We start from the raw sequence: 55,593 nt of genomic DNA, 5'->3' as shown, positions 1-55,593 counted from the left end.
GCTTGCGCCCGCCGCCCTCGACGCTCTCCGTGCAGGAACTCGCCGACGCTAGTCTTGATTCGGATAACGAAAAAGATGTCGTGTTCTTCGACCCGTTCTCGGCCGCGCAAATGCAGGCGGCAAGCGGCGAGCCGGGGCTCTCGTCACTGCGCCTGGTCGGCTTGCTGCACGATCGCGCGCGCGGTCTCGCGTTGTTCGACACGCCGGACGGCGCGACCATTGTCGAGTCCGGGCAGCAGATCGGCGACGAGCGCGTCACGCAGTTCGACACGTTCGGCATCACGCTTGCCAATGGCGATGCAACGCGCTCGCTCGCGCTTCCGGAGGCTTCCTGATGATCGTTGCGAAGCTGTTGCGCATGGACGCACGAACCTCTACCGGCGATGCCGCGTTGTCGAACATGCGCGCGTGTGCAGGTGTCTGCCTGTCGATCAGTCTGAGCGTGGGCGCGGCGCTTCACGCAGGCGTCGCGCATGCCGCGCTTCCGGCGCTGCCGCCGTTGCCTGCCTACATGTCGCCCGACGAAACGGCTGCGGCATCCGAAGCGCCGTACAACACACCGCCTTTACCGAGTGGCGTCGGTGCGCAAACGCCCAATCCATTCCGCAACGATTCCGCGGACGACGCCACCGGCTCGCGCATTGCCACGCCGGCCGCCGAAAGCCGCGCTGACGACGCGCCAGACGACGCGGACGGCTCCGTGCCTCTGGGCAAACCGTCGGCGGCGGCCGCAGCGCACGAGACCGCCGCGACGACCTCGGCGCTCGAAGGTCCGCCCGTGCCGTTGCCGCCGCTCGCGCGCCTGAGCGCAGCGCCCAGGACCGCTGCCGACGCCTCGCTCGCCGCAGACGACAAACCGATCTCGCTGAACTTCCAGCGCGCCGAACTTGGCGTCGTGCTGAATGCGTTTGCGCAGTTCACCGGGCTGAACATCGTCGCCAGCGAGAAAGTGCGAGGCGCCGTGTCGCTGCGGCTCGACAAGGTGCCGTGGCGCGTCGCGTTCGACACCTTGCTCGAGGTCAACGGTCTCGTGATGGAGCGCCACGGCAACGTCGTGTGGGTCGCGCCGATCGCGGATCTGGCGGCGCGCGAGCGGCAGCGCTTCGAGGCTCACGCGCGGGCCGCCGATCTGGAGCCGCTCGCGAGCCGCACGTTCGAGCTGCACTACGCGCGCGCCGAGGACGTGCGGCGCGTGCTGACCGGTTCGGGCAACCAGCGCGTGCTGTCCAAACGCGGCGCCGTGACCGCCGATCCGCGCACCAATCTGCTGTTCGTCACCGACCTCGAAGGCCGCCTCGCGCAGATCGCCGCGCTGCTCGCTTCCGTCGACCGGCCGACGCGGCAGGTGCTGATCGAGGCGCGCATCGTCGAGGGCGAGCATGGTTTTTCGCGCAACCTCGGCGTGCGGCTTTCGATGGCAGGCACGAGCGCCGACGGCACGACGAGAGGCGTGAGCGGCGGCAAGGACGGACTCGTCTACGATCTGTCGGCGCGGCCGATTGCAGGCTTCGACGCCGCGACGGCAGGCCTCACGCTTTTCGCGGCGGGCGCCACGCGGCTTCTGAACGTCGAATTGAGCGCGTTGGAGGCCGAGGGGCGCGGCGAAATCGTCTCCAGCCCGCGTGTCGTCACGGCAGACCGGATGAAGGCCGTGGTCGAACAGGGCACCGAGCTGCCGTATCAGGCGAAAGTCGGGCAGGGCGTGTCGGGCGTGCAATTCCGCCGGGCCACGCTGAAGCTCGAAGTCGAGCCGCAAATCATGCCCGACGGCCGCGTCGTGCTGGATCTGGACGTCGCCAAGGACAGCGTCGGAGAACAGACCGACGCCGGCCCCGCGATCAACACCAAACACGTGCAAACGCGGGTCGAGGTCGAGGATGGTGGTACGGTGTCGATCGGCGGAATTTACGCGACCGACGGCCGGGACGATGTGACTCGCGTGCCGGTCTTGGGCAAAATACCGCTTTTAGGCGCTCTTTTTCGTCATCGGGCTCATCGCGACCAGCGCAGCGAACTGGCTGTTTTCATCACGCCGCGCGTCGTTCAGACGAATTAGGGGCATGCTGCCGCCGCCGGACCCCGGCGGCGCGCAGGCTCGACAAGGCAGCCGCTTTGCCAGTAAGCTGCGGCACGAACCATACCGGATTAGCCAGAGGACACCGTTGCAAGCGCGGGACGCACACGCCAATGTATTTTTTGTAGGGCTCATGGGGGCAGGCAAGACCACCGTGGGCCGGGCCATTGCGCGCCGTCTCGATCGTCCGTTCTTCGATTCCGATCACGAAATCGAAGCGCGCACGGGCGCGCGCATTCCTGTGATCTTCGAGCTGGAGGGCGAAGCGGGCTTCCGCGAGCGCGAGGCGCAAGTCATTGCCGAACTCACCGAGCGCGACAATATCGTGCTCGCGACCGGCGGCGGCGCGGTGTTGCGGCCGGAAAATCGCGGGGCGCTGCAAAGCCGCGGCATCGTGATCTACCTGCGCGCCAATCCGCACGATCTCTGGCTGCGCACGCGGCGCGACAAGAATCGCCCGCTTTTGCAGACCGAAGACCCCAAGGCGCGCCTCGAAGCGCTCTACGAAATACGCGATCCGCTGTACCGCGAATGTGCGCATTTCGTCATCGAAACCGGCCGGCCTTCAGTCAATGGTCTCGTCAATATGGTTCTGATGCAGCTCGAGATGGCCGGCGTCGCCAAACATCCTGCGTCATAATGGACCGTATGATTACCGTCAACGTCGAACTGGGCGACCGCGCCTACCCCATTCATATCGGTGCCGATCTGATCGGCCAGACTGCGCTGTTCGCGCCGCATATCGCGGGCAACTCGGTCACCATCGTCACGAACACCACGGTCGATCCGCTCTACGGCGACGCGCTGCGCGCCGCGCTCGCGCCGCTCGGCAAGCAGGTGTCCACCGTCGTGTTGCCCGACGGCGAGGCGTACAAGAATCTCGACACCCTGAATCTGATATTCGACGCGCTGCTCGGCTCGCGCGCCGACCGCAAGACCACGCTGATCGCGTTGGGCGGCGGCGTGATCGGCGACATGACGGGTTTCGCGGCGGCCTGCTACATGCGCGGCGTGCCGTTCATTCAGGTGCCGACCACGCTGCTTTCGCAGGTGGATTCGTCGGTGGGCGGCAAGACCGGCATTAATCATCCGCTCGGCAAGAACATGATCGGCGCGTTTTATCAGCCGCAAGCCGTGATCGCCGATATTGGCGCGCTGCGCACGCTGCCCGCGCGCGAACTGGCGGCGGGCATCGCCGAAGTCATCAAGACCGGCGCGATTGCGGACGCCGGTTTTTTTCGCTGGATCGAAGCGAACGTCGAAGCGTTGAATCGCTGCGAACCCGAAGCGCTCGCCGAGGCCGTGAAGCGTTCGTGTGAGATCAAGGCGTCGGTGGTGGCGCAAGACGAGCGCGAAGGCGGGCTGCGCGCCATTCTCAACTTCGGCCACACGTTCGGCCACGCGATCGAAGCCGGGCTCGGCTACGGCGAGTGGCTGCACGGCGAGGCAGTCGGCTGCGGAATGGTCATGGCGGCGGATCTGTCCGTGCGCCTGAACTACCTCGACGAAGCGTCGCGCAAGCGGCTCGTCGACGTGATCGTGGCCGCGAAGTTGCCAACCCGCGCGCCGGCGCTCGGCGAATCGCGCTATGTCGAACTGATGCAGGTCGACAAGAAAGCGGAAGCCGGCGCGATCAAATTCATTCTGCTGAAGCGTTTCGGTGAGACGCTCATCACTCAGGCGCCCGACGCCGAGGTGCAGGCCACGCTGGCCGCCTCAGTCTGACAAGGCAAGGCGTTTTACCCAGCATCGCGCACCCGCGTCGAGCGGCGCCGCCCATGTTTCGGAGAACCCGGTGACAGACAGGCGCAGCGACGATGTAAAGCAGCAACCCGCGGCGGACACGGCGGCGCTCAGCGCGCCTACTCAGGAAGCGCTCGAAGCGCATCTCGCGCCCTACGCCGCGCATTCGGCGCAATCGCGCGGGCGCCGCTATCCCGAAGCGCCGCCGAGCGCGCGCACCGAATTCCAGCGCGACCGCGACCGCATTGTTCATTCGACGTCGTTTCGCCGGCTCGAATACAAGACGCAGGTCTTCGTGAATCACGAGGGCGACCTGTTCCGCACGCGTCTCACGCATAGCCTCGAAGTGGCGCAGATCGCGCGTTCCGTGGCGCGCAATCTGCGCGTCAACGAAGACCTCGTCGAAGCCATTTCGCTTGCGCACGATCTCGGTCATACGCCGTTCGGCCATGCCGGCCAAGATGCGTTGAACGAATGCATGCGCGAGCACGGCGGCTTCGAGCACAATCTGCAAAGTCTCGCAGTCGTGGACGATCTCGAAGAACACTACGGCGGGTTCAACGGCCTGAACCTCTGTTTCGAAACGCGCGAAGGCATTCTCAAGCATTGCTCGCGCGAGAACGCGCGGCGACTGGGCGCGCTGGGCGAGCGTTTTCTGGAGGGACGTCAGCCGTCCATCGAAGCGCAGATCGCGAACGTGGCCGACGAAATCGCCTACAACAATCACGATGTCGACGACGGCTTGCGCTCGGGCCTGCTCACCATCGGGCAACTCGCCGAAGTCGAGCTATGGCAAACGCACTACGAAGCCGCGCGGCGCGACTATCCGCACATCGAGGGCCGCAGGCTGATCCACGAGACGGTGCGGCGCATCATCAACACGTTGATCGTCGATCTGATCGACACGACCAAGCTGAATCTCGTCCGTCATGCGCCGGATTCGCTCGACGCCGTGCGCGCCTCGCCGCCGCTCGTCGCGCATAGCGAGGCGATTGCCGTGCAGGCGGCGACATTGAAGCGCTTTCTGTTCAAGAACCTGTATCGGCATTACCGCGTGATGCGCATGGCCAACAAGGCGCGGCGCGTCGTCGTCGGTTTGTTCGACGCGTTCACCGACGATCCGCGTCTCCTGCCGCCCAGCTACCATTCCACCGATGCCGCGCTGCAACCGCGCCTGATCGCGCATTACATCGCGGGGATGACGGACCGGTACGCGCTAAAGGAGTATCAGCGGCTCTTCGTGATCGACGATAACTGAGCGCGAAACGACGCGCGTCATCGCGCGTATTACTGCTCGCATAACCGGACGCGCGCCGGAACTCGCCGGTGGCTTCCGGCTACCCCGTATCACGCGAATTCAGCGCGACTCCGCGCACAGCCGGCGCGGAGTCGCGTGCGTTCTACAGCATTCCTGGCAACGCGATTTTCAGCGCAAGCGCGAGGCGAACAACGCGCCCGCAATCAGCGCCACGCCGCCGACGATCGCAAGCGTCTGCCACGGATTTTCGTGCACGTAGTCGTCGGCGCCGGCGAACGCGACGCCGGCGCGGTCGCGCATGGCGTCGCGGGTATCGTTCAAGCGGCTACGCGCGGCGTCAAGCTGCTTGCTCAGCTTGCCGCGCAGCGCTACGGCGTCGGCCTGAGTGCCGTCCGCCAGCGTCGATTCCAGTTCCGACATTAGCGTGCGCAGTTCACTTGCAATATCTTCGGCCGCATGCCGGCCGTGGCGCGCGATGCGCCGCGCACGGCGGCTCGTGCTGGTCCAGGATTCGCCGAGGGCGTCTCGCGTATTCGGAAGTGCTGTCATGGTCGCTCCGTCGATGAGGTGAAAAAATGCCCACGTTCACGGCTACGCTCAAACCACGCGCAACATGGGAAACACCAGCCGAACGCAACTTCGGTGCCAAACGGGACGACCCGGCAGAGCGGGGCGCGCGCGGGCGTTTCGTCAGCACATATTGCACAAACGCCCCCGGGCGCGGGTCAAATTTACAAACGCCCGAACCGCGCGGCGCGGCATGGGCAAGAGGCGCGCTTGTTTTCAGGGCGCGTAATGAAAAACGCCGCCATTTGACGAGATGACGGCGTTGCAAGCCACGCGAATTCGACTACCCTAGTCCAACAGCTTCGCTCGACGTACGTTAGAAACGGTAACCGATGTTGACGTAAGTGACGATCGGGTTCAGCTTGATCTTGGTCTGCGATTGCACTGTGAGCGTACCGACCGGAGTCTGGGCCTGCGTGTTCAGTTTGGCGGTCGTGCTGAGCGGCAGGTACGAGATCGAGAAGCCCGCGAACCAGTGTTGGTCGAACGCGTACGTGAAACCTGCATTAAACACCGGCTCCCACGAACTATCCGTAGTGACGCTGGTCGGACCATGCAAGACGTTCGATTCAAATGCGCCGTTGGTGATCTTCTCGTCGGTGAACCAGATGCGGCTCACGCCGACACCGAGGTACGGCCGGAAGGTCGCAGTCGGCGCATTGAAGTAGTACTTGAATAGCAGAGTTGGGCTCCACTGTTTCGCCTGGCCCAGCTTGCCGAATTGTTCGAGCTTGCCTGTGCCGTTCAGGTCGAACGTCGGCGGGTAGCCAATCACGAATTCGGTCGCAATGTGATCGGTGACGAAGTAGCCCGCGGTGAGGCCAAGGGTGTCGGCCGAACTGAGCGAGGCTCCGGTATCGGTTTCCGTGGTGTTGGTCGGGGCGCCGCCGATGCTTGTTACGCGCAAGGGTTCGCTACTCGATTGAGGCGCAAGATGCAACCAGCCTGTTGAGACAAAAAAGCTACCGGCCGATTGCGCGTGTGCTGCCGTTGTCATGCTGGCCAGCACCGCGATCCCCGTTACGGCCTGTTTTAATTTCATATGTGCTCCTCCAAAAAAGGCCCGCTCATTATGACCAGAACGTTTGAAACTCACCATACGCGGCGGTTAGAGCTTTCTCCCTAAGCCGCGCGCGCTTTCTGGCCTGGCCGCGCCGCGCCGAATCTCCGGTGCATGCGGCTTCTCGGACCTTCGGGTATGTACCAACGCGACTATCGGATATTCCAGCATGGCACGGCTTGCACGTCTTTATGTTCCTGACCAGCCGCAGCACGTCATCCTCCGCGGACTCGATCAGCAGCCCGCGTTCGTCGACGACCAGGACTATGAACTCTTCATCGACTGTTTGAAAGCGGCTTCGCGCGATCATCACTTGTCCATCCACGCCTATGCGTTGATGCCGGGCGCGGTTCAACTGCTCGTCACACCCACCGAGGAATCGAGCCTCCCCAAGGCGATGCAGGCGGTGGGGCGCCGTTACGTGGCGCACTTCAACCGCCGTTACGCGCGCCGCGGCACGCTGTGGGAAGGGCGCTACCGCGCTACGGTGATCGAGGGCGAGCGGTATTTCCTGCTGGCGAGCCGCGTCGTCGAAATGTGCCCGGTGCGCGCGCAGCTCGCGAGCGCGCCTGAAGATTACCGCTGGTCGAGCTACCGGCATCACATCGGTCTCACGCTCGACAGTCTGATCACCGACCATCCGCTCTACTGGTCGCTCGGCAATACGCCGTTCGAGCGACAGAGAGCGTACCGAGAACTGTGCGAGCAGCCGCTCGACGAACGCGAGGCAAGTCAGCTTCAGCAGGCCACGCTAAAGGGCTGGGTGTTGGGCAGCGAGACCTATCGCGAATGGGCGGCGCGCGCGGCGAACCGGCGCGTTTCGCCGCTGCCGCGCGGACGGCCGCGCAAGGTGCGCGAGACGCCGCAAACGCAATAAGCGAATCGAATCAGATATTTACACTTGAAACGGCATCCACGTATGCCGTTTTATTTTGCCCGTTAATGATATGGCACCAATTAAAATGGACCGCAATGCACCAATTTGATAATTGGGGTTCTATCATGACGTTTTATTTGCTATTCCATTGATTCGTCGCGTATATTCCGAATTCCGGCGTTTTCGATATGCACGGCAGTCCGCATCCGAAGCGCCTTCGCCGTTGCAAGTGTGCACGTGCGGCAATAGAAAAACGGTTTAACGGCCTGTCCGGCCCCTCACAGACGGTGTCCCCATGAACGACCACCAGCAACCGATTCACCCGGTTCCCGCCGCGCAAGGGTTGTACGACCCGCAAAACGAACATGACGCCTGCGGCGTCGGCTTCGTTGCCCACATCAAGGGCAAGAAAAGCCACGAGATCATTCAGCAAGGCCTGAAGATTCTCGAGAACCTCGACCACCGGGGCGCGGTCGGCGCCGATCCGCTCATGGGCGACGGCGCGGGCATCCTGATCCAGATTCCCGACGGGTTCTATCGCGAGGAAATGGCCCGGCAGGGCGTGACGTTGCCGCCGTACGGCGAATACGGCGTCGGCATGGTGTTTCTGCCGAAGGAACACGCATCGCGCCTCGCCTGCGAACAGGAACTGGAGCGTACGGTCAAGGCCGAAGGCCAGGTCGTGCTCGGCTGGCGCGATGTGCCGGTCGACCACACCATGCCGATTTCGCCCACCGTCAAGGCGAGCGAGCCGCTGATCCGCCAGATCTTTATCGGCCGCGGCAAGGACATCATGGTGACCGACGCGCTCGAACGGAAGCTGTACATCATCCGCAAGACCGCGAGCCACCGCATCCAGGCGCTCAAGCTCAAGCACGGCAAGGAATATTTCGTGCCGTCGTGCTCGGCGCGCACGGTCGTCTACAAGGGGCTGCTGCTGGCCGGCCAGGTCGGCGTGTATTACCGCGACCTGCAGGACGAGCGCACTGTGTCGGCGCTCGCGCTCGTGCACCAGCGCTTCTCGACCAACACGTTCCCGGCTTGGGAACTGGCTCACCCGTACCGCATGATCGCCCACAACGGCGAAATCAACACGGTGAAGGGCAACGTCAACTGGCTGAACGCCCGTACCGGCGCAATCGCGTCGCACGTGCTCGGCGACGACCTGCCGAAGCTGTGGCCGCTCATCTATCCGGGCCAATCCGACACGGCCTCGTTCGACAACTGTCTCGAACTGCTGGTGATGGCCGGCTACCCGCTCGTCCACGCAATGATGATGATGATCCCGGAAGCCTGGGAACAGCACACGCTGATGGACGACAACCGCCGCGCGTTCTACGAATATCACGCCGCGATGATGGAGCCGTGGGACGGCCCCGCCGCGATCGCCTTCACCGACGGCCGTCAGATCGGCGCGACGCTCGACCGTAACGGTCTGCGTCCGGCGCGCTACATCGTCACGGACGACGACCTCGTCATCATGGCGTCGGAAGCGGGCACGTTGCCGATTCCCGAGTCGAAGATCGTCAAGAAGTGGCGTCTGCAGCCGGGCAAGATGTTCCTGATCGACATGGAACACGGCCGCATCATCGACGACAAGGAACTGAAGGACAACCTCGCGAACGCCAAGCCGTACAAGAGCTGGATCGACGCCGTGCGCATCAAGCTCGACGAAATCGAGCCGAACGCCGAAGACGTCGCCACGGAACGCCGCGAAGCCGCTGCCTTGCTGGATCGTCAGCAGGCGTTCGGCTACACGCAGGAAGACCTCAAGTTCCTGATGGCGCCGATGGCGCAAGCCGGCGAGGAAGCCGTCGGCTCGATGGGCAACGACTCGCCGCTCGCGGTCATGTCCAACAAGAACAAGACGCTGTATCACTACTTCAAGCAGCTGTTCGCGCAGGTCACGAACCCGCCGATCGACCCGATCCGCGAAAACATGGTGATGTCGCTCGTGTCGTTCATCGGCCCGAAGCCGAACCTGCTCGACACGAACAACATCAACCCGCCGATGCGTCTGGAAGTGTCGCAGCCCGTGCTCGACTTCAAGGACATCGCGAAGATCCGCGCGATCGATCAGTACACGGGCGGCAAGTTCAGCTCGTACGAACTGAACATCTGCTATCCGGTCAGCTGGGGCAAGGAAGGTATCGAAGCGCGTCTCGCGTCGCTGTGCGCGGAAGCCGTCGATGCAGTCAAGTCCGGCTACAACATGCTGATCGTGTCGGACCGCAAGACCGACCGCGACAACGTCGCGATTCCGGCGCTGCTGGCCACGGCCGCGATTCACACGCACCTCGTGCAGCAAGGCCTGCGCACGAGCACGGGTCTGGTCGTCGAAACCGGCTCGGCGCGTGAAACGCACCACTTCGCGCTGCTCGCGGGCTACGGCGCGGAAGCCGTGCACCCGTACCTCGCGATGGAAACGCTCGGCCAGCTCGCAGCCGGCCTGAAGGGCGATCTGTCGGCGGACAAGGCGGTCTACAACTTCACCAAGGCAGTCGGCAAGGGCTTGCAGAAGGTCATGTCCAAGATGGGCATTTCGACCTACATGTCGTACACCGGCGCGCAGATTTTCGAAGCGGTCGGCCTTGCCGAAGAACTCGTGCAGAAGTACTTCAAGGGCACGTCGTCGAAGGTCGGCGGCATTGGTCTCTTTGACGTCGCGGAAGAAGCGATCCGCCTGCACCGCGACGCGTTCGGCGACAACCCGATCCTCGCGAACATGCTCGACGCGGGCGGCGAATACGCGTACCGCGTGCGCGGCGAAGAACACATGTGGACGCCGGATGCGATCGCCAAGCTGCAACACTCGGCGCGCAGCAACTCGTATCAGACGTATAAGGAATACGCGCATCTGATCAACGATCAGACCAGGCGTCACATGACGTTCCGCGGCCTGTTCGAATTCAAGTTCGATCCGACCAAGGCCATTCCGCTCGACGAAGTGGAATCGGCGAAGGACATCGTCAAGCGTTTCGCGACCGGCGCGATGTCGATGGGCTCGATCAGCACTGAAGCGCACGCCACGCTGGCTGTCGCGATGAACCGCATCGGCGGCAAGTCGAACACCGGCGAAGGCGGCGAGGACGCGAACCGTTACCGCAACGAACTGCGCGGCATTCCGATCAAAAACGGCGACACGATGAAGTCCGTGATCGGCGAGGAAGTGATCGTCGACATTCCGCTGAAAGACGGCGATTCGCTGCGCTCGCGCATCAAGCAGGTCGCGTCGGGCCGTTTCGGCGTGACGGCGGAGTATCTCGCGTCGGCCGATCAGATCCAGATCAAGATGGCGCAGGGCGCGAAGCCGGGCGAAGGCGGTCAATTGCCGGGCCACAAGGTGTCGGACTACATCGGCAAACTGCGTTACTCGGTGCCGGGCGTCGGCCTGATTTCGCCGCCGCCGCACCACGACATCTATTCGATCGAAGATCTGGCGCAGCTCATTCACGACCTGAAGAACGTCAATCCGGCCTCCAGCGTCTCGGTGAAGCTCGTGTCGGAGTCGGGCGTCGGCACGGTGGCCGCAGGCGTCGCGAAGGCGAAGGCCGATCACGTCGTGATCGCGGGCCATGACGGCGGCACGGGCGCGTCGCCGCTGTCGTCGGTGAAGCATGCCGGCACGCCGTGGGAACTGGGTCTCGCGGAAACGCAGCAAACGCTGGTGCTGAACCAGTTGCGCGGCCGTATCCGCGTGCAGGCCGACGGTCAGATGAAGACCGGCCGCGACGTCGTGATCGGCGCGCTGCTCGGCGCGGACGAATTCGGTTTCGCGACGGCGCCGCTCGTCGTCGAAGGCTGCATCATGATGCGCAAGTGCCATCTGAACACGTGCCCGGTCGGCGTCGCGACGCAAGATCCGGTGCTGCGCGCGAAGTTCCAGGGCCAGCCGGAACACGTCGTGAACTTCTTCTTCTTCGTTGCGGAAGAAGCGCGCGAAATCATGGCGCAACTCGGCATCCGCAAGTTCGACGATCTGATTGGCCGCGCCGAACTGCTCGACACGAAGAAGGGCATCGAGCACTGGAAGGCAAAGGGTCTCGACTTCTCGCGCGTGTTCTATCAGCCGCAAGTGCCGGCTGAAGTCGCGCGCAAGCATGTCGACGTGCAGGACCACGGTCTCGACCGCGCACTCGACCACACGCTGATCGAGAAGGCGAAGGCGGCGATCGAGAAAGGCGAGCACGTGTCGTTCATCCAGCCGGTGCGCAACGTGAACCGCACGGTCGGCGCCATGCTGTCCGGCACGATCGCGAGCAAGTACGGCCACGACGGCCTGCCCGACGACGCGATCCACATCCAGTTGAAGGGCACGGCGGGCCAGAGCTTCGGCGCGTTCCTCGCGAAAGGCATCACGCTGGATCTGGTCGGCGACGGCAACGACTACGTGGGCAAGGGCCTGTCCGGCGGCCGCATCATCATCCGGCCGACCAACGATTTCCGCGGCAAATCGGAAGAAAACATCATCTGCGGCAACACGGTGATGTACGGCGCGATCGAAGGCGAGTCGTTCTTCCGCGGCGTGGCGGGCGAGCGTTTCTGCGTGCGTAACTCGGGCGCGATGGCCGTTGTCGAAGGCACGGGCGACCACGGGTGCGAATACATGACGGGCGGCACGGTGGTCGTGCTCGGCGAAACGGGCCGTAACTTCGCGGCCGGCATGTCGGGCGGCGTCGCGTATGTGTTCGATCCGGAGAGCACGTTCGCGGGCAAGTGCAACAAGTCGATGGTCGCGCTCGATCCGGTCTTGCAACAAGCCGAACAGGAACGCACGGTCGACAAGGGCCTGTGGCACCGCGATACCACCGACGAAGCGCTGCTCAAGGGCCTCATCGAGCGTCACTTCCAGTTCACCGGTTCGCCGCGTGCGAAAGCGCTGCTCGAAAACTGGGACGCGTCGCGCCGTCAATTCGTGAAGGTGTTCCCGACCGAATACAAGCGCGCGCTGGGCGAACTCGCCGCGAAGAAGGCGAACAAGGAAGTGCTCGCCGCGTAAATCGCGCCGTTTTTCGTCAGTAGACGTCACCTTTAGCCGTACCCGCCGCCGCTCCGTGTTCCGAAGGGCGGCGGGTCCAGATTACCCCTAGATACAGATAGAGAAGAGAACCACATGGGCAAGGCAACCGGTTTTCTCGAGTTCGAGCGCCGCCACGAGGCGTACGAAGCTCCGCTCACGCGTGTGAAGCACTACAAGGAATTCGTCGCGGCACTCACCGACGACGAAGCGAAAATTCAAGGCGCGCGTTGCATGGACTGCGGCATTCCGTTCTGCAACAACGGCTGCCCGGTGAACAACATCATCCCGGACTTCAACGACCTGGTGTTCCATCAGGACTGGAAGAACGCGATCGAAGTGCTGCACTCCACGAACAACTTCCCGGAGTTCACGGGCCGCATCTGCCCGGCGCCGTGCGAAGCGGCCTGCACGCTCGGCATCAACAACGATCCGGTCGGCATCAAGTCGATCGAGCACGCGATCATCGACAAAGCCTGGGCCGAAGGCTGGGTCGCGCCGCAGCCGCCGAAGCACAAGACCGGCAAGAAGGTTGCCGTGGTCGGCTCGGGTCCGGCGGGTCTCGCCGTCGCGCAGCAACTCGCGCGCGCGGGCCATGACGTGACGGTGTTCGAAAAGAACGACCGCATCGGCGGTCTGCTGCGTTATGGCATTCCCGACTTCAAGCTGGAGAAGTGGCTGATCGACCGTCGCATGCGCCAGATGGAAGCCGAAGGCGTGACGTTCCGCGCGAATGTGTTCGTCGGCAAGGAAGGTTCGCTGCCGTCCTGGATCGGCAACACGGCGAAGGAAACCATCACGCCGGACCAGTTGAAGGAAGACTTCGACGCGGTGGTCGTCGCCGGTGGTTCGGAAACGCCGCGCGATCTGCCGGTGCCGGGCCGCGAGCTGGAGGGCATCTATTACGCGATGGAATTCCTGCCGCAGCAGAACAAGGTCAACGCCGGCGACAAGGTGCCGAACCAGTTGCTCGCGAAAGGCAAGCATGTGGTCGTGATTGGTGGCGGCGATACCGGCTCGGACTGCGTGGGCACGTCGAACCGTCATGGCGCGAAGAGCGTCACGCAATTCGAACTGCTGCCGCAACCGCCGGAAGAAGAGAACAAGCCGCTCGTGTGGCCGTACTGGCCGATCAAGCTGCGCACGTCGTCGTCGCATGACGAAGGCTGCTCGCGCGATTGGGCGGTTGCGACCAAGCGCCTCGAAGGCAAAAACGGCAAGGTCGAGAAGCTGATCGCGGCGCGCGTCGAATGGAAGGACGGCAAGATGCAGGAAGTGCCGGGCTCGGAATTCGAAATGAAGGCCGACCTCGTGCTGCTCGCCATGGGCTTCACGCAGCCGGTCTCGCCAGTGCTCGAAGCGTTCGGCGTCGACAAGGACGCGCGCGGCAACGTGCGCGCCACGACGGAAGGCGACAAGGCGTACTACACGTCGGTGGACAAGGTGTTCACGGCGGGCGACATGCGCCGTGGCCAGTCGCTGGTGGTGTGGGCGATTCGCGAAGGCCGTCAGTGCGCGCGTTCCGTCGACGCTTTCCTGATGGGGCATTCGGAACTGCCGCGTTAAGCTATTTATCTACGGCCGGTTTTCGTCTTTCAAGGCGGAAACCGGCCAATGCTTGCAGGACAAGGTGGAGACGACGCTGTGCCCGGCAAGTGATGCATCAAGCGGGCGCATCGAGCGGTATCAAAGCAGTCAGAACAAAGCCGGGCACCTGAGAAGGTGACCCGGCTTTTTAATGTCCGCCTTTTTGACGCCGCGTTTCACTTCCCGTAACGCGCCAGCGTCAGCCCGTCGAGATCGATCTCCAGTTTGCGCTGCGTGATCAGATCCGCGACCACGCGCCCCGAACCCATCGACATCGCCCAGCCGGTCGAACCGTGTCCCAGATTCAGCCACAAGTTGCCGATGCCCGACGGCCCGAGCAACGGCGCGCCGTCGGGCGTCATCGGACGGCGGCCCACCCAGAAATGCGCGGACGCCGGACTCGCGGCTTGCGGAAACCAGTCGCTCAATACCTTCATCAGCGTCTGCAAAGCCTGCTCGCGCAGGGTGGTGTGCCGGCTGCCCAACTCCGCCGTGCCGGCCACGCGCAGGTTGTTGCCGAAGCGCGTGATCGCGGTCTTCAGCGACTCGTCCATCAGCGCGGCGCGCGGCGCTTTTTCATCGTCGATGACGGGCAGCGTCGCCGAATATCCCTTGACCGGATACAGCGGCACCTTCACGCCGAGCGGCGCAAGCAGCGCCGCGCTGTCGACGCCCAGCGCCACCACCACGCAATCCGCCGGCAAGCTCTCGCGGCCGCGCTCGCTTTCGACGCGCACCGCGCGCACGGCGCCGCCTTGCACATCGAGCGAGGTCACGCGCGTGTCGAAGCGAAACTGCACGTCGTTGCGCTGGCAGATCGCGCGGAGTTCGCGAGTGAAGTGCGCGCAATCGCCGGCTTCATCGTCGGGAAGATAGAGGCCGGACACCGGCGCCGCGCGCGCCCAGCGCAAGCCGGGTTCGATTTCGGCGCACTGCGCGGCGCTTACTTCGCGGTGGACGATGCCCGCGTCGCGCAGCACGGCCAGCGCGGGCTGCGCCAGCTCGACGTCGAACTCGCTGCGAAAGAGTTGCAGATAGCCTTGGCTGCGCCCGTAATCGAACGGATGACGGTTGCGGAATTCGTGCAGGCACGCGCGGCTGTAATAGGCAATGCGCTGCATCCGCTGCTTGTTGACGCGAAATCGTTCGAGGTCGCATTCGCGCAGCCAACGCGCGATCCAGCGCCATTGAGCCGGATCGAGCGTGGGACGGAAAATCAGCGGCGACGCCGGCTTGAACAGGTATTTGAGAATCTTCGCGGGCATGCCGGGCGCGGCCCACGGCGTCACATAGCCGGGCGCGATCACGCCGGCGTTGCCGAAGCTGGTGGCGAGCGCGACGTCCGGCTCGCGCTCGACCAGCGTGACCTCGCAGCCTTGCTGGCGCAGATAGAAAGCGGTGGCGACGCCAATGACGCCACCCCCCAGAACAATCGTTTTCATGTGCTTATAGGACGGCAAAACAGCGGCAAGGTCAGGCGGTGGTGCGGGCCGTGCCGAGCACCTTGCCCTTCGTTTCGGGCAGGCACAGCGCGGCGACGATCACGAGCAGATAACCCGATCCGGCGACAATGCCCATGGCCTTCACGAGCGACATGCCCTGCGCAAGCGTGCCGACCAGAATCGGAAAGAACGAGCCGAAGCCGCGCCCGAGGTTGTAGCAGAAGCCTTGGCCCGAGCCGCGAATCGCGTTCGGATAAAGCTCCGACAGATAAGCGCCCACGCCCGCGAAAATGCCTTGCACGACGATGCCCAGTGGAAAGCCGAGCGCGAGCATCATGCCGTCGGTGATCGGCAGCATGGTGTAGACCATGCCGAGCACGAACGAGCCGATCGCGAACAGCACGAACGACGCGCGCCGGCCAATCCTGTCGCACAGAATCGCGCCGACGATATAGCCGGTGAACGAGCCGACGATCAACACGATCAGATACCCGCTCGTGTTGAATACCGACAGATGCCGCACGGTCTTCAGATACGTGGGCAGCCATGTGGTGATCGCGTAATAGCCGCCGAGCATGCCGGTGCACAGCACGCTGCCGAGCAGGGTGGTGCGCAGATGCGCTCCCGAGAAAATCTGCAGGAAGTGCGCGGTTTCGAAGCCGCGCTCGCGCGCGCGGCGCGTCTCCAGATAGATCTCCGGGTCGCTGACATTGCGGCGGATATAAATGATCCACGCCGCCGGCAGCAGGCCGATCCAGAAACACGCGCGCCACGCGTACTGCTCCGGCAGCAGCGCGAAAAACGCCCAATAGACGATGGCCGCCGCCGCCCAGCCGAACGACCAGCTACTCTGCACGGTGCCCACGGCTTTCGCGCGATGCTGCGGCGAGCGGATCGTCTCCGCCATCATGATCGTCACGACCGACCATTCGCCGCCGAAGCCAATGCCTTGCAGCGTGCGCGTGGCGAGCAGTTGCCAGAACGAATGCGTGAAGCCCGACAGGAAAGTGAACAGCGCGAAGGTGGCGATCGTCCACTGCAGCACGCGGATGCGGCCGTAGCGATCGGCCAGAATGCCGGCGAGCCAGCCGCCCAGCGCCGACGAGATCAGCGAACTGGTGGCGATCATGCCCGCTTCGCTTTTGGTCATGCCCCACGTCGCGATCAGCGTCGGAATGAGGAACGAGTAGATCATGAAGTCGAACGCGTCGACCGCGTAACCGCCGAAACCGGCGTAAAGCGTGCGGCGTTCCCGCTGCGTCAGTTCGGTGAACCATTGGAGCGAGGGCATGTTTTCTTGTGTTCTCCTGGCTTTTTTGCGTGCCGGCTGGCTTGTGCAGGGTTTTTCTATTCTACGGGGACGAGGCTTCGTGCGGCCACTCGTGGTCAAAATTGGCAGGAAACGGTAAGCAGCCGCTAGCAGAAGAAATCCCGAAGAAAGGGATTCGACTGTCCGCCGATCACGGCTCGCGCGCTAAAGCCGCGCGGCAGCGGGAAAGTGGGCGAAAGCCGTTTCTTACCAACTACTACCCCGTAACCCCAAAAATATTGAACACCGTTAAACTGCGCGCGCAGCGCATAGGCTGCACGTTTTTTACGCACATTTGTGCCTGCCACGTCCAATCGCTCAATCGACCCATGCCCGTCACCGCGAAAACCTGCCCGGCACCTTCCCGCCACCTTGCATGCACGTCCGTCCTGGCGAGCCAGTTCGCGGCATGCCCGTCGCGGCGGACGTTTTTGAAGCGCTCCGCCAGCGTTTTGCTGGTCTCGGGCGTGAGCAGTCCGTTGCTCACCGCGTGTGGCGGCGGCAATCTCGACAGCGAGCAGGGCGAGACGCCGCGCCTCGCATCCGTCGAAAATTTTCGCGATGTGGGCGGCGCGGCCGCCGGCTATCCGACCGTCGACGGCAAGCAGATGCGTCGCGGCGTGTTCTTTCGCGCGAACGTGCTAACGCTCAGCGTGGCGGATCAGACCGCCCTGGAAAAACTCGGCGTGGCGAGCGTCTACGATCTGCGCACGCCTGGCGAGATTGCGCGCACGGGCGACATCCTGCCGCGCGGCGCGGTTTCGCAGACGCTGAATGTTCTGGGCGTGCGCGACTTCGTTGCGCCGGCATTCGATTCGGCCGCGGCCGCCGTCGCGTTCATGGCGTCGCAGGCACGCGATTACGTGACGGGCGGCGCGCAGCGCGCGAGCTTCGGCGCGTTGCTGCGCCAGATCGCCGATGGCGCGGGCGTGCAGCTTTTCCATTCGAGCGCGGGGAAGGATCGCGCCGGCTGGGTCGCGGCGCTGTTGCAAAGCATTGCGAATGTGCCGCTCGACGTCATCATGCAGGACTATCTGCTGAGCAACGTCTATCTCGCGCAGACAATCCGCTCGCAGAAGGCGACGTTGCGCGCGCAGGACGGCGACGCGCTGGCCGCGATTCAGGAGCCGATGCTCGGCGTTCAGGAAGGTTTTCTGCAAGCGGGCTTCGATCAGGTGCAGGCGAGCTACGGCACGATGACGCGCTACCTGACGCAAGGGCTTGGCGTTTCCGAATCGACCATCGACAGTTTGCGCAGCCAGCTTGTGATCTGAGCGCGGTCCAAAAAAATCCGCCCCGAATATGCGGGCGGACGAGAAAGGGCGGCATCGAGGTTGCCGGGCTCACTATAAAACCGCGCGCCACGCAAAAGCCGATTCAGTAAGGCCGGGTAAGCGCATTGGCCGCGTCGTTCGTTCGCGGCTGCAACCCGCGTTTCACGCCGACGCCGATGCCGACGCCGACGTGACCGGCAACTCGATACACACTTCCAGTCCGCCTTGCGCATGATTGCGCACGTGACAACGTCCGCCGCGATCGTGCGCGAGCCGCGCGACGATCGCGAGCCCCAGCCCGCAATGGCCTTCGCCGCCGCGCGCCGCGTCGAGCCGCACGAACGGCTTCATGGCCGCCGCGATGCGCTCGTCGGGAATGCCCGCGCCATGATCGCGCACGCTGATGAGCCAATGTCCGTTGCTGCGCGATGTGGAAATATCGACGGGCGGCGCGCCATGTTCCAAAGCGTTGTCGACGAGGTTCGTCACGAGCCGGTCGAGCAGCGTGCGCGGCAGCGTAAATTGGGCGCCAGCGCGCAGATCGAGCGCGAATAGCGGTGTTTCGAGCGACGCTTCGCCGGCGTTGTCGGTGGCGTTGTCGGTGGCGTTGTCGCTGGCAATGCCGGTGGCAATGTCGTCCGCGCTGTCGGTGGCGGAAAATTGCTCGCGCAGAAATTCGTCGACTTTGACCGGCGGACCGGCGTCGGCGGATTGGCCGGCGAATTCGAGAAACTGCTGGACGATGTTGGTCAGCGAATCCACATCGCGAATCAGGCCCGCGCGCTCGCTTTGCGCGACCAGCACGCTCGCACGCAGCTTCAGGCGCGTGAGCGGCGCCTTCAGATCGTGCGCGACGCCGGCGAGCATCACGGCCTGATCGTCGCCGGCTTCATTCAGGCGACGCATCATGTCGTTGAACGAACCGATCAGATCGCGCAGTTCGCGCGGACCTTGCACCGTGACAGGCTCGGGCCGGCCGCCCGAACCGAACGCGCGCGCGGCGTCGGCGACACGCGAGAGCGGACGCTGCATCTGCCAGACGGCGAACAGCGACAGAATCAGCGCGGCGGCCAGCATCGAAACGGATTCGATCAGAAAGCGCGGCGGCGGCGGCAGATCGACCGGCAGCACCACCCAGTTGGATTTGCCGGGAAACAGCACCCACAACTGCGGCGGACGCAGGTTGTCCACGGCGATCTGAGTGCCGGGCGGCAGCGTGTCGCGCAGATGCCGCGCCAACTCGACGACGAGATGGTCCGTCGGTTCGTGCAGATGGACGCTCGGCGGCATGTTCCAGGTCGGCACGAGATGCACGCGCATGGCGGGCGCAAGCGCCGCGCCCTTGATCGGCTCGCCGTTCACGGCTTGCAGGACCAGCACGACGCCGCGCGCATAGCCGTCGATTTCATGACGCGGCGGCTGCATCACCACGAGGACGAACCAACCGGCCTGAATCGCCAATAGCACCGCCGTCGAGAGCAACGCCATTCGGCCGAATAGCGTGTTCAGCGGGTTTCTCATGCGCTCGAGGCGGCCTCGTCGGAGAAGGGCGTGCCGTCCGCGTCGGGCACGAAGACATAGCCCTTGCCGCGCACCGTTTGCACGTAGCACGGATTGGAGGGATCGTCTTCGATCACGCGGCGCAGACGCCAGATCGGCACGTCGAGGCTGCGGTCGCGGAAGGCGAGATTGTCGCGATGCACGAGATCGTGAATCAGCACGCGCGACAGCACCTTATAAGGATTGTTGACGAAGATCTTCAGGAGCGCGAACTCACTGTCGCGCAACGGCAGCTTCGTCTCGGCGCGCGACAGCGACCGCGTTGCGAAGTCCAGCTCGAACGGGCCGAACTTATACGGCTTGCGGGCCTCGGGGGCGCTCGTGGTGGACGGGCCGCGGCGCCTCAGCACCGTGTGGATGCGCGCGAGCAGCTCGCGCGGATCGAAGGGTTTGGTCAGATAGTCGTCCGCGCCGAGCGAGAGCCCGACGATGCGGTCGGCCACCGTACCGCGCGCGGTCACGAAGATCACCGGAATGTCGTCGCCGGCGGCACGCAGCGCGGTGAGCGCGCGCAGGCCGTCGGTGTTCGGCATCATGATGTCGAGCACGACGACCGATGGCCGTTCGCGTTCGAGCCGCCGCTGGAGGTGGGTGCCGTCATGCAGCACTGACGCATCGAAGCCGTTCGACTGCAAGAACTTGCAAAGCAGATCGCGTACGACCGGATCGTCGTCGACGATAAGGACCTGTGGATTCATGGCGAAATTCTAGACTGGCTCGCGCGACGCACGGCCGACTGTTTTCTTACCAATGCTTACCCGGCGCCGCGAGAATTCGGCGCAAGTCCGCGTAAGGCCCGTCACCCAAGGCTCACCGCATATTTCAGCGCTGCCATATCTGGCACGCGGAGCACGGCGTCGAACTGGATTCGCGTCGATCGCGCCGCTTTCCGGAAAGATATGGCGCGCGATGGCAAGCGCTGGAAATCACTCGAAAGCAGTCGTAAGAACCGGCGAAAAGCGCGCTTTTCTTCGTGCATTGCAGAGACCTCGGCGGCGGGATGATTCGTCCTGCAATACGTTGCGCCGCATGCGGCAGAGCCTGACACGCAGGGCCTGGCCGTGGCGGCGCGAGAACGAAATCAGCCGTACCCGGCGCCATGCGAGGCTCATCATGACCGTTCCAAGCAACCTCAATCCCACCCGATTTTCTTCGATCGCCTCCGCCAAAGCGGCGGAGAAACCGCCCGCCTCGACCAGCACCGCGAATGCGGGCGGCGCCGTGCAAACCAAAGGCTCGGCGACGCCGCAGCAGCCTTCGATTCCCGCGGGGCTCGTCGGTCATCACGTCAACACGACGGCTTGAAGTATCGAGGCCCGTGTGTTGACTCAGAGAATCCTTAAACGCTTCACCCGCGCCGCTGCGTGGCTCGCGCTCGGCGCGGCGCTCCTGCCGTTCGGCGGCTGCGCCGTGGTCGCGCTGCCGTGCCGGCTGACGTCGGCGACGCTGAAAATCATTCCGGTCGTCGGCCATGCCGCGGCCACGCCGTTCGACATGTGTTCATCCGCGATCGACTGAATCATGACACCCACACGGATTGCCTGCGCGTTGGCGCTGCTGTGCGGCACGTTCTCGCCGGGCGTGCCGGCGCAGCCGGTGGCGCGCGAAGCGAGCGCGGCGAATGCCGGGACCGCATCGAAAGACGTTTTCGCCGACGCGCGCCGGCGCGCGCAGGACACGCCGTTTGCGTTTCGCGGCATCGCGCTCGGCATCACGCTCGACGAATTCCGCGCCGGCTCGAAGGTGCGCGCGACGCCGCCCGGCAGCGTGCCCGTGTGCGAGACGGACGTGCAGGCGGGCGCGCTCGGCATGCGGCTGAAGTCGCACGAGAGCCTGACCCTCGCGTGCCGCTGGGCTCATCGCGACGACCGCGGTTGGGCGCTGTCGCAGGCGGTGGTGGACGGCACGCCCGCCGCCGAGCACGTGCTGCGCTTTGCCCGCATGCAGGGGCACGGCGAAGGACAAAGCCCGCTGCGCCTCTACGAGATTTCTTTCGTGATCGACGAAGTCACCGCCGAAGATCTGCGCGACGCGCTCGCGGACCGCTATGGGCCGCCGCGTCACGCGACACAGAACGTGGCGTCGCCGGGCGCGGTGCCGGTTTACGTGTGGGAAAACGCGGTTAGCTCGATCACGCTGTGTTTCCTGGCGGGCACGCACAACGGCACGCTGACCTATCTGCTGAAGGGCTCGGACGCCTGGGCCAGATCCGTCGTGCGGCAATGGCAGGCAAGCGATGCCGACGCCGGTTGAGATGCGCGTGGGGCGCGTGAAGATGAGGCCGATCCGGCCATGGAGTCGAACAATGGCTACGCTACGTTTTTCCGCCGCACTGGGCGCGGCGGCCTGTCTGTCGGTTTGTCTTTCCGGTTGCGTCAGCGGGCAGAAATCGATCGTCGAAACGCCGATGGCGCCGCCGCTCGTGGCCGCTCCGCTGAACGTCAACACGCAGGGCGCGATCTATCAGGCGGGCACTTTGATGGTGCTGTACGAGACGCCGCGCGCGCAGCATATCGGCGACGTGCTGACGATCCGCCTGTCGGAGTCGTACAGCGGCAACAACAGTTCGACGGCGGCTGCGAGCCGCGCGAGCAGCATTACCGCCGACGCCGCCGATCACTCGAGCGGCGCGGCCGCGCGGCTCGCGAGACTCTTCAACGTCGGCTCGGCGAGCACGGAATACAAAGGACAGGGCAGCCTCACCGACATCAGCGGCATGACCGGCACACTCGCCGTCACCGTGATCGGCACGATGCCCACCGGCAATCTCGTGGTGTCGGGCGAAAAGGTGATTTCCATGAGCGGCAACCGCGACCGTCTGCGGCTGTCGGGCGTCGTGAATCCTAAGGATATCGAAGCAGGCAATTACGTCGCGTCGAGCAAGGTGGCGAATGCGCGCATCGAGCAGGCCGGCGTCGGCATGGTGTCCGACGCCACGACCATGGGCTGGCTGCAAAGAATGTTTCTGAGCGTGCTGACTTTCTGACGCGCCGGCTTTGCGGCGCCCGAGCGCTTATTGCGCGAGCGCGCCTGGGCCGCGCTCGGCCGCGCCGATTTCGCCGTCCGGCACGAACACGTAGCCGCGTCCCCAGACGGTTTGCACATAGCGCGGTTCCGACGGATCGACTTCGATCAGCCTGCGCAAGCGCCAGATCGATACATCGAGACTGCGATTGCGATGCGCCTCGCTATTGCCGTGCAGTTTTTCCAGCAGTTGCGCGCGCGTGAGCACTGTCATGGCATGCGTGACGAAGACCTTCAGCATCGCGAATTCGCTCGAACGCAGTGCGATGCGCTCGCCGTCGCGGCGCAATTCGCGCGCTGGAAAATTGACTTCGAAGCGGCCGAAGCGATACGGCGCGCGCTGTTCCGGCGCGCTCGGCGCAATCGAGCCGCGACGCCGCAGCACCGTGCGAATGCGCGCGACCAGTTCGCTCGGCTCGAACGGCTTGCCGAGATAGTCGTCGGCGCCGAGTTCGAGGCCGATCACGCGGTCGATCGGGTCCGCGCGCGCGGTGAGCAGAATGACGGGAATATCGTCGCCCGCCACGCGCAACGCGCGCAGCGCGCTGATGCCGTCAAGCTCCGGCATCATGATGTCGAGCACGACCAGCGCGGGACGCTCGTCCTGCAACTTGCGTTGAAGCCCCATGCCATGTTCGAGGGTGGCGACCTTGAAGCCGCGCCCTTCGAGATATTGGCTGACAAGTTGACGGACGACGGGGTCGTCGTCGACGACCAGAATGGATTGGTTCATTCGGGCCATCTTAGTGATCCGTGCGGGCGAGGCAAAGCGGCTAACGCTTTCCAATCCTTTCCCAGGTAAGAGAAAGCAATGAGACGCGCCGCTAATCCGCTTGCGAGGTCTGAATGGTCTGCAACGTCGGGCGGCTGAAGTCGGTTTGATCGACCACCATTTTGTCGATCAGTCCGTTGAGCTTGGTCGATGCCGACGAGAAGCGGTCAGTGTTCAAGCCGCCCGTCTGGTAGCGCGCGGTGACGAGAATTCGGCCATCCTGCACGAGCGTCAAGTCGATGATCGACAGGTACTGGACCGGCTCGTCACTGAACGAGCGCCGGCCATAGTCGATCGCGGCGTTGTACACGAGACGCGCCTCGCAACCGGCGGGCGAGGTGCCGGGATTGTAGACATCCGAACGAATGCCGCGGTGCCCGAGCGCGAGTTGCAAGGCCGGCACGAAATCGCCGACCGATACCGTCTGATTCACTTCGATGCACACATGACGCACGTCTGCGGGACGGCCGTTCACGAAGGTCGGCGACGAATAGTTCGCCGCGATCGCATAGCCGGCCTGGATCACGGAGCCGGTGGCGTCGGCGGCCTGGATCAGTGTCCACGCGCAACCGTTCAGGCCGAAGACGAGCGTCGCGCAGGCCATGAGCCGGGCGCGCGGCCGCCGCGACATGACCCACGCCGCCCGTGGGGCTCGCGTGAAAGCGTTAGCGCGCGAGCGAGGCACGAAGGGCGTGAAGGTCATGAAGGTCATGAAGCAGAGCCGGGTGCCGGTGAGGAAGCAACGGAATGCAAGGGAACGCGCATCGTCCTCGCGCTTAGCGCGTGACGCGCAGACGCAATTCGTTTTGTCCTTGAACGCTGGCGGTGACGTTCACGCGACGTTCGGCCGTCGTCACGATGAAGTGCTGGCGCGTCGGCGTATTCACGTCGTGCACGACGTTCGGGAAGCAGGCCGCGATGTCCGCGCCGATTTCTTCGAGCGGATCGTTGACGACGCCGTCGGCTTGCCAGTGCGCGCGCCAGTGGCAATCGTACGCATGCGCGTTCGCGCGGCAGTCTTCCGCGCCGGCCTGGCCCGGCAGTTGAGCGGCGGACCGCGTGTGCAACTGTTTAAAGTCGGACGCTTCGACGATGTGCTTCAGTGCAGGGCACACGTCCGCCGGCTCGTTCGGCGGCGTGGCTTGCGCGGCGTGCGCGGCGCTCGTGACGAGCAAGGCTGCGCCGAGACCGAGCACGAGGCGGTGAATCAGAGGATGAGAGCGGCGATCGAGTGACATGTGCGAGAGTCCGTTAGCAGTGGATGGCGTGCAGGCCGCAGGGAAACGGCGCCGCACGACTATCGTCGCTGTTGCAGACTCTTTTCAAAGGGCGGAAAAGCTTGCCCGCTTCGCAAATGCTTTCTAACTGTTCACGCGCATTTCCGGATGTTGCTGACGTTGCTGACCTTGCGGACCTTCGGCGCGCTGCCTAACCCAACGTCAATCCGCCGTCGACGTGAATCACCTGACCGGTGATATGGCGCGCGTCGTCGGACAGCAGAAACGCGATCAGCGCGGCAATATCCGCGGGCTCGGCGACGTGGCCGAGCGGCGTCGATTCCGCGGCGCGCGTCCACACTGCGGCGTTCTCAGCGCTCGGGCCGCGATCCTTGCGCGTATAGCCGGGCGCCACGCAATTCACGGTCACGCCATGCCGCGCGAGTTCCGCGGCCGCCGTTTTTGCGAGCGATTCGAGCGCTGCTTTCGCCGCCGCAGTCGCGGCAAACGGCGTGTCCGCGCGATAGCGGTGCGCGACGAACGAACTGAGCGCAACCACGCGGCCGCGTCTCGACGTTTCCAATGCGGGTGTCGCGCGTTTGACGAGCGCCGCGAAGGCGGCGGGCATGGCCGAGAACGAGTCGTTCAACGCATCCGGGTCCAGCGCCTGGAACGTTTGACGCTGCGCGTGGCCCGCGTTGGCGACGAGTTGATCGAGCGCGCCGAAGTTCGCGAGCGTTTGATGCACGACGTGTTCGGCGGCGCCGCGCTCGGCGAAGTCGCCGAACACAGTCGCGCAGGTCGCGCCGTTCGCGCTGCAATCGGCGGCGACTTGCGTGAGGCGCTCGCGCGACGCCTGATCCGCGCCGCGCGCGTGCAGCATCAGCGCAGTGCGCGGCGCGGCGATGCGCCGGGCGAGCGCCGCGCCGATGCCGGAGCCCGCGCCCGTGATCAGCACCACGCGCTCGAAAGCCTCGCTGCTGGCGTTGTCCACGTCGCTTTCGGTAGTCATGCCGCGACGGCCTCGCCGGCACGCTCGACGTCGAGTGTTTCGTCATGGAACGCCGCGAGCGACTCGCGATGCGCGACGCTGACAATCGCCGCCTTCGGCAGGCGCTCGGTGAAGAGGCGATAGAGACGCGCTTCGTTTTCGGCGTCGAGTGCGCTGGTGGCTTCGTCGAGGAACAGATAGTCCGGCTTGTGCAGCAGCACGCGCGCGGCGGCGAGTCGTTGCTGCTCGCCGGGCGACAGCATGCGCGTCCAGTGTCCGGATTCTTGCAGACGATCCGCATATTCCGACAGATGACAGATGACGAGCGCTTCGCGGTATTCGTCGTCGGTGTAGGTGTCGGCTGCGGACGGATAGGCAAGCGCCGCCTTCAGCGTGCCGATCGGCATGTAGCTGACTTGCGGAATGAACATCATGCGGGCGTTGACGGGCGCGTCGATGGAGCCGTCGCCGAATGGCCACAAGCCGGCGAGCGCGCGCATCAGCGTGCTCTTTCCCGAGCCCGACACGCCGCGCACGAGCCAGCGCGAGCCGGGATGAATCACGATATCGCGGATGCGCGACAGCGGGCTGCCGTTCGGCAGCGCGAGCTGGAGGCCGTCGGTGGAAAGCTTGTCGGCATCGACGAAATGCAGGTTGATGCCGCCGTGCTCGGTGGCCGGCGAGACCGATTCCTTCAGACGCGGCGCATGCACGACGCGCTTGAATTCGCGCAACCGGTTGACGGTGGCGCGCCACTCGACAAGCGTGGAGTAACTGTTGATGAACCACGAAAACGAATCGCTGACGGTGCCGAACGCGCTGGAAATCTGCATCAGCACGCCGAACGTGAAGGCGCCGGCGAAGTAGCGCGGCGCGGCGACCACGAGCGGGAAGATGATCGCAATCTGGCCATAGAAGCTCAGCACGAATGTGAGCCGCTTGGTGTACTTCATGACCTGCCACCAGTTGTCGCGGATGCGGCCGAACAGCGTGTGCGCGTTGTGCTTCTCCGTGTCCATGCCGTTGTAGAACGCGATCTGCTCGGCGTTCTCACGCAGACGAATCAGGCCGAAACGGAAATCCGCCTCGACTTTCTGCGCCTGATAATTGATCGGCACGAGCGGATGGCCGACTTTCTGGATCACGAGCGATCCGACCACCGCGTACAGCGCGGCGGCCCACACCATGTAGCCCGGAATGTGCAGCGGCATGCCGCCGAGCGTGATGGTCAGCGCGCCGGCGAGCGACCACAGGATCGTGATGAACGACACCAGCGTGACGACGGTGGACAGCAAATCGAGCGTGAGGGACAGCGTGCTGGTGGCGAAGGATTGCAGGTCGTCGCTGATCCGCTGGTCGGGGTTGTCGGCGAGACGGTCGCGTTCGATCCGGTAGAACGCGCTGTCGTGCAGCCATTCGTTCAGATAGCGCGTGGTGAGCCACTGGCGCCAGCGGAAGCCGAGCATCTGCCGCAAATATCGGCCATACACCGCGAGGATGATGAAACCGAACGCGAGCCCGGAAAAGATCATCAGGAGATGCGGGAAGTCATGCACGTTCTTGGTTTGCAGCGCGTTGTAGAAGTCCGCGCTCCAGCGGTTCAGGCGGACGTTGATCCACACCACCATGAGATTCATCACGATGATCGCGATGAGCAGCCCCCATGCTGTTTTCCGTTCTTCGGAGACCCAGTAGGGCTTGATCAGGCTCCACGCGGAGACTTTCTCGTCGGGCGGCAGCGCGGGGCTGACTGAAGTGTTCGTTGTCATGAGCGTCCTGAAGAAATGTCGACCCGTCCGGGGGCGGGCCCATTCGGGAAGGCGTCCACGGCGGGGTGGTCGTGCGCGGGCGGGCGCGGCGCGCGACACATCCGACGCAATCGAGACCCGGCGGGCGAACGCCGATTCTGGCGCGCAGCCCTTAAGCCAGAATTAATTATCGCCGCATGCGCCGTGGTTTATGTCGCCAAACGCCGCGTTTTGGCGGCATCTTCTGCTGGCATTGTGCCAGAGCGCCGCATCGGCCCCTATCGGACAAAAGGTGGTGCCGGATCAAGACCCGCGCGACACGGCGAGCCGCTCGTTTGCGAGCGCCGCGCCTTTTATGGTCTAATGACCTTTCGACGAAACAGGGGTGCTTCGCACTTGAGCGGCGTGATTTTCACACTGCGGCAGCGAGGCTGAGAGAGACCCTTTGCACCCGATCCGGGTAATACCGGCGCGGGAAGTTTCCGGAAGCAGCAGTCTTCCATTCCCCGCCGGGCGGCGTACTTCATAGAAGCACGCACATTGCCTGGCCGGCCTGACCCGCCGGTTTCGTCCTGGGTACGCGCTTCTTGCTGGCCGTACGGAAAGGACTCGATGACCGCCTATTCTTCAGTTATGTGTTTTTCTCCCTGTCACGTCGCCCGTGGCGCGCGCGGCTTTGCTTTTGCCGGTCGCATGGGCTCGGAGCGCACGCCATGACCCGTGCCGCGCAACCCGATTTCGCCGTGCTCGGCGGCGGCCTGTGCGGACGTCTGGTCGCCTGGCGGCTCGCGGGGCTCGGGCATCGTGTGGCGCTGTATGAGCGCGGCGACGCAGCCGGTTCGCAGGCCGCCGCGTGGGTCGCCGCCGCCATGCTCGCGCCGCTCGCCGAGGCCGCCAGTGCCGAACTCCTGATCACGCGGCTGGGCGCGACGTCGCTCGATACCTGGCCGCAAGTGCTGGCCGAGTTGCCCGAACCGGTGTTTTTTCAGCGCAATGGCACGCTCGTCGTGTGGCATCACGCCGATCGCACCGAGGCGCCGCTGTTCGAGCGGCGCGTGCGCTCCAATGCGCCGGCCGAGTTGCTGGACGGCGGCTTCGTGACGCTGGCCGGCGCGCAGCTCGGCGCCGCCGAGCCCGCGCTGGCGGGGCGCTTCAACCAGGGCTGGCTGCTGCCGCGCGAAGGCCAGCTGGACAACCGCCAGGTGCTTCGCGCGCTGGCGGCGGGTCTCGCGCAGCGCGGCGTGGAAACGCACTGGAATACACCTATCGACGACCGCGCGCTGCCGTCGGCGCGCGTCACCATCGACTGCCGGGGTCTCGGCGCCAAGCCCGTGCTGTCCACGCTGCGCGGCATTCGCGGCGAAGTCGCCCGCGTGCACGCGCCGGGCATCGAGCTGACGCGGCCGGTGCGGCTTCTGCATCCGCGCTACCCGTTGTATATCGCGCCGAAGCAGGACGACCTCTATGTGATCGGCGCCACCGAAGTGGAAGGCGAGGACATGTCGCCCGTCAGCGTGCGCTCGGCGCTGGAGTTGCTGAGCGCGGCGTTTTCGGTGCATCCCGGCTTTGGCGAGGCGCGCATCCTCGAACTGAATTCGCAGTGCCGCCCGACGTTGCCGGATCACCGGCCCGCGTTGCTGTGGGACGGCGCGCAAACCCTGCGGGTGAACGGGCTTTACCGGCACGGCTACATGATCGTGCCCGAAGTCGCCGACGAAGCCGTGCGCTTCGCCGCGGCGCTGCTCGACGGGCGCATCGGCGACGCCGACGCGTGCGCGGACTGGCGGCGCGGCGCGCGCTGGAGCGAGCTTTTCCAGCAGGACTGCGCGCGGGAGCCGGCATGAGCGCCGCGGCGTGGAGCGGCGCCTTGGGCGCTCGCGTTTTAGCCATCGATTGAACCGTATTCGAACACCATGGACATTCATATCAATCAGAAGCCGTTGTCGCTGCCCGACGGCGCGACTGTCGCCGATGCACTCGCCGCGTACGGCGCGCGTCCGCCGTTCGCGGTCGCGCTGAACGGCGATTTCGTCGCGCGCACGCAGCATGCGGCGCGCGCGCTGCAGCCGGGCGACAAGCTCGATGTCGTGCAACCCGTGGCCGGCGGCTAAGCGCCACGCCTTGCCGGAGAACCCATGATGCAAATGACTTCCTCCCAAACCGCCGACGCGCTCACGCTCTACGGCCAATCTTTCGCGAGCCGCGTGCTGCTCGGCACGTCGCGCTATCCGTCGCTGCAGTCGCTGTCCGATTCGATCGACGCGGCGCGGCCCGGCATGGTGACCGTCGCGCTGCGCCGGCAGATGAACGAAGGCGGCGCCGAAGCCGGCTTCTTCGATCTGCTCAAGCGCCACGGCGTGCCGCTGCTGCCGAACACGGCCGGCTGCCTGACCGTCGGCGAGGCGGTGGCGACCGCGCACATGGCGCGCGAAATTTTCGAAACGGAGTGGATCAAGCTCGAACTGATCGGCGACGACTACACGTTGCAGCCCGATCCGGTCGGCCTGATCGAAGCCGCCGCGAAGCTCGTCAAGGACGGCTTCAAGGTACTGCCCTACTGCACGGAAGACCTCGTGATTGGCCGCCGTCTGCTGGATGCCGGTTGCGAAGCGCTGATGCCGTGGGGCGCGCCGATCGGCACCGGCAAGGGCGTGATCAATCCGTACGGGCTGCGCGTGCTGCGCGAGCGGCTGCCGGACGTGCCGTTGATCGTCGATGCCGGGCTCGGCGTGCCGTCGCATGCCGCTCAGGTCATGGAGTGGGGTTTCGACGGCGTGCTGCTGAACACCGCCGTGTCGCAGGCCACGCATCCGGAGGCGATGGCGCGCGCGTTCGCGCTCGGCGTCGAGGCTGGCCGTCAGGCGTTCCTCGCGGGACCGATGGCCGCGCGCGAAAGCGCGCACGCGAGCACGCCGGTGGTCGGCATGCCGTTCTGGCACCAAGACGGGAGCGCCGTATGACGCAGACTCTGACTTTGAAAGACCGCGACCTGTTCTGGCCGCCCGCCGACGAACTCACCGAGGCGACCGAGCGGATTCGCGCGAGCCTCGGCGACTGGCCGCCCACGCACGCGCCGTGGCGCATTTGCCTGACCGCGCCCGATGAACCGAACGGCGGCGATCTGATCGTCGTCGCCGAAGCCGACGCCGCCCGGCATGGCGAGCAGGCGGCGCGCTGGCTGGTGCGGGGCGCGGCGGTGGTGGAAGCCGCCGAGAACAAGGCCGCGCTGCATCTGGGCGGCGAAACGTATCGGCTGGAAGGGCATCTCGCCGAAGACTGGATTCCCGCTCTGGCCGCGTTTCTGGACTGCGGCTTTGATCCGCACGACGCGCTCGTGCTGGCGCTCGCCTGGCGCGACGGCGACGAAACCCGCCGCGACGCCAACGCAGCCGGCGACGCATTCCCGTCCGATCTCGCGACGTTCCCGCGCCTAGCCGGTTTGCCGCAAGCGCCCGCACAGGCGTTCCCGCGCTGCCCGGAGCGGCTCGGGCTGTATCCGGTGCTGCCGAGCGCGGAGTGGGTCGAGCGGGTGGTCGGCTTTGGCGTGAAAACGGTGCAGCTGCGCCGCAAGTCCGCCCATCCTGCCGATGAACTGCAACGCGAAATCGCCCGCTGCGTGGCGGCCGGGCGGCAACACGACGCGCAGGTTTTCATCAACGATCACTGGCAGGCGGCGCTCGTGGCGGGCGCCTACGGCGTGCATCTCGGGCAGGAAGACGTGCACACGGCGGATCTGTCGGCGCTCGCCGCGGCGGGCATCCGGCTCGGCCTGTCGACGCACGGTTTCTACGAGATTCTGAAGGCGCTGCACTTTCGACCGAGCTACATCGCGCTGGGCGCGGTGTTTCCGACCACGACCAAGGTCATGCCCACGGCGCCGCAGGGTCTCAAGCGCCTCGTCCGCTACGTCAGGCTGCTGGACGGCGTGGTGCCGCTCGTGGCGATCGGCGGAATTGATTTGCAGGTGTTGCCCGACGTGCTGGCGACCGGCGTGGGTTGCGCGGCGGTGGTGCGCGCGGTGACGGAAGCGGCGGACCCCGCTGCCGCCGTTTCCGCGCTGCAACAAGCGTTTACGCAATAATCGTCACGAATCGTCAAGGACAGGGCACCTCACGGCAACTTTTGCATGATGGCCCTATAATTCGGCCTTCCGTGTAAAAGGACTGTCAGTTCCGTGTCTTCCTCATCCGAGACCTTACTCGAGCTGCGCGACGTCGACTTCGGTTACGGCGACCGGCTCGTCCTGTCGAACCTGAACCTGCGCTTCAAGCGCGGCCAGGTGGTCGCGGTCATGGGCGGTTCGGGCTGCGGCAAAACCACGGTGCTGCGGCTGATCGGCGGCCTCGTGCGCGCTCAGCGCGGCGAGATTTTGTTCGGCGGCGAAAATATCGGGGCGCAAACGCGCGAAGGTCTTTATGCGCTGCGCCGCAAAATGGGCATGCTGTTCCAGTTCGGCGCGCTTTTCACCGACATGTCGGTGTTCGAAAACGTTGCCTTCGCGCTGCGTGAGCACACGGAATTGCCCGAAGAACTCATTCGCGATCTCGTGCTGATGAAGCTCAACGCGGTCGGACTGCGCGGCGCGCGCGACCTGCTGCCCTCCGAGATTTCGGGCGGCATGGCGCGGCGCGTGGCGCTTGCGCGCGCCATTGCGCTCGATCCCGAGCTGATGATGTACGACGAGCCGTTCGCCGGCCTCGATCCCATCTCGCTCGGCATCACGGCAAACCTGATCCGTGCGTTGAACCAGGCGCTCGGCGCGACGTCGATTCTCGTCACGCACGATGTGCCGGAGTCGTTCGCCATCGCCGATTACGTCTATTTCCTCGCCAACGGCGGCGTCCACGCCGAGGGCACGCCCGCGCAGCTGCGCGCGTCGACGGACCCGACGGTGCGGCAGTTCATCGACGGCGCGCCGGACGGCCCGTTCAAATTCCACTATCCGAGCCAGACGCCGCTGGCGGCGGACTTCGGCATCGGCGGAGGTCAGTCATGATCGGCTCATTGATCACCTCGGTCGGCCGCTCGGTGCTCGACGGGCTCGGCACCGCCGGCTACGCCACGCGCTTTTTCTTCCGCCTGCTGTTCGAATTTTTCCCGTTGCTGCGCCGTCCGCGCCTTGTCACGAAGCAGATCCACTTCGTGGGTAATTATTCGCTGGTGATCATTGCCGTGTCGGGGCTGTTCGTCGGCTTCGTGCTCGGCCTGCAAGGGTATTACACGCTGAATCGCTACGGTTCGGAGCAGGCGCTCGGCCTCCTGGTCGCGCTTTCGCTCGTGCGCGAACTGGGGCCGGTGGTTACCGCGTTGCTGTTCGCGGGCCGCGCGGGCACGTCGCTCACCGCCGAAATCGGCTTGATGAAAGCCGGCGAACAGCTGACCGCCATGGAAATGATGGCGGTCGACCCGGTCAAGGTCGTCGTCGCGCCGCGCCTGTGGGCCGGCATCATTTCGATGCCGATTCTGGCCGCGATTTTCAGCGCGATCGGCATTGCGGGCGGTTATGTGGTCGGCGTGGTGCTGATCGGCGTCGACGCCGGCGCGTTCTGGTCGCAAATGCAAGGCGGCGTGGATGTCTGGCGCGATGTCGGCGCGGGCGTCGTCAAGAGCGTGGTGTTCGGCCTTGCCGTGACGTTCGTGGCGCTGTTTCAGGGCTACGAAGCCCGGCCGACGCCGGAAGGCGTGTCGCGCGCCACGACGAAAACGGTCGTGTATGCGTCGCTCGCGGTGCTCGGCCTCGATTTTCTGCTGACCGCACTGATGTTCAGCTAGGACCGCGTTGCGTGTGGCCCGCAGCGGCGCCTCGCTGGCCGCGCGCGGCGGCATGACGGCGGCGCGGCGGATTCACTTTAGGATGACGATGAAAAAGACTGCTCTCGACTTCTGGGTCGGCCTGTTCGTGGTGTTGGGTTTCGTGGCGTTGCTGTTTCTCGCGCTCAAGGCGGGCAACATGAGTTCGCTGTCGTTCCAGGCAACATATCCGGTCAAACTCAAATTCGACAATATCGGCGGATTGAAGGCGCGCGCGCCCGTGAAGAGCGCGGGCGTGACGGTGGGCCGCGTCGGTTCGATCGGCTTCGACAGCAACGCATATCAAGCCGTTGTCACGATCGATATCGACAAGCAGTATCAGTTTCCGAAAGACACGTCGGCAAAGATCCTGACCTCGGGTCTGCTCGGCGAGCAATATATTGGGCTGGAGCCGGGCGGCGACTCGGAAATGCTCAAGGCTGGCGACACGATTTCCATGACGCAATCGGCGATCGTGCTGGAAAACCTCATTGGGCAGTTCCTCTACAGCAAAGCAGCTGATTCGGGCGCGGCCAAGCCGGACAGCGGTGCGGCGGCTGCACCTGCGCCTGCCCCCGCGCCTGCGGCGGTTGCGCCGGCGCCGGCGGCGGCTCAGCCGGCTTCCGGCTCGGCCGGTCAATAAGGAGAACAACAATGCAGACCTCACGCACGGCAGGCGAGCGCGCCTTCCGGGTCGCCAGACTGGCCGTCGCGGCGGCGGCGCTCGCCGGCTGCACGACGGTGCAGACGCCGACCAAAGGCGATCCGCTCGAGGGCCTGAACCGCACGATCTTCACGGTCAACGACAAGCTCGACCAGTACGCGCTGAAGCCCGTCGCCAAGGGCTACGTGTTCATCACGCCGCAGCCGGTGCGCGACAGCGTGACGAACTTCTTCTCGAATATCGGTGACGTCTACATCGCCGCCAACAACCTGCTGCAGCTGAAAATCACCGACGGCGTTGAAGACATCATGCGGATCGTGATCAACACGGTCTTCGGCGTCGGCGGTCTGTTCGACGTGGCGACGCTCGCGAAGCTGCCCAAGCACGACAACGACCTCGGTCTGACGCTCGGCCACTACGGCGTGCCTGCGGGGCCGTATCTGGTGCTGCCGCTGTTCGGCCCGAGCACGGTGCGCGACGCGGTCGGCTCGCTCGGCAATTACTATGTGAACCCGCTCAGCTATGTCGATCCGCCCGGCTTGAGCTGGGCGTTGTACGGCCTGAACATCGTCAACACGCGCGCGAATCTGCTGAATGCGAGCGACGTGCTGGAAGGCGCCGCGCTCGACAAATACTCTTTTGTGCGTAACGCGTATCTGCAACGCCGTCAGTATTTGTTGTCCGACGGCAAGCAGTCGCAGGCATTGCCGAATTACGGCGACGAAGCGCCGCCGCCGAAATACGAAGACGTCGAGGGCGAGGCGGCCGGTGCGCCGGCTGGCGCGGCGACGGGAACGGCGGGTGCTGCGGCAACGGGTGGCGCAGCGGCCAAGGCTTCGGGTACTCCGGCCGCACCCGGTGCGAGTGTCGCGACGCCGCCGCAGCCCGCTTCGGCACCTGAAGCGGCGAGCAACGCCGCGGCGCCGCAAGCGGCTTCCGGCAGCGCGGAAACCCCGCCGATCGACATGAACGGCGGCCCGGAAACCACGCAGATTCCGGCTGGCCAATTGGTGCCGCCGGCGCGGTTCAACTTTCCGTCATTCAAATTGCGTTGATGGTACGGCCGTAACAGATCGATACGACTCTCGCAGTTTGCGCATGGATTGCCGCTGAACTCGCGTGTTAATGTCGCCTCAAACGGTTGCACTATTTTTAAGGCAAGGCTCGATATGAAAAAATTCTTCCTGATTCCGTTGTTTGCCGTGCTGTTCTCTTTCGCAAGTGCTGGTGCATCGGCACAAAGCGTGGACTCCAGCGCACCAGACGTTCTCATCAAGACGGTCACCCAGCAGGTGATCGACGCGGTGCGCGCCGACAAGTCGATCCAGCAGGGCGACATTTCGCACATCACGCAACTCGTCAACCAGAAAATCCTGCCGTACACGGACTTCCGCCGCACCACGCAACTGGCGATGGGCCGCAACTGGCGCACCGCCACGCCCGAGCAGCAAGCTCAGGTCGTGGAGCAGTTCAAGATGCTGCTGATCCGCACGTATTCGGGCGCGCTCGCCCAGGTGCGCGACCAGCAGATCCAGTACAAGCCGTTCCGCATGAACCCGGACGACACCGACACGGTGGTGCGCTCGGTCGTGATGAACAACGGCTCGCCGATCGAGCTCGACTACCGTCTGTACAAGACGCAGCAAGGCTGGCGCGTGTATGACATCAACGTGCTCGGCGCATGGCTGATCCAGGCTTATCAGCAGCAGTTCAACGAGCAGATCCAGCAGAAGGGCGTGGACGGGCTGATCCAGTTCCTCACGCAGCGCAACCAGCAACTCGCCGCGGGCAAGCAGTCGTGAGCGAAGTGCTGAGCCCCGTCGCCAATCGCTTCGCGAGCGGCACGACGCTGACCCACGCGAGCGCGAAAGCTGCGCTCGTGGCGGGTCTGGAGCGGATCGCGGCGGGCGCGGGCGGTGTGGATTGCGCGCCGCTCACGCAGTTCGATTCGTCCGCGCTGGCCGTCCTCCTCGCGTGGCAGCGGGCCGCCCAGGCCCGTGGCGCCTCGTTCGAGATCTTCAATCTGCCGGCTGGCCTCGCCAGTCTCGCGCAAGCTTACGGCGTGGGCGCCTTGATTGGTCACCGGAGTTAGCGCGTTCGCGCTGAGTCCGCTTCCATGCAGCATGCTTGCTGCCCGGCGCGACATCGAAGCTCGCCCAATGCTTCCCGCGCGTCGCTCCCCCACCCTTGCTACTGAGATAGGGCCAATGGTTTTTGCCCTATAATCAAACGTTTTTTGGGGCCCGGTTTCGGTATTTCGCCGACCCCAATTCCGTCCTTTCCAGCATTTGTGCGCCCGCCCAGGGCTTCTTTGAGCGCCGCGACGCACGCGGCGCACTGTCATGTCAGCCATAGAAATTCGTAACGTCAAGAAGCGCTACAAGGACTTGCAGGCGCTCAAGGGCGTCAGCCTCACGGTGGAAGAAGGCGAGTTCTTCGGGCTGCTCGGTCCGAACGGCGCGGGCAAGACAACGCTCATCAGCATTCTCGCGGGCCTCGCGCGCGCGGACGAAGGCAGCATCGCCGTGCGCGGCCACGATGTTGTCGGCGATTTCCGCTCGGCTCGCCGCGCGTTGGGCGTCGTGCCGCAGGAACTGGTGTTCGATCCCTTCTTCACCGTGCGCGAAACCTTGCGCATCCAGTCCGGCTATTACGGACTGCGCAACAACGACGCGTGGATCGACGAGATCATGGCCAACCTCGATCTCACCGAGAAGGCCGACGCCAATATGCGCGCGCTGTCGGGCGGCATGAAGCGCCGCGTGCTAGTCGCGCAGGCGCTGGTGCATCGGCCCCCCGTGATCGTGCTGGACGAGCCGACCGCGGGCGTCGACGTGGAACTGCGCCAAACGCTGTGGAAGTTCATCTCGCGCCTGAATCGCGAAGGCCACACGATCGTGCTGACCACGCACTATCTGGAAGAAGCCGAATCGCTGTGCGATCGCATCGCCATGCTGCGTCGCGGCGAGGTAGTGGCGCTCGATCGCACGAGCACGCTGCTGCAACGGTTCGCAGGCATGCAACTGTTCGTGCGCTTTGCCCAAGGCGTGCTCCCGGCGGAACTGCGGCCGCTCGAAGCCGAGGGCGGCGCGGGCAACGGCCACGGCCGCCAGCATCTGCTGCGCCTCACGAGCTATGACGACGTCGAGAAAATCCTGGCTCAATGCCGCGCGGCGGGCTGCACATTCGAGGAAATCGAGGTCCGCAAAGCCGATCTCGAAGATGTTTTCGTTCAGGTGATGAACGGTCCAGAAGTGATCGAGGGGCTCGCATGACCGGCTATAGCGGTTTCGGCACGTTGTTCTATAAGGAAATCCTGCGCTTCTGGAAGGTGTCGTTCCAGACCGTGCTCGCGCCGATCATCACCGCGCTGCTGTATCTGACCATTTTCGGTCACGCGCTGCGCGACCATGTGCAGGTTTATCCGGGCGTCGAATACACGAGCTTCCTGATTCCGGGTCTCGTGATGATGAGCGTGTTGCAGAATGCGTTCGCGAACAGTTCGTCGTCGCTGATCCAGTCGAAAATCACCGGCAATCTGGTGTTCGTGCTGTTGCCGCCGCTGTCGCATTACGAGATGTTCGGCGCGTATGTGCTCGCGGCGGTCGCGCGCGGGCTCGCGGTCGGTTTCGGCGTGTTCATCGTGACGATCTGGTTCGTGCCGGTCAGTTTCAGCGCGCCGCTGTACATCGTTCTGTTCGCCATGTTCGGTGCGGCGATTCTCGGCACGCTCGGTCTGATCGCGGGCATCTGGGCCGAAAAGTTCGACCAGCTCGCGGCGTTCCAGAACTTTCTGATCATGCCGCTCACGTTTTTGTCGGGCGTGTTCTACTCCACGCATACGTTGCCGCCGGTGTGGCGCGAAGTGTCGCGGCTCAATCCCTTTTTCTACATGATCGACGGCTTTCGCTACGGCTTTTTCGGGATGTCGGATATCAATCCGCTCGTGAGCCTCGCGATCGTCGCCGGTTTTTTCGTGGTGCTGGCCGTGGTGGCGATGCGCATGCTCGCCACCGGCTACAAGCTGCGCCACTGACGAGGAGCTTCTCTCATGTTGCCGACTCCCGAACAGGTCAAGCAATACATCGCGGCTGGGCTCGCTTGCCAGCATCTCGAAGTCGAAGGCGACGGTCAGCATTTCTTTGCGACCATCGTCTCGCCGAGCTTCGAGGGCAAGCGGCTGATCCAGCGTCATCAACTCGTGTACGCGGCCCTCGGCGACCGCATGCGCGAGGAAATCCACGCGCTCAGCATGAAAACGCTGACGCCCGCCGAATGGCAGAACGCGTAATCTGGAAATTTAGTGCGAATTACTCAGGAAGGGCGCGACGCTGGCAGCGGCGCGCCGAACACAATCAAAGCAGGCCCGGCTGAAGTGCGGGCCGATCAGGAACAGACAGGCATGGACAAACTCGTCATTGAAGGTGGCTACCCGCTGTCGGGTGAGGTCGTTGTCTCGGGCGCGAAGAACGCGGCGTTGCCGATCCTCTGCGCCGGTTTGCTGAGCGCCGAGCCGGTTCGGCTGGACAACGTGCCCGATTTGCAGGACGTCCGCACAATGCTCAAGCTGCTCGGGCAAATGGGCGTGCGCATCGAAAGCAGCGAAGGGCGCGTGTCGCTCGACGCGTCGAAGGTCGACAACCTCGTCGCGCCGTACGAAATGGTGAAGACCATGCGCGCGTCGATCCTGGTGCTCGGCCCGCTGGTCGCGCGCTTCGGCCACGCGCGCGTGTCGCTGCCGGGCGGCTGCGCGATCGGCGCGCGTCCGGTGGATCAGCACATCAAGGGCCTGCAGGCGATGGGCGCCGAGATCACGATCGAGCACGGCTTCATCGAAGCGCGCGCCGAGCGGCTGAAGGGCGCGCGCATCATCACCGACATGATCACCGTGACCGGCACCGAAAACCTGCTGATGGCGGCGGTGCTGGCCGAAGGCGAAACGGTCATTGAAAACGCGGCGCGCGAGCCCGAAGTCGGCGATCTCGCGCATCTGCTGGTGGCCATGGGCGCGAAGATCGAAGGTATCGGCACGGACCGCCTCGTGATCCAGGGTGTCGACAAGCTGCACGGCGCGAAGCACACGGTGATTCCCGACCGGATCGAAGCCGGCACGTTCCTGTGCGCGGTGGCCGCGGCGGGCGGCGACGTCACGTTGCGTCACGTGCGTCCGCAGATTCTTGAAGCGGTGACCGCGAAGCTGCGCGAAGCCGGCGTCACGATCGAAGAAGGCGACGACTGGATGCGCGTGCGCATGGACAAACGCCCGAACGCGGTGTCGTTCCGCACGTCCGAATATCCGGCGTTCCCGACCGACATGCAGGCGCAGTTCATGGCGCTGAACACTGTCGCGGAAGGCCGCTCGCAGGTCGTCGAGACGATCTTCGAGAACCGCTTCATGCACGTGCAGGAACTGAACCGCCTCGGCGCCAACATTACGACCGACGGCAAGACCGCGCTCGTGAGCGGCGTCGAGAAACTCTCCGGCGCGAAGGTCATGGCAACGGATCTGCGGGCGTCGGCGAGTCTCGTGATTGCTGCGTTGCGCGCGGAAGGCGAGACGCTGATCGACCGTATTTACCATCTGGACCGCGGCTACGACCGGATGGAAACCAAGCTGAATGCGATTGGCGCGAAGGTGCGCCGCATTTCCGGGAGCGAGGCATGAGTTCGATGCCGCAAACATCGGCGTCGCCGGCGGTCTGCGCGCCGCTCACGCTGGCTTTGTCGAAGGGGCGTATCTTTGAGGAGACGCTGCCGCTCCTCGCCGCGGCCGGCATCGAAGTGGCCGAAGATCCGGAAAGCTCGCGCAAGCTGATCCTGCCCACCACCGACGCGAATCTGCGCGTGATCATCGTGCGCGCCACCGACGTGCCAACGTACGTGGAATACGGCGCGGCCGACTTCGGCGTCGCGGGCAAGGACGTGCTGCTGGAGCACGGCGGCAGCGGCCTGTACCAGCCGGTGGATCTGGACATCGCGCGGTGCCGGATGTCGGTCGCGGTCGCCGCGGGTTTCGACTACGCGAACGCGGTGCGCCAGGGCGCACGCCTGCGCGTCGCGACCAAGTACGTCGAGACCGCGCGCGAGCACTTTGCCGCCAAGGGCGTGCACGTCGATCTGATCAAGCTGTACGGGTCGATGGAACTGGCGCCGCTTGTCGGCCTCGCGGATGCGATCGTTGATCTGGTGAGTTCGGGCAACACCTTACGCGCCAATCATCTTGTCGAGGTGGAGGAGATCATGCAGATTTCGTCGCGCCTCGTGGTGAACCAGGCAGCGCTCAAGCTCAAGCGCGCTGCGTTGCGGCCGATCCTCGACGCGTTCGAACGCGCGACGAAAGCCGGCCTTGTCTCGGCCTGACAGCTGATCGAACCAGTCTGACGGCGTTGTAAAGCTCGCCCTACCGAAACGGATACCCGTATGTCTATCAAGATTCGCAAACTCGATTCCACCGCTCTCGGCTTCCAGAAGTCGCTGCACGCGGTGCTCGCGTTCGAGGCGAGCGAAGACGAAGCGATCGAGCGCTCGGTCGCGCAGATTCTCAACGACGTGAAGACGCGCGGCGACGCGGCGGTGCTCGACTACACGAACCGTTTCGACCGTCTGAGCGCGCAGAGCGTCGCGGCGCTCGAACTGCCCATGTCCGAGCTGGAAGCGGCTCTGGAAGGCCTGGAGCCGAAGCGCCGGGCGGCGCTCGAAGCCGCGGCGGCGCGCGTGCGCGGCTACCACGAGAAGCAGAAAATCGAATGCGGCAGCCATAGCTGGCAGTACACGGAGGCCGACGGCACCGTGCTCGGCCAGAAGGTCACGCCGCTCGACCGCGCGGGCATTTACGTGCCGGGCGGCAAGGCGGCGTATCCGTCTTCGGTGCTGATGAACGCGATTCCGGCGCGCGTCGCCGGCGTGCGCGAAATCGTGATGGTCGTGCCCACGCCGGACGGCGTGAAAAATCCGCTGGTGCTGGCGGCGGCGCTGCTCGGCGGCGTGGACCGCGTGTTCACGATCGGCGGTGCGCAGGCCGTGGGCGCGCTTGCTTACGGCACGGAAAGCGTGCCGGCTGTCGACAAGATCTGCGGTCCCGGCAACGCGTACGTCGCGTCGGCCAAGCGGCGCGTGTTCGGCACGGTCGGCATCGACATGATTGCGGGTCCGTCGGAAATTCTCGTGCTGTGCGACGGCACGACCGACCCGCGCTGGGTCGCGATGGACCTGTTCTCGCAAGCCGAGCACGACGAACTTGCACAGTCCATTCTGCTGTGCCCGGACGACGCGTTCATCGCCCGCGTGCAGGACGCGATCGACGAACTGCTGCCCGCCATGCCGCGCCGTGACGTGATCCAGGCGTCGCTCGAAGGGCGTGGCGCGCTGGTGAAAGTGCGCGACATGGCGGAAGCCTGCGCGATCGCCAACGACATCGCGCCGGAACACCTCGAAATTTCCGCGCTGGAGCCGCATCAGTGGAGCCAGTTGATCCGCCACGCGGGCGCGATCTTCCTTGGCCGCTACACGAGCGAGAGTCTCGGCGACTACTGCGCCGGGCCGAACCACGTTCTGCCGACGTCGCGTACCGCGCGGTTCTCCTCGCCGCTGGGCGTCTATGATTTCTTCAAGCGTTCGAGCGTGATCGAAGTGAGCGCGGAAGGCGCGCAGACGCTCGGCGAGATCGCCGCCGAACTCGCTTACGGCGAAGGCTTGCAGGCTCACGCCCGCAGCGCCGAATACCGGATGCGGCAGGGCGGGTGAGCGGTTACGGCGCCAGGCGCGGCGAGTCGGCCACCAGGACACGCGCCATGGCTATTACGTTTCCGTTCGAAGACCTCACCATCCAATAAAAGACACCGCGCACCAACCCGGCGCGCCGCGCCCGCCGCGAAAAGCGGCCGCGCCGGACGCGTCGGGCGCGCGGCCCGGCCCACTGACTTATGACGACACCTCAAGACATCATCCGCCGCGACGTGCTCGCGATGACGAGCTATCCGGTTCCGGACGCCACGGGCTACATCAAGCTCGACGCAATGGAAAACCCGTTTCCGCTGCCGCCCGTGCTGGCCGCGCATCTCGGCGAGCATCTGGCCGGCGTTGCGCTGAACCGTTATCCGGCGCCGCGCCCCGAGGCGCTGATCGAGAAGATCAAGCGCGTGATGGGCGTGCCGGCCGGTTGCGACGTGCTGCTCGGCAATGGTTCGGATGAAATCATCAGCATGGTGTCGATCGCGTGCGCGAAGCCGGGCGCCAAGGTGCTCGCGCCGGTGCCGGGTTTCGTGATGTACCAGATGTCGGCGAAGCTGGCGAATCTGGAGTTCGTCGGCGTACCGCTCAAGGCCGATTTCACGCTCGATACCGAAGCGATGCTCGCCGCCATCGCCGACCACGAGCCGGCAGTCGTCTATCTCGCCTACCCGAACAATCCGACCGGCACGCTGTTCGACGACGCCGACATGGAACGCATCATCGCCGCGGCAACGAAGAGTCTCGTGGTGATCGACGAGGCCTACCAGCCGTTCGCGCAGCGAAGCTGGCTGCCGCGCGCCGACGCATTCGACAACGTCGTCGTGATGCGCACGGTGTCGAAGCTCGGTCTCGCCGGCATCCGTCTTGGCTATCTGGTCGGCAAGCCCGCGTGGCTGACCGAACTGGACAAGGTGCGCCCGCCGTACAACACGAACGTGCTGACGCAGGCGGCCGCGGATTTCCTGCTGGATCACGTCGACGTGCTCGACTCGCAGGCGGCCCAATTGCGCAACGAGCGCGCCAAACTCGCGGAGGCCGTGGCGCAATTGCCAGGCGCCGAGGTGTTTCCGAGCGCCGGCAACTTCCTGCTCGTGCGGGTGCCCGACGCCTCCGTTCTGTTCGAAACCCTGCTCGCAGCGCGGGTTTTGATCAAAAACGTGAGTAAAATGCATCCATTGCTGGCGAATTGTGTGCGATTGACCGTCGGTTCTCCCGACGAAAACGCCCAGATGCTCGCCGCCTTGAAACTCGTATTGCATTAAGCGGCGGCTCGCCGTTTCCACCCACACTACTATCGCTTCACAGCTAGATTCGAGGAATTACCATGCGCCTTGCGGAAGTCGTTCGCAACACTAGCGAAACGCAGATCCGTGTCAAGATCAACCTCGACGGCACCGGTCAGCAGAAGCTGGCCACCGGCGTGCCGTTTCTCGACCACATGCTCGACCAGATTGCGCGGCATGGCCTGTTCGATCTCGACATTGAAGCGCATGGCGATCTGCATATCGACGACCACCACACGGTCGAAGACACCGGCATCACGCTCGGCCAGGCTGTCGCCAAGGCCATCGGCGACCGCAAGGGCATTCGGCGCTACGGTCATGCCTATGTGCCGCTCGACGAAGCGCTGTCGCGCGTCGTGATCGACTTTTCCGGCCGTCCGGGTCTCGAATTCCACGTGCCGTTCACGCGCGCGCGCATCGGCACGTTCGACGTCGATCTGTCCATCGAGTTTTTCCGCGGCTTCGTGAACCACGCGGGCGTCACGCTGCATATCGACAACCTGCGCGGCCTGAACGCCCATCATCAAATGGAAACGGTGTTCAAGGCTTTCGGCCGCGCGCTGCGCATGGCCGTCGAACTGGACGAACGCGCGGCGGGGCAGATTCCGTCGACCAAGGGCAGCCTTTAAGCGACTTTTTTACCAGGACCGCGACCGCGCCGCGCGCGCGCCGGGTGTTCAATGGATATTCTGAAGTCGTTTATTTCGCTGCTCGCGCTGATCAATCCGGTTGGCGCGATTCCGTTCTTCATGAGCCTGACGGCGAATCAGAGCGACGCCGAACGGCGTAGAACCATTCGGATCGCGGCCATTTCGGTGTTCTGCGTGATTGCGGTGACCACGTTGCTCGGGCAGCAGATCATCAGCTTTTTCGGCATTTCGGTCGGTTCGCTCGAAGTGGGCGGCGGAATCATCATGCTGCTGATGGCGATCAACATGCTCAACGCGCAGATCGGCAACAGCCGCTCGACGCCCGAAGAGCGCCATGAAGCGGAGCAGAAGGACAACATCGCGGTCGTGCCGCTGGCGATTCCGCTCCTGACCGGTCCGGGCGCGATCAGCACCACGATCATTTACGCGGCCGGCTCGCCGCACTGGTACGACCGCATCGGTCTGATTGTGATCGGCGCGGTGCTCGCCGCAATCTGCTTTTTTTCGCTGCGGCTTGCCGAGCCGATTGCCCGCTGGGTCGGTCGCACGGGTATCAATATCGGCACGCGTCTCATGGGTTTGATGTTATCGGCGCTGGCGGTGGAATTCATCGTCGATGGATTGAAGGCTTTGCTGCCTAACTTGAAATGAAAACTTCGATAGCGATTGTTGATTACGGAATGGGCAACCTGCGCTCGGTGGCGCAGGCATTGCGCAAGGCCGCGCCGGAAGCGGACGTGGCGATCGTCGACCAGCCGGAAGCGATCCGCGCGGCCGACCGCGTGGTGCTGCCCGGCCAGGGCGCGATGCCCGACTGCATGCGCAGTCTCGCCGAGTCCGGCTTGCAGGAAGCGGTCGTGGAAGCGTCGCGAGTCAAGCCGTTGATGGGCGTCTGCGTCGGCGAACAGATGCTGTTCGACTGGAGCGCCGAAGGCGACACGCGCGGCCTCGGACTGTTGCCGGGCAAGGTGCTGCGTTTTGACCTGGAAGGCCAGATTCAGGACGACGGCTCGCGCTTCAAGGTTCCGCAAATGGGCTGGAACCGCGTGCGCCAGGCGCAGCCGCATCCGCTGTGGGACGGCGTGGCGGACAACGCGTTCTTCTACTTCGTGCACAGCTATTACGTGGTGCCGGACAATACCGTGCACACCTGCGGCGAGACGGTGTACGGCGTGCCCTTTACCTCGGCAGTGGCGCGGGATAACATCTTCGCCACCCAATTTCACCCGGAAAAGAGCGCCGAAGCGGGCTTGCGCGTGTATCGCAACTTCGTGCACTGGAACCCGTGAGCGCCTTTCCTCAATCTGTTGCCGCGCGCCGTCCCGCCACCAGCGGGGCGTTTGCCGCGCGCCACAGCCGCGATACCCCAGATTTGACGCGCGCTCCCAAGGCGCAAGGGCGTCGAAAGAGTTGTACTAAACTAGCGAGACGGCGTTTTGGCAGGCTGGCCAACCAGCCGCTGCGGCCCGCGCCGACCTTCAACCCATTCCCAGACAACACCCGATTGCTATGCTGCTGATTCCCGCCATCGACCTGAAAGACGGTCAGTGTGTACGCCTCAAACAAGGCGATATGGACCAGGCGACGATATTTTCCGAGGAACCGGCGGCGATGGCCCGACATTGGGTCGACCGCGGCGCGCGCCGTCTGCACCTCGTCGACCTGAATGGCGCGTTCGCCGGCAAGCCGAGGAACGAAGACGCGATCCGCGCGATCATCCAGGAAGTGGGCGGCGAGATTCCCGTGCAGTTGGGCGGCGGCATCCGCGACCTGAACACGATCGAGCGCTATCTCGACGACGGCCTCGAATACGTGATCATCGGCACGGCGGCGGTCAAGAATCCGGGCTTTTTGCAGGACGCCTGCACGGCGTTTGGCGGACATATCATCGTCGGTCTGGACGCGAAAGACGGCAAGGTCGCCACCGACGGCTGGAGCAAGCTGACCGGCCACGAAGTGGCCGATCTCGCGCGCAAGTTCGAGGACTACGGCTGCGAGTCGATCATTTACACCGACATCGGCCGCGACGGCATGCTGCAAGGCATCAACATCGAAGCGACGGTGCGCCTCGCGCGCGCGGTGAAGATTCCGGTGATCGCAAGCGGCGGCCTGTCGAATCTGACCGACATCGAGTCGCTCTGCGAAGTCGAAGACGAAGGCGTTGAAGGCGTGATCTGCGGCCGGGCAATCTACTCGGGCGACCTCGACTTCGCGGCTGCGCAAACGCTCGCGGACCGGCTGCGCGAATCGGACGACGCATAAGCGTTGCGGCGATTGCGGCGCGTTCGGCTGGGCTCGCTCCGCTCGCGTTCGGATAGCGCTTTGCGCCGCCCCGGCACCATGCCGCTCGCATCGACCTGACGCGGGCGGCTTCATCAGCGGTATTGGCAGATTTGCAAGATCATGGCTCTAGCTAAACGCATCATTCCCTGTCTCGACGTGACCGCCGGCCGCGTGGTCAAGGGCGTCAACTTCGTCGAGCTGCGCGACGCGGGCGACCCGGTCGAAATCGCGCGCCGTTACGACGATCAGGGCGCGGACGAACTCACGTTCCTCGACATCACCGCGACTTCGGACCAGCGCGATCTGATCCTGCCGATCATCGAAGCGGTTGCCTCGCAGGTATTCATTCCGCTGACGGTCGGCGGCGGCGTGCGCGCCGTCGAAGACGTGCGGCGCCTGCTGAACGCGGGCGCGGACAAGATCAGCATGAACTCGTCGGCGGTGGCGAATCCGCAGCTCGTGAAAGACGCCACGGACAAATACGGCTCGCAGTGCATCGTCGTCGCGATCGACGCGAAGCGCGTGTCCGCCGACGGCGAGCCGCCGCGCTGGGAAGTGTTCACGCACGGCGGGCGCAAGGCCACCGGCCTCGAAGCCGTCGAATGGGCGCGCAAGATGGCTCAGCTCGGCGCGGGCGAAATCCTGCTCACGAGCATGGACCGCGATGGCACGAAAAGCGGCTTCGACCTCGCGCTCACGCGTGCGGTGTCCGACGCGGTGCCGGTTCCGGTGATCGCCTCGGGCGGCGTCGGCAACCTGCAGCATCTCGCCGACGGCATCACGAGCGGCCACGCGGATGCCGTGCTCGCCGCGAGCATCTTCCACTATGGCGAACACACGGTGGGCGAGGCCAAGCGCTTCATGGCAGACCAGGGCATTTCGGTGAGGTTGTGACGTGGTGAATCCGACAGCAGTCAATTGGCTCGACAAGGTCAAATGGGACGCGAACGGCCTTGTGCCGGTGATCGCGCAGGAAGCGTCGACGAACGACGTGCTCATGTTCGCGTGGATGAACCGCGAGGCCCTGGCGAAAACCGTGGAACTGGGCCGCGCGGTGTACTTCTCGCGCTCGCGCCAGCGCCTGTGGTTCAAGGGCGAGGAATCCGGCCACGTGCAGCAGGTGCATGAAGTGCGGCTCGACTGCGACGAAGACGTCGTGCTGCTGAAAGTGGAGCAGGTGTCGGGCATTGCGTGCCACACAGGCCGCCACTCATGCTTTTTCCAGAAATTCGAAGGCGCGGTGGAAGATGGCGACTGGGTTGCCGTCGATCCCGTGCTGAAAGACCCCGAACACATTTACAAATGACGCAATCCACCCAAGCCGCGCCTTCCACGAACGACACGCTGATGCGCCTCGCGGCGATCATCGACAGCCGCAAGGGCGGCGATCCGAACGTCTCGTATGTGTCGCGCCTGTTCCACAAGGGCGACGACGCCGTGCTGAAGAAGATCGGTGAAGAAGCCACCGAAGTCGTGCTGGCCGCGAAGGACACGCGTCACGGCGGCGAGTCGAAGGCGCTGGTCGGCGAGGTCGCGGACCTGTGGTTCCATTGTCTCGTCATGCTGTCGCACTACGATCTGAGCCCGGCCGACGTACTCGCCGAACTGGAACGCCGCGAAGGCATGTCGGGTATCGAGGAAAAAGCGCTGCGCAAGAGCCGCGAGCGCGAGCAGAACGGCGACTGATCCGTCACCTTGTTAGTGATTTCACGCCTTATCTTGAATTAGCGAAGGCCGGCGCCCACATTGGACTGAATGCATCGGAACCGCATCCTCGGGAGGACGCAAGCATGGAACAGTCGCACGAAAGTTATCCGACGCCGGCTTATCGCCACGCCATGGAGCCGGAGCGGGAACGCAGCCTGCGTACCCTCACGCATGTGCTATACGCCCTGTACGCGGTTCACTGGCTGACGGGCGGTCTGACCATCCTGATAGCGATCATCATCGACTATGTGAAGCGGCCGGATGCGGCGGGCACGCCATACGAGCCGCATTTCGAGTGGCAGATCCGCACTTTCTGGATCGGCCTTCTCGGCTATGCGATAGGCGGGCTGCTGTTGTTCGTGGTGGTCGGCATTCCGGTGCTGTGGGCAGTGAGCATCTGGATGTTGTACCGTATTATCAAGGGCTGGCTGTACCTGTACGATAACAAGCCGTTCGCGAATCCGCGCGCATGGTTCTGATCAGGTCCGGTGTTCCGGGTCTCGAACGGACCCGGCCGCCTCGGGCTCAGCCACGCTGAGCCAGGCATCGCGCTCCAGCCATACCGCGTCAGGAAAATGATGAGCCACGACCCGAATTGCCTGTTCTGCAAGATCGCCGCCGGCGAAATTCCGTCGACCAAAGTCCATGAAGACGACGAATTTGTCGCCTTCCGCGACATCCGTCCGGCGGCCGAAACGCATGTGCTCGTCATCCCGCGCAAGCACATTCCCACGCTGACTGACTGCGCTGAAAGCGATGCGCCTCTGCTTGGTAGAATGCTTGTTTTGGCGGCACGTCTCGCCGACCAATTGGGCGTCGCGTACACCGGTGGCGAAACCGGCTTCCGCACGGTCATTAATACCGGCCCGGGCGGCGGACAAGAGGTATATCACCTGCATGCGCACATTCTCGCGGGGCCGCGTCCGTGGCAGCGCATGGGCTGAGTCCGGCAACAGCCGCAGTTTCGGCCAGCGGCCCATCGCGCCGGCGTTGTTTTTGCTGCATTGTAATTACGGCGACGCGATTGGCTGGTCACACTACACAAAGTGGCCGGGCGAATCGGCGCCGTTTTATCCAACGCCGCGGTAACGTACACATGAAGCGCGCGCGCTTCAATTCACGCCGCAAGGCAGACGAGTTTTTGCCGCATTGAGTGCGGCGTCGGGGTTAAGGAGAGTAGTCATGGGTTCGTTGAGTATTTGGCATTGGTTGATTGTGTTGTTGATCGTCGCGCTCGTGTTCGGCACCAAGAAGTTGCGGAACATCGGCACGGATCTCGGGGGCGCGGTAAAGGGCTTCAAGGAAGGCATGAAGGAAACTGAAACGGAGGCAGGCGACGCGCGTCAGCAGCGCGAACTGCCGCGCAACGGCGCCGTGGATGTGGAAGCAAAGGAAAAGACGCCGCGTTCGGGCGATTACCGCTAAGCCGCGGTCCCACCGCGTTACTGACGGATATTTCCCTCCATGCTGGACCTCGGTCTAACCAAGATGGCGCTGATCGGCGTCGTCGCGCTGGTCGTGCTCGGCCCTGAACGCCTGCCGCGCGTCGCGCGTACGGCGGGCGCGCTGTTCGGCCGCGCGCAGCGGTATATCAACGACGTCAAAGCGGAAGTTACGCGGGAAATCGAACTTGACGAATTGCGTCGCATGAAGACCGAGTTCGAAACGGCGGCCAGCAATGTCCAGACCGCTGTGCAGGACAATCTGCGCAAGCACGAGACGGAACTGAACGAAGCCTGGAATAGTGGCTCGTCGGTGTCGCCGGACATTGCCGGCGGCGCGCTCGAAGACGCCGGCAGCACGTCGTGGCAAGGCAGCTCGCCGCTCGCGCCGAGGCGCAAGAACTGGCGCGTGAAGCAAACGGCCATGCCCACGTGGTACAAGCGCGCCACCACGCGCCGCACGCGCGTGCAGTCGGGCGCGGCGCGCGTCGCGCGGCATACGCCTGCCAGCATGCGCCGTCCGACGCGGTTTTTCTGATGATCAGAACGACAATTCCTAACCGAGGGCCGGTGTGAGCGACCCCCAGCAAAGCCAGGACGAAGGCACTGAAGAGACCTTCATTTCCCACCTCGTTGAATTGCGCGACCGCATCATCCGCGCCGGTCTTGCCGTCATCGTGGTGTTTATCGGGCTGGTGTACTGGGCGCCGGACATCTTCCGGTTGCTGGCGCGCCCGCTCATGAACAATCTGCCGAAAGACGGCAAGATGATCGTGACCGATGTCACCGGCTCGTTCTTCGTGCCGATGAAGGTGACCATGCTGGTCGCCTTCGTGATCGCGTTGCCGTTCGTGCTGTATCAGATCTGGGCGTTCGTCGCGCCGGGTCTTTATCAGCATGAAAAGAAACTCGTGGGGCCGCTCGTGGGCAGCAGCTACACGCTTTTTCTGTGCGGCATGGCGTTCGCCTATTTCGTGGTGTTCCCAACCATCTTCCGCGTGATGGCGCACTACAACGCGCCGCTGGGCGCGGAGATGACCACCGATATCGACAATTACCTGAGCTTCGTGCTCACCATGTTCCTTGCGTTCGGCGTGACGTTCGAAGTACCGATCGTCGTCGTGTTGCTGGTTCGCATGAATGTGGTCACGCTCAAGAAGCTCAAGGAAATCCGGCCGTATGTGATTGTCGGCGCGTTTGTGATTTCGGCCGTCGTGACGCCGCCGGACGTGTTCTCGCAGCTCATTCTGGCGGTCCCGCTGATCGTGCTCTACGAAGCGGGGATCATCGCGGCACGGTTGATCGTGGGCAAGCAGCCGGTTGTCGTCGAGGACGCGAGTCCGCCGGGTTGATGTCCGGCTGGCTGGCGCAGAGCATGCTGCGCCAACGTCGCCAGGTTGAAGACGCAAGGAAAAAGGGCAGTCCGTGACGGACTGCCCTTTTTGCATTTTGCCTGTGTGTATCCCAGCGCCGCCTTGGCTCCGCTTCGACTTCGACTGCGCTCAACCGCCTTCGTCGTCCGGCTGATCGCTGTCGTCGGCGGGCTGTTTCGGCGGCGGCGGCCGTTTGCCGATGATCACGTCCAGATCGAGTTCATGGCTCTTGCGCACCAGGTGCACCTTCGCCGCCGTGCCCGGCTTGATTTGCGCGATCACGTTCAGCAAGCGGGTGGTGTCGGTGATTTCCTGGCCGTTCACACTCACCAGAATGTCGCCGGGCTTAATGCCCGCGCGGTCGGCGGGGCCGTTCTTCAGCACGCCCGCGACAATCGCGCCCGACTTCTGATCGAGCCCGAACGACTCTGCGATCTCCGGCGTCACATCTTGCGGCTCGACGCCAATCCAGCCGCGCGTGACCGAACCCGTGGTAATGATGCTCTCCAGCACGCTGCGCGCCGTCGACACCGGAATCGCGAAGCCAATACCGAGCGAGCCGCCGGAGCGCGAGTAGATGGCGGTGTTGATGCCGAGCAGATTGCCGTTCACGTCGACGAGTGCGCCGCCCGAGTTGCCGGGATTGATCGCCGCGTCGGTCTGGATGAAGTTTTCGAACGTGTTGATGCCGAGGTGATTGCGGCCGAGCGCGCTGACAATGCCCATGGTCACGGTTTGCCCGACGCCGAACGGATTGCCGATCGCGAGCACCACGTCGCCCACGCGCGTCTGGTCCATGCGGCCGAGCGTGATGGTGGGCAGATTGGTCATGTTGACCTTGAGTACGGCCAGATCCGTTTCCGGGTCGATGCCGATGACCTTGGCATTGGTCGTGCGGCCGTCGGCGAGTGCGATTTCGATCTGATCGGCGCCGTCGACCACGTGCTGGTTCGTTAGAATGTAACCTTCCGAACTCACTATCACCCCGGACCCGAGATTGGCCGCCGGTTGCTCGCGCTGCTTGCGGTTGTTCTTGTCGCCAAAGAAGTAGCGGAACAGCGGGTCTTTCGCGCGCGGGTCCGGCGGCAGTGAGCCATCTTTGCTGGAGAACACGTTGACGACCGCAGGCATGGCCTTCTGCGCGGCATCTGCATAAGACGCCGTTGCCGGCCCGCTGCCGATGCCCGGGGCGACCTCGCGCAGAGCGACGATCGGTTCGGCAAGTTGCTTGCCGAATTGCCCTTGACGCTGGAGCCACTGCGGTTTGAGGGTCGCGATGATGAACATCAGCGCCAACAGCACAGTCACCGCTTGGGCAAAGAACAGCCAAAAGCGTCTAAGCATCTGAAGACTAGAGGTTTATATGGATCGGATCGAACTTGAATTGTACTTGAACAATCTCCTTGAAACTGCGCGCTTCAAGGACTATTGCCCCAACGGACTGCAAGTCGAAGGGCGCCGCAAGGTCAACAAACTGGCAACCGGCGTGACCGCTTCCGTGGCCTTTCTGGAGGCCGCGCTCGACTGGGGCGCGGACGCCGTGCTGGTCCATCACGGCTACTTCTGGCGCAACGAAGCGCCGCAGATCACCGGCCGCAAACACGCGCGCCTGAAGCTTTTGATCGGCAACGACCTGAACCTGTTCGCCTATCACCTGCCGCTCGACGATCACCCCGAATTCGGCAACAACGCGCAGATCGGTGAGAAGATGGGTTGGATCAGCGACGCGCGCTTCGGCGAAAACGATCTCGGCTGGCTCGCCACCTTCCCCATGCCGATCACGCTCGCGCATTTCACCGCCGAGATCGAGCAGACGCTCGGCCGCACGCCGCTCGTGTTCGGCGACCCGGAGCGCAATTTGCGCCGCGTCGCGTGGTGCACGGGCGCCGCGCAAGGCATGTTCGACTCGGCGATCAGCGCCGGCGCGGACGTCTACCTGACGGGCGAAGTCTCGGAGTCGGTCATGCACACGGCGGCGGAAAGCGGCGTCGCGTTTCTCGCGGCCGGCCATCATGCAACCGAGCGCTTCGGCGTGCAGGCGGTGGGCAAGCATTTGTCGGAGCAATTCGATATCGAGCACCTCTTTATCGACATTCCTAATCCTGTTTGAATCATCTGAATATCACGGTCGGATTAGCGAAGAAAAAGGCATGAATAACGGAGGGAATGCTTAAAAGAAGTCGCGAAAAAGTTTGCGATCCGTACGGAGAAACCCTGAGTTATCAAGGGCTTCGCACGGATTTTGGCAATCGGCCCTTGTAAATGGCGACTCCATTCGCGCAAACTAGCGGCGGTAGAAGCGACGTGAAGGAAAAATCCAACTCAGAAGTGGGGCGTGTGATGCGAGACAAGGAAGATGAACGCGTCGACGGCAGCCGCCGTTCCTGGCTGATAGCGACGACCGTAGCAGGTGGCATTGGAGGCGTTGCCACTGTCGTACCCTTTGTTAGTTCGTTTGCACCATCTGATAAGGCCAAGGCAGCAGGAGCCCCGGTCGACGTCGACATTAGCGATCTCAAGCCCGGCGACATGAAGACCGTTGCCTGGCGCGGCAAGCCGGTCTGGATCATCAACCGCACCGACAAGATGCTCGCCGATGTCCAGAAAGCCGATAACGAAGTAGCCGATCCCCACACCAAGAATCCGTTTTCGATGCCGTTGCCGGAGTACTGCAACAACGAATTCCGCTCCCGCACCGACCGCAAGAACATTTTCGTCGCCGTTGCCGTGTGCACCCATCTGGGCTGCACGCCGACGCCGCGCTTCCAGGAGGGCGCGCAGCCCAATCTTCCAGACGACTGGCCCGGGGGCTTTCTGTGCCCGTGCCACGGCTCGACCTATGACATGGCCGGCCGCGTCTTCAAGAACAAACCTGCGCCGCAGAACCTCGACATCCCGCCTTACATGTTCACGTCGGCCAACGGGCTCGTGATCGGCAAGGACGAGAAAGGAGAAGCGTAATGGCGATCGAACACGAAGTAGAGACGACCGGCCTGGTCGGCTGGATCGACCGGCGCTTTCCGTTCACGTCCACCTGGAAAAAGCACGTTTCCGAGTACTACGCGCCGAAGAACTTCAACTTCTGGTACTTCTTCGGTTCGCTCGCGCTGCTGGTGCTGGTCAATCAGATCGTCACCGGCATCTTCCTCACCATGAATTACAAGCCCGATGCGACGCTCGCGTTCGCCTCGGTCGAGTACATCATGCGCGAGGTGCCGTGGGGCTGGCTGATCCGCTACATGCATTCCACGGGCGCCTCGATGTTCTTCGTCGTCGTGTACCTGCATATGTTCCGCGGGCTCATGTACGGCTCGTACCGCAAGCCGCGCGAACTCGTGTGGATCTTCGGCTGCGCGATCTTTCTGTGCCTGATGGCCGAGGCGTTTTTCGGCTACCTGTTGCCGTGGGGGCAGATGTCGTTCTGGGGCGCGCAGGTGATCGTGAACCTGTTCTCGGCGATTCCGTTCATCGGGCCCGACCTGTCGCTGTGGATTCGCGGCGATTACGTCGTGTCGGACGTCACGCTGAACCGCTTCTTCGCGTTTCACGTGATCGCGATTCCTCTCGTGCTGCTCGGCCTCGTCGTCGCGCACCTCGTGGCACTGCACGAAGTCGGCTCGAACAATCCGGACGGCATCGAGATCAAGGCGAAGAAAGACCGGGACGGCATTCCGCTCGACGGCATCCCGTTCCACCCGTATTACTCGGTGCACGATTTCATGGGCGTGTCGGTATTTCTGATGATCTTCGCGGCGATCATCTTCTTCGCACCGGAAATGGGCGGCTACTTCCTGGAAGCGAATAACTTCATCCCGGCGAATCCGCTGCAAACGCCGCAGGAAATTGCGCCGGTGTGGTACTTCACGGCCTTTTACGCGATGCTGCGCGCCACCACCGACCCGTTCAAGATCGTGCTGATGGTCGTGATCGCGCTGCTCGGCCTGCTCGCGCTGGTGCGCGCGCGCGGCAAATGGAAGCTCGGCTTGCCGGTGCTCGCCGTGCTCGTGATCCTCGCGATGGCGTTCACCGAATCGAAGTTCTGGGGCGTGGTGGTGATGGGCGGCGCGGTGATCTCGCTCTTCTTCCTGCCGTGGCTCGACCGCTCGCCGGTGAAGTCGATCCGGTACCGGCCGTTCTTCCACAAGGTGTTTTACGGAATCTTCGTGCTCGCTTTCCTGACGCTGGCCTTCCTCGGCACGAAACCGCCGTCGCCGGCCGCCACGTTGATTGCGCAGGTGTGCGCGCTGATCTACTTCGCGTTTTTCCTCGGCATGCCGTTCTGGACGCGGCTTGGCACGTTCAAGCAGCCGCCCGAGCGGGTGCGGTTCAAGCCTCACTAATCGCGAGCCAGGAGAATACGAAGATGAAAAAACTGCTTTCGACGTGCGCGCTGATCGGCGCGACATTGCTCGCGGTGCTGGCCGGCCCGGCGTTCGCGGATGAGAATATTCACCTCGACCACGCGCCGGATAACGCGGACAATTTCGCTTCTTTGCAGCACGGCGCGCAATTGTTTGTAAACTATTGCCTGAATTGCCACAGCGCGAACCTGATGCGCTACAACCGGCTGACCGACCTCGGCCTCACGCCGGGCGAGATTCAGACGAACCTGCTCTTCACCACCGACAAGGTCGGCAACACCATGACCGTGGCGATGCGCCCGGACGACGCGAAGGCGTGGTTCGGCGCGACTCCGCCGGATTTGTCCGTGGAAGCGCGGGCGCGCAGCAAGGACTGGCTGTACACGTATCTGCGCAGTTTTTACCGCGACGATACGCGGCCGACCGGCTGGAACAATCTGGTGTATGAAAACGTGAGCATGCCGAACGTGCTGTGGCAGCTTCAGGGGCAACGTACCGCGAAATTCGGTGACGAAGTCGACGAAAGAACGAACGAGACGGTGCACAAATTTGTGGGCTTCCAGCAGGTCACGCCGGGGACGATGTCGCCGGTAGATTATGATTCTGCTGTGGCCGACCTTGTGTCGTACCTGTCCTGGATGTCCGAGCCGACTCAGAAAACCCGCAAACAGCTTGGCGTGTGGGTGCTGATGTTCCTCGGCATTTTGAGCTTTTTCGCTTGGCGACTGAACGCCGCGTACTGGAAACATATCAAATAATCACGCCGTCACACGGCGTGGGGCCGGCGCC

General features: G+C 64.1%; 59 protein-coding genes and 1 riboswitch (1 of these 60 running past the window's edge). Of the genes, 46 read left to right on the top strand and 13 right to left on the bottom strand.

What is annotated here, in order from left to right; all coding sequences use genetic code 11:
* The 5 genes from VOM14_RS26025 to VOM14_RS26005 all read left to right on the top strand — a co-directional run.
* Nucleotides 1-335, top strand: the end of a protein-coding gene (locus tag VOM14_RS26025; RefSeq protein ID WP_327631635.1) for a hypothetical protein. It extends 598 nt beyond the left edge of the window; 335 of the gene's 933 nt are visible here — the last part of the coding sequence; its start codon lies off the left edge, out of view; it ends in the stop codon at nucleotides 333-335.
* The gene (locus VOM14_RS26020) at nucleotides 335-2,056 is read left to right on the top strand and encodes a type IV pilus secretin PilQ (protein WP_327631634.1); all 1,722 of its coding nucleotides are present in this window, start codon (nucleotides 335-337) and stop codon (nucleotides 2,054-2,056) included. The genes VOM14_RS26025 and VOM14_RS26020 overlap by 1 nt, the downstream gene beginning before the upstream one ends.
* Before the next feature lie 106 nt (nucleotides 2,057-2,162).
* On the top strand, nucleotides 2,163-2,714 hold the full coding sequence (gene aroK, locus VOM14_RS26015; protein WP_327631633.1) for a shikimate kinase AroK: 552 nt from the start codon (nucleotides 2,163-2,165) through the stop codon (nucleotides 2,712-2,714).
* 8 nt (nucleotides 2,715-2,722) lie between these two features.
* Nucleotides 2,723-3,799, top strand: a complete 1,077-nt coding sequence (gene aroB / locus VOM14_RS26010) for a 3-dehydroquinate synthase (RefSeq protein ID WP_442955587.1) — start codon at nucleotides 2,723-2,725, stop codon at nucleotides 3,797-3,799.
* Nucleotides 3,800-3,869: 70 nt separating this feature from the next.
* On the top strand, nucleotides 3,870-5,075 hold the full coding sequence (locus VOM14_RS26005; RefSeq protein WP_327631631.1) for a deoxyguanosinetriphosphate triphosphohydrolase: 1,206 nt from the start codon (nucleotides 3,870-3,872) through the stop codon (nucleotides 5,073-5,075).
* A 168-nt stretch (nucleotides 5,076-5,243) separates the two neighbouring features.
* On the opposite strand, the gene VOM14_RS26000 is transcribed toward VOM14_RS26005, so the two are convergent.
* On the bottom strand, nucleotides 5,244-5,624 hold the full coding sequence (locus VOM14_RS26000; protein WP_327631630.1) for a DUF883 family protein: 381 nt from the start codon (nucleotides 5,622-5,624) through the stop codon (nucleotides 5,244-5,246).
* A gap of 334 nt (nucleotides 5,625-5,958) precedes the next feature.
* Entirely contained in the window at nucleotides 5,959-6,684 is a 726-nt protein-coding gene (locus tag VOM14_RS25995) for an OmpW/AlkL family protein (RefSeq protein ID WP_327631629.1), read from the bottom strand.
* 187 nt (nucleotides 6,685-6,871) lie between these two features.
* On the opposite strand from VOM14_RS25995, the gene VOM14_RS25990 reads away from it, so the two are divergent.
* The 3 genes from VOM14_RS25990 to VOM14_RS25980 all read left to right on the top strand — a co-directional run bounded on the left by VOM14_RS25990 (nucleotide 6,872) and on the right by VOM14_RS25980 (nucleotide 14,162).
* A complete protein-coding gene (locus VOM14_RS25990; protein WP_327631628.1) occupies nucleotides 6,872-7,579 on the top strand; it encodes a transposase in 708 nt (235 codons plus the stop codon).
* 295 nt (nucleotides 7,580-7,874) lie between these two features.
* Nucleotides 7,875-12,578, top strand: a complete 4,704-nt coding sequence (locus tag VOM14_RS25985; protein ID WP_327631627.1) for a glutamate synthase-related protein — start codon at nucleotides 7,875-7,877, stop codon at nucleotides 12,576-12,578.
* 114 nt (nucleotides 12,579-12,692) lie between these two features.
* Complete coding sequence (locus VOM14_RS25980) at nucleotides 12,693-14,162, top strand: glutamate synthase subunit beta (protein WP_327631626.1); 1,470 nt, start codon at nucleotides 12,693-12,695, stop codon at nucleotides 14,160-14,162.
* A 197-nt stretch (nucleotides 14,163-14,359) separates the two neighbouring features.
* Here VOM14_RS25980 and VOM14_RS25975 read toward each other — a convergent pair whose 3' ends face one another.
* The 3 genes from VOM14_RS25975 to VOM14_RS25965 all read right to left on the bottom strand — a co-directional run bounded on the left by VOM14_RS25975 (nucleotide 14,360) and on the right by VOM14_RS25965 (nucleotide 17,242).
* Nucleotides 14,360-15,625, bottom strand: a complete 1,266-nt coding sequence (locus tag VOM14_RS25975; protein WP_327631625.1) for a D-amino acid dehydrogenase — start codon at nucleotides 15,623-15,625, stop codon at nucleotides 14,360-14,362.
* A gap of 31 nt (nucleotides 15,626-15,656) precedes the next feature.
* Nucleotides 15,657-16,916: an MFS transporter gene (locus VOM14_RS25970; protein ID WP_327631624.1), complete on the bottom strand. Its 1,260-nt coding sequence runs from the start codon at nucleotides 16,914-16,916 to the stop codon at nucleotides 15,657-15,659.
* 125 nt (nucleotides 16,917-17,041) lie between these two features.
* Nucleotides 17,042-17,242 carry a hypothetical protein gene (locus tag VOM14_RS25965; RefSeq protein WP_327631623.1) on the bottom strand — a complete coding sequence of 67 codons (201 nt, stop codon included), beginning with the start codon at nucleotides 17,240-17,242 and terminating at the stop codon, nucleotides 17,042-17,044.
* A gap of 21 nt (nucleotides 17,243-17,263) precedes the next feature.
* Between VOM14_RS25965 and VOM14_RS25960 the strand changes: the two genes are divergently transcribed.
* Nucleotides 17,264-18,208: a tyrosine-protein phosphatase gene (locus VOM14_RS25960; protein WP_327631622.1), complete on the top strand. Its 945-nt coding sequence runs from the start codon at nucleotides 17,264-17,266 to the stop codon at nucleotides 18,206-18,208.
* A gap of 162 nt (nucleotides 18,209-18,370) precedes the next feature.
* On the opposite strand, the gene VOM14_RS25955 is transcribed toward VOM14_RS25960, so the two are convergent.
* Together VOM14_RS25955 and VOM14_RS25950 are read right to left on the bottom strand one after the other, a co-directional pair.
* Nucleotides 18,371-19,729, bottom strand: coding sequence for an ATP-binding protein (locus tag VOM14_RS25955; protein WP_327631621.1), 1,359 nt, complete (start codon nucleotides 19,727-19,729; stop codon nucleotides 18,371-18,373).
* Nucleotides 19,726-20,466, bottom strand: a complete 741-nt coding sequence (locus VOM14_RS25950) for a response regulator (protein ID WP_327631620.1) — start codon at nucleotides 20,464-20,466, stop codon at nucleotides 19,726-19,728. Before VOM14_RS25950 ends, VOM14_RS25955 begins: the two co-directional genes overlap by 4 nt.
* A gap of 415 nt (nucleotides 20,467-20,881) precedes the next feature.
* Here VOM14_RS25950 and VOM14_RS25945 point away from each other — a divergent pair, with 415 nt between their 5' ends.
* Genes VOM14_RS25945 through VOM14_RS25930 form a run of 4 tightly spaced genes read left to right on the top strand, consistent with a single transcriptional unit; the run spans nucleotide 20,882 to nucleotide 22,754 of the window.
* Nucleotides 20,882-21,073 (top strand): hypothetical protein, encoded by a 192-nt coding sequence (locus tag VOM14_RS25945; RefSeq protein ID WP_327631619.1) that lies wholly within the window; start codon nucleotides 20,882-20,884, stop codon nucleotides 21,071-21,073.
* A gap of 18 nt (nucleotides 21,074-21,091) precedes the next feature.
* Complete coding sequence (locus VOM14_RS25940) at nucleotides 21,092-21,286, top strand: DUF6726 family protein (protein ID WP_327631618.1); 195 nt, start codon at nucleotides 21,092-21,094, stop codon at nucleotides 21,284-21,286.
* A gap of 3 nt (nucleotides 21,287-21,289) precedes the next feature.
* Entirely contained in the window at nucleotides 21,290-22,021 is a 732-nt protein-coding gene (locus VOM14_RS25935; protein WP_327631617.1) for a hypothetical protein, read from the top strand.
* A 52-nt stretch (nucleotides 22,022-22,073) separates the two neighbouring features.
* Nucleotides 22,074-22,754, top strand: a complete 681-nt coding sequence (locus tag VOM14_RS25930) for a flagellar basal body L-ring protein FlgH (RefSeq protein ID WP_327631616.1) — start codon at nucleotides 22,074-22,076, stop codon at nucleotides 22,752-22,754.
* Between the two features lie 27 nt (nucleotides 22,755-22,781).
* Here VOM14_RS25930 and VOM14_RS25925 read toward each other — a convergent pair whose 3' ends face one another.
* From VOM14_RS25925 to VOM14_RS25905, 5 genes are all read right to left on the bottom strand, one after another.
* Complete coding sequence (locus tag VOM14_RS25925; RefSeq protein ID WP_327631615.1) at nucleotides 22,782-23,525, bottom strand: response regulator; 744 nt, start codon at nucleotides 23,523-23,525, stop codon at nucleotides 22,782-22,784.
* Nucleotides 23,526-23,616: 91 nt separating this feature from the next.
* Entirely contained in the window at nucleotides 23,617-24,195 is a 579-nt protein-coding gene (locus VOM14_RS25920; RefSeq protein ID WP_327631614.1) for a hypothetical protein, read from the bottom strand.
* A gap of 145 nt (nucleotides 24,196-24,340) precedes the next feature.
* Complete coding sequence (locus tag VOM14_RS25915) at nucleotides 24,341-24,802, bottom strand: hypothetical protein (protein WP_327631613.1); 462 nt, start codon at nucleotides 24,800-24,802, stop codon at nucleotides 24,341-24,343.
* 190 nt (nucleotides 24,803-24,992) lie between these two features.
* Nucleotides 24,993-25,793, bottom strand: a complete 801-nt coding sequence (locus tag VOM14_RS25910; RefSeq protein ID WP_327631612.1) for an SDR family NAD(P)-dependent oxidoreductase — start codon at nucleotides 25,791-25,793, stop codon at nucleotides 24,993-24,995.
* Nucleotides 25,790-27,541: an ABC transporter ATP-binding protein/permease gene (locus VOM14_RS25905; RefSeq protein WP_327631611.1), complete on the bottom strand. Its 1,752-nt coding sequence runs from the start codon at nucleotides 27,539-27,541 to the stop codon at nucleotides 25,790-25,792. Before VOM14_RS25905 ends, VOM14_RS25910 begins: the two co-directional genes overlap by 4 nt.
* Before the next feature lie 350 nt (nucleotides 27,542-27,891).
* Nucleotides 27,892-28,015: riboswitch (TPP riboswitch) on the top strand.
* A gap of 218 nt (nucleotides 28,016-28,233) precedes the next feature.
* On the opposite strand from VOM14_RS25905, the gene VOM14_RS25900 reads away from it, so the two are divergent.
* The 29 genes from VOM14_RS25900 (at nucleotide 28,234) to tatC (ending at nucleotide 50,422) form a co-directional block, all read left to right on the top strand.
* Entirely contained in the window at nucleotides 28,234-29,364 is a 1,131-nt protein-coding gene (locus VOM14_RS25900) for an FAD-dependent oxidoreductase (protein ID WP_327631610.1), read from the top strand.
* 69 nt (nucleotides 29,365-29,433) lie between these two features.
* Nucleotides 29,434-29,631, top strand: coding sequence for a sulfur carrier protein ThiS (gene thiS, locus VOM14_RS25895; protein ID WP_327631609.1), 198 nt, complete (start codon nucleotides 29,434-29,436; stop codon nucleotides 29,629-29,631).
* Nucleotides 29,632-29,664: 33 nt separating this feature from the next.
* On the top strand, nucleotides 29,665-30,480 hold the full coding sequence (locus VOM14_RS25890) for a thiazole synthase (RefSeq protein WP_327631608.1): 816 nt from the start codon (nucleotides 29,665-29,667) through the stop codon (nucleotides 30,478-30,480).
* Nucleotides 30,477-31,601: a thiamine phosphate synthase gene (gene thiE, locus VOM14_RS25885; RefSeq protein ID WP_327631607.1), complete on the top strand. Its 1,125-nt coding sequence runs from the start codon at nucleotides 30,477-30,479 to the stop codon at nucleotides 31,599-31,601. Before VOM14_RS25890 ends, thiE begins: the two co-directional genes overlap by 4 nt.
* Nucleotides 31,602-31,694: 93 nt before the next feature.
* Nucleotides 31,695-32,516 (top strand): ABC transporter ATP-binding protein, encoded by an 822-nt coding sequence (locus VOM14_RS25880; protein WP_327631606.1) that lies wholly within the window; start codon nucleotides 31,695-31,697, stop codon nucleotides 32,514-32,516.
* An 8-nt stretch (nucleotides 32,517-32,524) separates the two neighbouring features.
* Nucleotides 32,525-33,292 (top strand): lipid asymmetry maintenance ABC transporter permease subunit MlaE, encoded by a 768-nt coding sequence (gene mlaE / locus VOM14_RS25875; protein ID WP_327631663.1) that lies wholly within the window; start codon nucleotides 32,525-32,527, stop codon nucleotides 33,290-33,292.
* Nucleotides 33,293-33,380: 88 nt separating this feature from the next.
* Nucleotides 33,381-33,953 (top strand): outer membrane lipid asymmetry maintenance protein MlaD, encoded by a 573-nt coding sequence (mlaD, locus tag VOM14_RS25870; protein WP_327631605.1) that lies wholly within the window; start codon nucleotides 33,381-33,383, stop codon nucleotides 33,951-33,953.
* A gap of 11 nt (nucleotides 33,954-33,964) precedes the next feature.
* Nucleotides 33,965-35,029 carry an MlaA family lipoprotein gene (locus tag VOM14_RS25865; RefSeq protein ID WP_327631604.1) on the top strand — a complete coding sequence of 355 codons (1,065 nt, stop codon included), beginning with the start codon at nucleotides 33,965-33,967 and terminating at the stop codon, nucleotides 35,027-35,029.
* Nucleotides 35,030-35,143: 114 nt separating this feature from the next.
* Entirely contained in the window at nucleotides 35,144-35,776 is a 633-nt protein-coding gene (locus VOM14_RS25860) for an MlaC/ttg2D family ABC transporter substrate-binding protein (RefSeq protein ID WP_327631603.1), read from the top strand.
* The gene (locus tag VOM14_RS25855; RefSeq protein ID WP_327631602.1) at nucleotides 35,773-36,066 is read left to right on the top strand and encodes an STAS domain-containing protein; all 294 of its coding nucleotides are present in this window, start codon (nucleotides 35,773-35,775) and stop codon (nucleotides 36,064-36,066) included. Before VOM14_RS25860 ends, VOM14_RS25855 begins: the two co-directional genes overlap by 4 nt.
* A gap of 250 nt (nucleotides 36,067-36,316) precedes the next feature.
* Entirely contained in the window at nucleotides 36,317-37,249 is a 933-nt protein-coding gene (locus VOM14_RS25850) for an ABC transporter ATP-binding protein (RefSeq protein WP_327631601.1), read from the top strand.
* Nucleotides 37,246-38,010, top strand: a complete 765-nt coding sequence (locus tag VOM14_RS25845) for an ABC transporter permease (protein ID WP_327631600.1) — start codon at nucleotides 37,246-37,248, stop codon at nucleotides 38,008-38,010. Before VOM14_RS25850 ends, VOM14_RS25845 begins: the two co-directional genes overlap by 4 nt.
* A gap of 15 nt (nucleotides 38,011-38,025) precedes the next feature.
* Nucleotides 38,026-38,265, top strand: coding sequence for a BolA family protein (locus VOM14_RS25840; protein WP_006052280.1), 240 nt, complete (start codon nucleotides 38,026-38,028; stop codon nucleotides 38,263-38,265).
* Between the two features lie 63 nt (nucleotides 38,266-38,328).
* On the top strand, nucleotides 38,329-39,639 hold the full coding sequence (murA, locus tag VOM14_RS25835) for a UDP-N-acetylglucosamine 1-carboxyvinyltransferase (protein WP_414696321.1): 1,311 nt from the start codon (nucleotides 38,329-38,331) through the stop codon (nucleotides 39,637-39,639).
* Nucleotides 39,636-40,334: an ATP phosphoribosyltransferase gene (gene hisG / locus VOM14_RS25830; RefSeq protein ID WP_327631599.1), complete on the top strand. Its 699-nt coding sequence runs from the start codon at nucleotides 39,636-39,638 to the stop codon at nucleotides 40,332-40,334. The genes murA and hisG overlap by 4 nt, the downstream gene beginning before the upstream one ends.
* Before the next feature lie 60 nt (nucleotides 40,335-40,394).
* Nucleotides 40,395-41,717 carry a histidinol dehydrogenase gene (hisD, locus tag VOM14_RS25825; protein WP_327631598.1) on the top strand — a complete coding sequence of 441 codons (1,323 nt, stop codon included), beginning with the start codon at nucleotides 40,395-40,397 and terminating at the stop codon, nucleotides 41,715-41,717.
* Nucleotides 41,718-41,896: 179 nt separating this feature from the next.
* Nucleotides 41,897-42,967, top strand: a complete 1,071-nt coding sequence (gene hisC, locus VOM14_RS25820) for a histidinol-phosphate transaminase (RefSeq protein ID WP_327631597.1) — start codon at nucleotides 41,897-41,899, stop codon at nucleotides 42,965-42,967.
* Nucleotides 42,968-43,029: 62 nt separating this feature from the next.
* The gene (gene hisB / locus VOM14_RS25815) at nucleotides 43,030-43,617 is read left to right on the top strand and encodes an imidazoleglycerol-phosphate dehydratase HisB (protein WP_327631596.1); all 588 of its coding nucleotides are present in this window, start codon (nucleotides 43,030-43,032) and stop codon (nucleotides 43,615-43,617) included.
* Nucleotides 43,618-43,668: 51 nt separating this feature from the next.
* Nucleotides 43,669-44,289 carry a YchE family NAAT transporter gene (locus VOM14_RS25810; RefSeq protein ID WP_327631595.1) on the top strand — a complete coding sequence of 207 codons (621 nt, stop codon included), beginning with the start codon at nucleotides 43,669-43,671 and terminating at the stop codon, nucleotides 44,287-44,289.
* Entirely contained in the window at nucleotides 44,286-44,927 is a 642-nt protein-coding gene (gene hisH / locus VOM14_RS25805; protein WP_327631594.1) for an imidazole glycerol phosphate synthase subunit HisH, read from the top strand. The genes VOM14_RS25810 and hisH overlap by 4 nt, the downstream gene beginning before the upstream one ends.
* Before the next feature lie 220 nt (nucleotides 44,928-45,147).
* Complete coding sequence (gene hisA / locus VOM14_RS25800; protein ID WP_327631593.1) at nucleotides 45,148-45,900, top strand: 1-(5-phosphoribosyl)-5-[(5-phosphoribosylamino)methylideneamino]imidazole-4-carboxamide isomerase; 753 nt, start codon at nucleotides 45,148-45,150, stop codon at nucleotides 45,898-45,900.
* A gap of 141 nt (nucleotides 45,901-46,041) precedes the next feature.
* Nucleotides 46,042-46,815 carry an imidazole glycerol phosphate synthase subunit HisF gene (gene hisF, locus VOM14_RS25795; RefSeq protein ID WP_327631592.1) on the top strand — a complete coding sequence of 258 codons (774 nt, stop codon included), beginning with the start codon at nucleotides 46,042-46,044 and terminating at the stop codon, nucleotides 46,813-46,815.
* Between the two features lies 1 nt (nucleotide 46,816).
* Entirely contained in the window at nucleotides 46,817-47,227 is a 411-nt protein-coding gene (hisI, locus tag VOM14_RS25790; RefSeq protein WP_327631591.1) for a phosphoribosyl-AMP cyclohydrolase, read from the top strand.
* Nucleotides 47,224-47,607: a phosphoribosyl-ATP diphosphatase gene (locus VOM14_RS25785; protein ID WP_327631590.1), complete on the top strand. Its 384-nt coding sequence runs from the start codon at nucleotides 47,224-47,226 to the stop codon at nucleotides 47,605-47,607. The genes hisI and VOM14_RS25785 overlap by 4 nt, the downstream gene beginning before the upstream one ends.
* A gap of 104 nt (nucleotides 47,608-47,711) precedes the next feature.
* Nucleotides 47,712-48,107 (top strand): DUF4870 family protein, encoded by a 396-nt coding sequence (locus tag VOM14_RS25780; protein WP_327631589.1) that lies wholly within the window; start codon nucleotides 47,712-47,714, stop codon nucleotides 48,105-48,107.
* A gap of 99 nt (nucleotides 48,108-48,206) precedes the next feature.
* Nucleotides 48,207-48,572 carry a histidine triad nucleotide-binding protein gene (locus VOM14_RS25775; RefSeq protein WP_327631588.1) on the top strand — a complete coding sequence of 122 codons (366 nt, stop codon included), beginning with the start codon at nucleotides 48,207-48,209 and terminating at the stop codon, nucleotides 48,570-48,572.
* Between the two features lie 238 nt (nucleotides 48,573-48,810).
* Nucleotides 48,811-49,053 (top strand): Sec-independent protein translocase subunit TatA, encoded by a 243-nt coding sequence (gene tatA, locus VOM14_RS25770; protein ID WP_327631587.1) that lies wholly within the window; start codon nucleotides 48,811-48,813, stop codon nucleotides 49,051-49,053.
* Nucleotides 49,054-49,092: 39 nt separating this feature from the next.
* Nucleotides 49,093-49,608: a Sec-independent protein translocase protein TatB gene (tatB, locus tag VOM14_RS25765; protein ID WP_327631586.1), complete on the top strand. Its 516-nt coding sequence runs from the start codon at nucleotides 49,093-49,095 to the stop codon at nucleotides 49,606-49,608.
* Between the two features lie 34 nt (nucleotides 49,609-49,642).
* Complete coding sequence (gene tatC / locus VOM14_RS25760) at nucleotides 49,643-50,422, top strand: twin-arginine translocase subunit TatC (protein WP_327631585.1); 780 nt, start codon at nucleotides 49,643-49,645, stop codon at nucleotides 50,420-50,422.
* Between the two features lie 150 nt (nucleotides 50,423-50,572).
* Here tatC and VOM14_RS25755 read toward each other — a convergent pair whose 3' ends face one another.
* Nucleotides 50,573-51,787, bottom strand: a complete 1,215-nt coding sequence (locus tag VOM14_RS25755; protein WP_327631584.1) for a Do family serine endopeptidase — start codon at nucleotides 51,785-51,787, stop codon at nucleotides 50,573-50,575.
* A gap of 19 nt (nucleotides 51,788-51,806) precedes the next feature.
* Between VOM14_RS25755 and VOM14_RS25750 the strand changes: the two genes are divergently transcribed.
* The 4 genes from VOM14_RS25750 (at nucleotide 51,807) to VOM14_RS25735 (ending at nucleotide 55,562) form a co-directional block, all read left to right on the top strand.
* Nucleotides 51,807-52,553, top strand: coding sequence for a Nif3-like dinuclear metal center hexameric protein (locus tag VOM14_RS25750; protein ID WP_327631583.1), 747 nt, complete (start codon nucleotides 51,807-51,809; stop codon nucleotides 52,551-52,553).
* Nucleotides 52,554-52,783: 230 nt separating this feature from the next.
* Nucleotides 52,784-53,404 (top strand): ubiquinol-cytochrome c reductase iron-sulfur subunit, encoded by a 621-nt coding sequence (gene petA, locus VOM14_RS25745; RefSeq protein ID WP_327631661.1) that lies wholly within the window; start codon nucleotides 52,784-52,786, stop codon nucleotides 53,402-53,404.
* Nucleotides 53,404-54,783 carry a cytochrome b gene (locus VOM14_RS25740; RefSeq protein WP_327631582.1) on the top strand — a complete coding sequence of 460 codons (1,380 nt, stop codon included), beginning with the start codon at nucleotides 53,404-53,406 and terminating at the stop codon, nucleotides 54,781-54,783. Before petA ends, VOM14_RS25740 begins: the two co-directional genes overlap by 1 nt.
* Before the next feature lie 23 nt (nucleotides 54,784-54,806).
* Entirely contained in the window at nucleotides 54,807-55,562 is a 756-nt protein-coding gene (locus tag VOM14_RS25735; RefSeq protein ID WP_327631660.1) for a cytochrome c1, read from the top strand.
* Nucleotides 55,563-55,593 lie beyond the last annotated feature (31 nt).

It is taken from the genome of Paraburkholderia sp. MPAMCS5 (assembly GCF_036016995.1).
Classification (GTDB): Bacteria; Pseudomonadota; Gammaproteobacteria; order Burkholderiales; family Burkholderiaceae; genus Paraburkholderia.
The sequence above is the reverse complement of the archived record's forward strand: the minus strand, read 5'-3'. Positions and strand labels throughout refer to the sequence as shown.

Coding starts and splice junctions, on each gene's coding strand:
- VOM14_RS25735 (WP_327631660.1), top strand. CDS start 54,807: ATGAAAAAACTGCTTTCGACGTGCGCGCTGATCGGCGCGACATTGCTC.
- hisA (WP_327631593.1), top strand. CDS start 45,148: ATGCTGCTGATTCCCGCCATCGACCTGAAAGACGGTCAGTGTGTACGC.
- aroB (WP_442955587.1), top strand. CDS start 2,723: ATGATTACCGTCAACGTCGAACTGGGCGACCGCGCCTACCCCATTCAT.
- VOM14_RS25980 (WP_327631626.1), top strand. CDS start 12,693: ATGGGCAAGGCAACCGGTTTTCTCGAGTTCGAGCGCCGCCACGAGGCG.
- VOM14_RS25900 (WP_327631610.1), top strand. CDS start 28,234: ATGACCCGTGCCGCGCAACCCGATTTCGCCGTGCTCGGCGGCGGCCTG.
- VOM14_RS25955 (WP_327631621.1), bottom strand. CDS start 19,729: ATGAGAAACCCGCTGAACACGCTATTCGGCCGAATGGCGTTGCTCTCG.
- VOM14_RS25925 (WP_327631615.1), bottom strand. CDS start 23,525: ATGAACCAATCCATTCTGGTCGTCGACGACGACCCCGTCGTCCGTCAA.
- mlaD (WP_327631605.1), top strand. CDS start 33,381: ATGAAAAAGACTGCTCTCGACTTCTGGGTCGGCCTGTTCGTGGTGTTG.
- hisB (WP_327631596.1), top strand. CDS start 43,030: ATGCGCCTTGCGGAAGTCGTTCGCAACACTAGCGAAACGCAGATCCGT.
- VOM14_RS26000 (WP_327631630.1), bottom strand. CDS start 5,624: ATGACAGCACTTCCGAATACGCGAGACGCCCTCGGCGAATCCTGGACC.
- tatA (WP_327631587.1), top strand. CDS start 48,811: ATGGGTTCGTTGAGTATTTGGCATTGGTTGATTGTGTTGTTGATCGTC.
- VOM14_RS25990 (WP_327631628.1), top strand. CDS start 6,872: ATGGCACGGCTTGCACGTCTTTATGTTCCTGACCAGCCGCAGCACGTC.
- VOM14_RS25850 (WP_327631601.1), top strand. CDS start 36,317: ATGTCAGCCATAGAAATTCGTAACGTCAAGAAGCGCTACAAGGACTTG.
- VOM14_RS25810 (WP_327631595.1), top strand. CDS start 43,669: ATGGATATTCTGAAGTCGTTTATTTCGCTGCTCGCGCTGATCAATCCG.
- VOM14_RS25840 (WP_006052280.1), top strand. CDS start 38,026: ATGTTGCCGACTCCCGAACAGGTCAAGCAATACATCGCGGCTGGGCTC.
- VOM14_RS25750 (WP_327631583.1), top strand. CDS start 51,807: ATGGATCGGATCGAACTTGAATTGTACTTGAACAATCTCCTTGAAACT.
- VOM14_RS25945 (WP_327631619.1), top strand. CDS start 20,882: ATGACCGTTCCAAGCAACCTCAATCCCACCCGATTTTCTTCGATCGCC.
- VOM14_RS25780 (WP_327631589.1), top strand. CDS start 47,712: ATGGAACAGTCGCACGAAAGTTATCCGACGCCGGCTTATCGCCACGCC.
- VOM14_RS25785 (WP_327631590.1), top strand. CDS start 47,224: ATGACGCAATCCACCCAAGCCGCGCCTTCCACGAACGACACGCTGATG.
- VOM14_RS25905 (WP_327631611.1), bottom strand. CDS start 27,541: ATGACAACGAACACTTCAGTCAGCCCCGCGCTGCCGCCCGACGAGAAA.
- VOM14_RS25860 (WP_327631603.1), top strand. CDS start 35,144: ATGAAAAAATTCTTCCTGATTCCGTTGTTTGCCGTGCTGTTCTCTTTC.
- VOM14_RS25995 (WP_327631629.1), bottom strand. CDS start 6,684: ATGAAATTAAAACAGGCCGTAACGGGGATCGCGGTGCTGGCCAGCATG.
- hisG (WP_327631599.1), top strand. CDS start 39,636: ATGAGTTCGATGCCGCAAACATCGGCGTCGCCGGCGGTCTGCGCGCCG.
- hisC (WP_327631597.1), top strand. CDS start 41,897: ATGACGACACCTCAAGACATCATCCGCCGCGACGTGCTCGCGATGACG.
- thiE (WP_327631607.1), top strand. CDS start 30,477: ATGACGCAGACTCTGACTTTGAAAGACCGCGACCTGTTCTGGCCGCCC.
- VOM14_RS25845 (WP_327631600.1), top strand. CDS start 37,246: ATGACCGGCTATAGCGGTTTCGGCACGTTGTTCTATAAGGAAATCCTG.
- thiS (WP_327631609.1), top strand. CDS start 29,434: ATGGACATTCATATCAATCAGAAGCCGTTGTCGCTGCCCGACGGCGCG.
- VOM14_RS25975 (WP_327631625.1), bottom strand. CDS start 15,625: ATGAAAACGATTGTTCTGGGGGGTGGCGTCATTGGCGTCGCCACCGCT.
- VOM14_RS25950 (WP_327631620.1), bottom strand. CDS start 20,466: ATGAATCCACAGGTCCTTATCGTCGACGACGATCCGGTCGTACGCGAT.
- VOM14_RS25930 (WP_327631616.1), top strand. CDS start 22,074: ATGGCTACGCTACGTTTTTCCGCCGCACTGGGCGCGGCGGCCTGTCTG.
- VOM14_RS25890 (WP_327631608.1), top strand. CDS start 29,665: ATGACTTCCTCCCAAACCGCCGACGCGCTCACGCTCTACGGCCAATCT.
- VOM14_RS25970 (WP_327631624.1), bottom strand. CDS start 16,916: ATGCCCTCGCTCCAATGGTTCACCGAACTGACGCAGCGGGAACGCCGC.
- VOM14_RS25960 (WP_327631622.1), top strand. CDS start 17,264: ATGCCCGTCACCGCGAAAACCTGCCCGGCACCTTCCCGCCACCTTGCA.
- VOM14_RS25740 (WP_327631582.1), top strand. CDS start 53,404: ATGGCGATCGAACACGAAGTAGAGACGACCGGCCTGGTCGGCTGGATC.
- tatB (WP_327631586.1), top strand. CDS start 49,093: ATGCTGGACCTCGGTCTAACCAAGATGGCGCTGATCGGCGTCGTCGCG.
- VOM14_RS25910 (WP_327631612.1), bottom strand. CDS start 25,793: ATGACTACCGAAAGCGACGTGGACAACGCCAGCAGCGAGGCTTTCGAG.
- VOM14_RS25865 (WP_327631604.1), top strand. CDS start 33,965: ATGCAGACCTCACGCACGGCAGGCGAGCGCGCCTTCCGGGTCGCCAGA.
- VOM14_RS25775 (WP_327631588.1), top strand. CDS start 48,207: ATGAGCCACGACCCGAATTGCCTGTTCTGCAAGATCGCCGCCGGCGAA.
- VOM14_RS25755 (WP_327631584.1), bottom strand. CDS start 51,787: ATGCTTAGACGCTTTTGGCTGTTCTTTGCCCAAGCGGTGACTGTGCTG.
- petA (WP_327631661.1), top strand. CDS start 52,784: ATGCGAGACAAGGAAGATGAACGCGTCGACGGCAGCCGCCGTTCCTGG.
- VOM14_RS26020 (WP_327631634.1), top strand. CDS start 335: ATGATCGTTGCGAAGCTGTTGCGCATGGACGCACGAACCTCTACCGGC.
- hisD (WP_327631598.1), top strand. CDS start 40,395: ATGTCTATCAAGATTCGCAAACTCGATTCCACCGCTCTCGGCTTCCAG.
- VOM14_RS25935 (WP_327631617.1), top strand. CDS start 21,290: ATGACACCCACACGGATTGCCTGCGCGTTGGCGCTGCTGTGCGGCACG.
- hisF (WP_327631592.1), top strand. CDS start 46,042: ATGGCTCTAGCTAAACGCATCATTCCCTGTCTCGACGTGACCGCCGGC.
- hisH (WP_327631594.1), top strand. CDS start 44,286: ATGAAAACTTCGATAGCGATTGTTGATTACGGAATGGGCAACCTGCGC.
- VOM14_RS25985 (WP_327631627.1), top strand. CDS start 7,875: ATGAACGACCACCAGCAACCGATTCACCCGGTTCCCGCCGCGCAAGGG.
- VOM14_RS25920 (WP_327631614.1), bottom strand. CDS start 24,195: ATGTCGCGGCGGCCGCGCGCCCGGCTCATGGCCTGCGCGACGCTCGTC.
- VOM14_RS25915 (WP_327631613.1), bottom strand. CDS start 24,802: ATGTCACTCGATCGCCGCTCTCATCCTCTGATTCACCGCCTCGTGCTC.